This window comes from Micromonospora terminaliae (assembly GCF_009671205.1).
Taxonomy (GTDB): Bacteria; Actinomycetota; Actinomycetes; order Mycobacteriales; family Micromonosporaceae; genus Micromonospora; species Micromonospora terminaliae.
The window spans coordinates 2,334,234-2,389,583 of the sequence record NZ_CP045309.1; the positions used below are offsets into that span (position 1 = coordinate 2,334,234).

The 55,350-nt window shown below is 72.5% G+C and carries 57 protein-coding genes and 1 pseudogene (2 of these 58 running past the window's edge); 29 read left to right on the forward strand and 29 right to left on the reverse strand.

Annotated features, from left to right (window positions below):
* Window positions 1–25, forward strand: the final stretch of a protein-coding gene (locus tag GCE86_RS10250) for a GlxA family transcriptional regulator (RefSeq protein ID WP_154226729.1). Its footprint begins 953 nt before the window's first position; the window shows 25 of its 978 coding nt (coding positions 954–978); its start codon lies off the left edge, out of view; the stop codon is at window positions 23–25.
* 60 nt (window positions 26–85) lie between these two features.
* On the opposite strand, the gene GCE86_RS10255 is transcribed toward GCE86_RS10250, so the two are convergent.
* From GCE86_RS10255 to GCE86_RS10270, 4 genes are all read right to left on the reverse strand, one after another.
* Window positions 86–1,510, reverse strand: coding sequence for a M1 family metallopeptidase (locus tag GCE86_RS10255; RefSeq protein WP_154226730.1), 1,425 nt, complete (start codon window positions 1,508–1,510; stop codon window positions 86–88).
* Between the two features lie 117 nt (window positions 1,511–1,627).
* Window positions 1,628–2,587 carry an ROK family protein gene (locus tag GCE86_RS10260; protein ID WP_154226731.1) on the reverse strand — a complete coding sequence of 320 codons (960 nt, stop codon included), beginning with the start codon at window positions 2,585–2,587 and terminating at the stop codon, window positions 1,628–1,630.
* Window positions 2,588–2,591: 4 nt separating this feature from the next.
* Complete coding sequence (locus GCE86_RS10265) at window positions 2,592–4,061, reverse strand: M81 family metallopeptidase (protein ID WP_154226732.1); 1,470 nt, start codon at window positions 4,059–4,061, stop codon at window positions 2,592–2,594.
* A gap of 12 nt (window positions 4,062–4,073) precedes the next feature.
* Window positions 4,074–5,216, reverse strand: a complete 1,143-nt coding sequence (locus tag GCE86_RS10270; protein WP_154226733.1) for an ROK family transcriptional regulator — start codon at window positions 5,214–5,216, stop codon at window positions 4,074–4,076.
* A 288-nt stretch (window positions 5,217–5,504) separates the two neighbouring features.
* Here GCE86_RS10270 and GCE86_RS10275 point away from each other — a divergent pair, with 288 nt between their 5' ends.
* From GCE86_RS10275 to GCE86_RS10330, 12 genes are all read left to right on the forward strand, one after another.
* The gene (locus tag GCE86_RS10275; protein ID WP_154226734.1) at window positions 5,505–7,310 is read left to right on the forward strand and encodes a peptide ABC transporter substrate-binding protein; all 1,806 of its coding nucleotides are present in this window, start codon (window positions 5,505–5,507) and stop codon (window positions 7,308–7,310) included.
* 77 nt (window positions 7,311–7,387) lie between these two features.
* A complete protein-coding gene (locus GCE86_RS10280) occupies window positions 7,388–8,347 on the forward strand; it encodes an ABC transporter permease (protein ID WP_154226735.1) in 960 nt (319 codons plus the stop codon).
* Window positions 8,344–9,267, forward strand: coding sequence for an ABC transporter permease (locus GCE86_RS10285; RefSeq protein WP_154226736.1), 924 nt, complete (start codon window positions 8,344–8,346; stop codon window positions 9,265–9,267). Before GCE86_RS10280 ends, GCE86_RS10285 begins: the two co-directional genes overlap by 4 nt.
* Before the next feature lie 13 nt (window positions 9,268–9,280).
* Window positions 9,281–11,392, forward strand: a complete 2,112-nt coding sequence (locus GCE86_RS10290) for an ABC transporter ATP-binding protein (RefSeq protein WP_154226737.1) — start codon at window positions 9,281–9,283, stop codon at window positions 11,390–11,392.
* On the forward strand, window positions 11,389–12,090 hold the full coding sequence (locus GCE86_RS10295; RefSeq protein ID WP_154226738.1) for a copper homeostasis protein CutC: 702 nt from the start codon (window positions 11,389–11,391) through the stop codon (window positions 12,088–12,090). Before GCE86_RS10290 ends, GCE86_RS10295 begins: the two co-directional genes overlap by 4 nt.
* Window positions 12,091–12,166: 76 nt before the next feature.
* Window positions 12,167–12,466, forward strand: coding sequence for a DUF1330 domain-containing protein (locus tag GCE86_RS10300; protein ID WP_244317257.1), 300 nt, complete (start codon window positions 12,167–12,169; stop codon window positions 12,464–12,466).
* Between the two features lie 152 nt (window positions 12,467–12,618).
* A complete protein-coding gene (locus tag GCE86_RS10305; RefSeq protein WP_154226739.1) occupies window positions 12,619–13,554 on the forward strand; it encodes an ion transporter in 936 nt (311 codons plus the stop codon).
* An 84-nt stretch (window positions 13,555–13,638) separates the two neighbouring features.
* Window positions 13,639–14,460 (forward strand): hypothetical protein, encoded by an 822-nt coding sequence (locus GCE86_RS10310; RefSeq protein WP_154226740.1) that lies wholly within the window; start codon window positions 13,639–13,641, stop codon window positions 14,458–14,460.
* 28 nt (window positions 14,461–14,488) lie between these two features.
* Window positions 14,489–14,815 (forward strand): WXG100 family type VII secretion target, encoded by a 327-nt coding sequence (locus GCE86_RS10315; RefSeq protein ID WP_154226741.1) that lies wholly within the window; start codon window positions 14,489–14,491, stop codon window positions 14,813–14,815.
* Window positions 14,816–14,823: 8 nt separating this feature from the next.
* Window positions 14,824–15,312: a WXG100-like domain-containing protein gene (locus GCE86_RS10320; RefSeq protein ID WP_420846461.1), complete on the forward strand. Its 489-nt coding sequence runs from the start codon at window positions 14,824–14,826 to the stop codon at window positions 15,310–15,312.
* Window positions 15,305–15,793, forward strand: coding sequence for an EndoU domain-containing protein (locus GCE86_RS10325; protein ID WP_091257731.1), 489 nt, complete (start codon window positions 15,305–15,307; stop codon window positions 15,791–15,793). The genes GCE86_RS10320 and GCE86_RS10325 overlap by 8 nt, the downstream gene beginning before the upstream one ends.
* A 3-nt stretch (window positions 15,794–15,796) precedes the next feature.
* Window positions 15,797–16,213, forward strand: coding sequence for a hypothetical protein (locus GCE86_RS10330; RefSeq protein ID WP_154226743.1), 417 nt, complete (start codon window positions 15,797–15,799; stop codon window positions 16,211–16,213).
* Window positions 16,214–16,289: 76 nt separating this feature from the next.
* Here the strand turns inward: GCE86_RS10330 and GCE86_RS10335 are convergent, their stop codons facing one another.
* Genes GCE86_RS10335 through GCE86_RS10370 form a run of 8 tightly spaced genes read right to left on the reverse strand, consistent with a single transcriptional unit; the run spans window position 16,290 to window position 25,334 of the window.
* Window positions 16,290–17,930, reverse strand: coding sequence for a DUF4127 family protein (locus GCE86_RS10335; protein ID WP_154226744.1), 1,641 nt, complete (start codon window positions 17,928–17,930; stop codon window positions 16,290–16,292).
* A 2-nt stretch (window positions 17,931–17,932) separates the two neighbouring features.
* Window positions 17,933–18,640 carry an N-acetylmannosamine-6-phosphate 2-epimerase gene (locus tag GCE86_RS10340; protein WP_154226745.1) on the reverse strand — a complete coding sequence of 236 codons (708 nt, stop codon included), beginning with the start codon at window positions 18,638–18,640 and terminating at the stop codon, window positions 17,933–17,935.
* Entirely contained in the window at window positions 18,637–19,551 is a 915-nt protein-coding gene (locus GCE86_RS10345; RefSeq protein ID WP_154226746.1) for an ROK family protein, read from the reverse strand. Before GCE86_RS10345 ends, GCE86_RS10340 begins: the two co-directional genes overlap by 4 nt.
* Complete coding sequence (locus GCE86_RS10350; protein WP_091257740.1) at window positions 19,548–20,390, reverse strand: carbohydrate ABC transporter permease; 843 nt, start codon at window positions 20,388–20,390, stop codon at window positions 19,548–19,550. The genes GCE86_RS10345 and GCE86_RS10350 overlap by 4 nt, the downstream gene beginning before the upstream one ends.
* Window positions 20,380–21,327, reverse strand: coding sequence for a carbohydrate ABC transporter permease (locus tag GCE86_RS10355; RefSeq protein ID WP_154226747.1), 948 nt, complete (start codon window positions 21,325–21,327; stop codon window positions 20,380–20,382). Before GCE86_RS10355 ends, GCE86_RS10350 begins: the two co-directional genes overlap by 11 nt.
* Before the next feature lie 11 nt (window positions 21,328–21,338).
* Window positions 21,339–22,625, reverse strand: coding sequence for an ABC transporter substrate-binding protein (locus tag GCE86_RS10360; RefSeq protein ID WP_154226748.1), 1,287 nt, complete (start codon window positions 22,623–22,625; stop codon window positions 21,339–21,341).
* A 27-nt stretch (window positions 22,626–22,652) separates the two neighbouring features.
* Window positions 22,653–24,248, reverse strand: a complete 1,596-nt coding sequence (locus GCE86_RS10365) for an FAD-dependent oxidoreductase (RefSeq protein ID WP_154226749.1) — start codon at window positions 24,246–24,248, stop codon at window positions 22,653–22,655.
* A 39-nt stretch (window positions 24,249–24,287) separates the two neighbouring features.
* Entirely contained in the window at window positions 24,288–25,334 is a 1,047-nt protein-coding gene (locus tag GCE86_RS10370) for a LacI family DNA-binding transcriptional regulator (protein WP_154226750.1), read from the reverse strand.
* Between the two features lie 371 nt (window positions 25,335–25,705).
* Between GCE86_RS10370 and GCE86_RS10375 the strand changes: the two genes are divergently transcribed.
* The 4 genes and pseudogenes from GCE86_RS10375 to GCE86_RS10390 form a co-directional block, all read left to right on the forward strand.
* Complete coding sequence (locus GCE86_RS10375; protein WP_204342154.1) at window positions 25,706–27,064, forward strand: glycoside hydrolase family protein; 1,359 nt, start codon at window positions 25,706–25,708, stop codon at window positions 27,062–27,064.
* Between the two features lie 103 nt (window positions 27,065–27,167).
* Window positions 27,168–28,379 carry a hypothetical protein gene (locus tag GCE86_RS10380; RefSeq protein ID WP_154226751.1) on the forward strand — a complete coding sequence of 404 codons (1,212 nt, stop codon included), beginning with the start codon at window positions 27,168–27,170 and terminating at the stop codon, window positions 28,377–28,379.
* A 60-nt stretch (window positions 28,380–28,439) separates the two neighbouring features.
* On the forward strand, window positions 28,440–28,979 hold the full coding sequence (locus GCE86_RS10385) for a GNAT family N-acetyltransferase (RefSeq protein ID WP_154226752.1): 540 nt from the start codon (window positions 28,440–28,442) through the stop codon (window positions 28,977–28,979).
* Between the two features lie 28 nt (window positions 28,980–29,007).
* A pseudogene (locus tag GCE86_RS10390) lies at window positions 29,008–29,367 on the forward strand (VOC family protein); the annotation flags it as partial.
* Between the two features lie 45 nt (window positions 29,368–29,412).
* On the opposite strand, the gene GCE86_RS10395 reads toward GCE86_RS10390, so the two are convergent.
* From GCE86_RS10395 to GCE86_RS10420, 6 genes are read right to left on the reverse strand one after another with little or no spacing between them, the layout of a single operon-like run.
* Window positions 29,413–30,072 (reverse strand): dihydrofolate reductase family protein, encoded by a 660-nt coding sequence (locus GCE86_RS10395; protein WP_154226754.1) that lies wholly within the window; start codon window positions 30,070–30,072, stop codon window positions 29,413–29,415.
* Window positions 30,073–30,131: 59 nt separating this feature from the next.
* Window positions 30,132–30,917: a helix-turn-helix domain-containing protein gene (locus tag GCE86_RS10400; protein ID WP_167537041.1), complete on the reverse strand. Its 786-nt coding sequence runs from the start codon at window positions 30,915–30,917 to the stop codon at window positions 30,132–30,134.
* A gap of 49 nt (window positions 30,918–30,966) precedes the next feature.
* The gene (locus GCE86_RS10405) at window positions 30,967–32,199 is read right to left on the reverse strand and encodes an NAD(P)/FAD-dependent oxidoreductase (RefSeq protein ID WP_154226755.1); all 1,233 of its coding nucleotides are present in this window, start codon (window positions 32,197–32,199) and stop codon (window positions 30,967–30,969) included.
* A 20-nt stretch (window positions 32,200–32,219) separates the two neighbouring features.
* The gene (gene folE / locus GCE86_RS10410; protein ID WP_154226756.1) at window positions 32,220–32,816 is read right to left on the reverse strand and encodes a GTP cyclohydrolase I FolE; all 597 of its coding nucleotides are present in this window, start codon (window positions 32,814–32,816) and stop codon (window positions 32,220–32,222) included.
* A gap of 1 nt (window position 32,817) precedes the next feature.
* The gene (locus GCE86_RS10415; RefSeq protein ID WP_154226757.1) at window positions 32,818–33,213 is read right to left on the reverse strand and encodes a hypothetical protein; all 396 of its coding nucleotides are present in this window, start codon (window positions 33,211–33,213) and stop codon (window positions 32,818–32,820) included.
* The gene (locus GCE86_RS10420) at window positions 33,213–33,722 is read right to left on the reverse strand and encodes a DUF2231 domain-containing protein (protein ID WP_154226758.1); all 510 of its coding nucleotides are present in this window, start codon (window positions 33,720–33,722) and stop codon (window positions 33,213–33,215) included. The genes GCE86_RS10415 and GCE86_RS10420 overlap by 1 nt, the downstream gene beginning before the upstream one ends.
* A gap of 114 nt (window positions 33,723–33,836) precedes the next feature.
* Between GCE86_RS10420 and GCE86_RS10425 the strand changes: the two genes are divergently transcribed.
* The 3 genes from GCE86_RS10425 to GCE86_RS10435 all read left to right on the forward strand — a co-directional run bounded on the left by GCE86_RS10425 (window position 33,837) and on the right by GCE86_RS10435 (window position 35,511).
* Window positions 33,837–34,496 carry a helix-turn-helix transcriptional regulator gene (locus tag GCE86_RS10425; RefSeq protein WP_154226759.1) on the forward strand — a complete coding sequence of 220 codons (660 nt, stop codon included), beginning with the start codon at window positions 33,837–33,839 and terminating at the stop codon, window positions 34,494–34,496.
* 110 nt (window positions 34,497–34,606) lie between these two features.
* Window positions 34,607–35,050 carry a phage holin family protein gene (locus GCE86_RS10430; RefSeq protein WP_154226760.1) on the forward strand — a complete coding sequence of 148 codons (444 nt, stop codon included), beginning with the start codon at window positions 34,607–34,609 and terminating at the stop codon, window positions 35,048–35,050.
* A gap of 26 nt (window positions 35,051–35,076) precedes the next feature.
* Window positions 35,077–35,511: a ChaB family protein gene (locus GCE86_RS10435; protein WP_239542652.1), complete on the forward strand. Its 435-nt coding sequence runs from the start codon at window positions 35,077–35,079 to the stop codon at window positions 35,509–35,511.
* Window positions 35,512–35,536: 25 nt separating this feature from the next.
* Here GCE86_RS10435 and GCE86_RS10440 read toward each other — a convergent pair whose 3' ends face one another.
* The gene (locus GCE86_RS10440) at window positions 35,537–35,893 is read right to left on the reverse strand and encodes a VOC family protein (protein WP_154226761.1); all 357 of its coding nucleotides are present in this window, start codon (window positions 35,891–35,893) and stop codon (window positions 35,537–35,539) included.
* A gap of 85 nt (window positions 35,894–35,978) precedes the next feature.
* Here GCE86_RS10440 and GCE86_RS10445 point away from each other — a divergent pair, with 85 nt between their 5' ends.
* Window positions 35,979–37,454: a M1 family metallopeptidase gene (locus GCE86_RS10445; protein ID WP_154226762.1), complete on the forward strand. Its 1,476-nt coding sequence runs from the start codon at window positions 35,979–35,981 to the stop codon at window positions 37,452–37,454.
* A 103-nt stretch (window positions 37,455–37,557) separates the two neighbouring features.
* Here GCE86_RS10445 and GCE86_RS10450 read toward each other — a convergent pair whose 3' ends face one another.
* On the reverse strand, window positions 37,558–38,496 hold the full coding sequence (locus GCE86_RS10450) for a GlxA family transcriptional regulator (protein WP_154226763.1): 939 nt from the start codon (window positions 38,494–38,496) through the stop codon (window positions 37,558–37,560).
* Between the two features lie 96 nt (window positions 38,497–38,592).
* Between GCE86_RS10450 and GCE86_RS10455 the strand changes: the two genes are divergently transcribed.
* Window positions 38,593–39,027 carry a DUF6010 family protein gene (locus tag GCE86_RS10455; RefSeq protein ID WP_154226764.1) on the forward strand — a complete coding sequence of 145 codons (435 nt, stop codon included), beginning with the start codon at window positions 38,593–38,595 and terminating at the stop codon, window positions 39,025–39,027.
* A 148-nt stretch (window positions 39,028–39,175) separates the two neighbouring features.
* On the opposite strand, the gene GCE86_RS10460 is transcribed toward GCE86_RS10455, so the two are convergent.
* Window positions 39,176–41,659, reverse strand: coding sequence for a S8 family serine peptidase (locus GCE86_RS10460; RefSeq protein WP_154226765.1), 2,484 nt, complete (start codon window positions 41,657–41,659; stop codon window positions 39,176–39,178).
* A 241-nt stretch (window positions 41,660–41,900) separates the two neighbouring features.
* Between GCE86_RS10460 and GCE86_RS10465 the strand changes: the two genes are divergently transcribed.
* Window positions 41,901–42,797, forward strand: a complete 897-nt coding sequence (locus tag GCE86_RS10465) for a bifunctional helix-turn-helix transcriptional regulator/GNAT family N-acetyltransferase (protein ID WP_154226766.1) — start codon at window positions 41,901–41,903, stop codon at window positions 42,795–42,797.
* A gap of 133 nt (window positions 42,798–42,930) precedes the next feature.
* On the forward strand, window positions 42,931–43,725 hold the full coding sequence (locus GCE86_RS10470) for a S1 family peptidase (protein WP_154226767.1): 795 nt from the start codon (window positions 42,931–42,933) through the stop codon (window positions 43,723–43,725).
* A 75-nt stretch (window positions 43,726–43,800) separates the two neighbouring features.
* Here GCE86_RS10470 and GCE86_RS10475 read toward each other — a convergent pair whose 3' ends face one another.
* Window positions 43,801–44,283 carry an SRPBCC family protein gene (locus tag GCE86_RS10475; RefSeq protein WP_154226768.1) on the reverse strand — a complete coding sequence of 161 codons (483 nt, stop codon included), beginning with the start codon at window positions 44,281–44,283 and terminating at the stop codon, window positions 43,801–43,803.
* Window positions 44,280–44,618, reverse strand: a complete 339-nt coding sequence (locus GCE86_RS10480) for an ArsR/SmtB family transcription factor (RefSeq protein ID WP_208818084.1) — start codon at window positions 44,616–44,618, stop codon at window positions 44,280–44,282. The genes GCE86_RS10475 and GCE86_RS10480 overlap by 4 nt, the downstream gene beginning before the upstream one ends.
* An 82-nt stretch (window positions 44,619–44,700) precedes the next feature.
* Between GCE86_RS10480 and GCE86_RS10485 the strand changes: the two genes are divergently transcribed.
* On the forward strand, window positions 44,701–45,801 hold the full coding sequence (locus tag GCE86_RS10485) for a DNA glycosylase AlkZ-like family protein (protein WP_208818085.1): 1,101 nt from the start codon (window positions 44,701–44,703) through the stop codon (window positions 45,799–45,801).
* An 18-nt stretch (window positions 45,802–45,819) separates the two neighbouring features.
* Here GCE86_RS10485 and GCE86_RS10490 read toward each other — a convergent pair whose 3' ends face one another.
* Genes GCE86_RS10490 through GCE86_RS10500 form a run of 3 tightly spaced genes read right to left on the reverse strand, consistent with a single transcriptional unit; the run spans window position 45,820 to window position 48,599 of the window.
* A complete protein-coding gene (locus GCE86_RS10490) occupies window positions 45,820–46,689 on the reverse strand; it encodes a class I SAM-dependent methyltransferase (RefSeq protein WP_154226770.1) in 870 nt (289 codons plus the stop codon).
* Between the two features lie 26 nt (window positions 46,690–46,715).
* Complete coding sequence (sthA, locus tag GCE86_RS10495; protein ID WP_154226771.1) at window positions 46,716–48,119, reverse strand: Si-specific NAD(P)(+) transhydrogenase; 1,404 nt, start codon at window positions 48,117–48,119, stop codon at window positions 46,716–46,718.
* Between the two features lie 51 nt (window positions 48,120–48,170).
* The gene (locus GCE86_RS10500; protein WP_154226772.1) at window positions 48,171–48,599 is read right to left on the reverse strand and encodes an MmcQ/YjbR family DNA-binding protein; all 429 of its coding nucleotides are present in this window, start codon (window positions 48,597–48,599) and stop codon (window positions 48,171–48,173) included.
* Window positions 48,600–48,685: 86 nt separating this feature from the next.
* On the opposite strand from GCE86_RS10500, the gene GCE86_RS10505 reads away from it, so the two are divergent.
* Complete coding sequence (locus tag GCE86_RS10505; protein WP_154226773.1) at window positions 48,686–49,450, forward strand: MBL fold metallo-hydrolase; 765 nt, start codon at window positions 48,686–48,688, stop codon at window positions 49,448–49,450.
* Window positions 49,447–50,028 carry a VTT domain-containing protein gene (locus tag GCE86_RS10510; RefSeq protein ID WP_154226774.1) on the forward strand — a complete coding sequence of 194 codons (582 nt, stop codon included), beginning with the start codon at window positions 49,447–49,449 and terminating at the stop codon, window positions 50,026–50,028. The genes GCE86_RS10505 and GCE86_RS10510 overlap by 4 nt, the downstream gene beginning before the upstream one ends.
* On the opposite strand, the gene GCE86_RS10515 is transcribed toward GCE86_RS10510, so the two are convergent.
* Together GCE86_RS10515 and GCE86_RS10520 are read right to left on the reverse strand one after the other, a co-directional pair.
* Window positions 49,961–52,336 carry an alkaline phosphatase family protein gene (locus tag GCE86_RS10515; protein ID WP_338106346.1) on the reverse strand — a complete coding sequence of 792 codons (2,376 nt, stop codon included), beginning with the start codon at window positions 52,334–52,336 and terminating at the stop codon, window positions 49,961–49,963. The genes GCE86_RS10510 and GCE86_RS10515 overlap by 68 nt on opposite strands.
* Before the next feature lie 43 nt (window positions 52,337–52,379).
* Entirely contained in the window at window positions 52,380–52,829 is a 450-nt protein-coding gene (locus tag GCE86_RS10520; RefSeq protein WP_091257789.1) for a winged helix-turn-helix transcriptional regulator, read from the reverse strand.
* Window positions 52,830–52,919: 90 nt separating this feature from the next.
* Here GCE86_RS10520 and GCE86_RS10525 point away from each other — a divergent pair, with 90 nt between their 5' ends.
* Window positions 52,920–53,513, forward strand: a complete 594-nt coding sequence (locus GCE86_RS10525) for a dihydrofolate reductase family protein (RefSeq protein ID WP_154226775.1) — start codon at window positions 52,920–52,922, stop codon at window positions 53,511–53,513.
* The gene (locus GCE86_RS10530) at window positions 53,510–53,911 is read left to right on the forward strand and encodes a PPOX class F420-dependent oxidoreductase (protein ID WP_154226776.1); all 402 of its coding nucleotides are present in this window, start codon (window positions 53,510–53,512) and stop codon (window positions 53,909–53,911) included. Before GCE86_RS10525 ends, GCE86_RS10530 begins: the two co-directional genes overlap by 4 nt.
* A gap of 68 nt (window positions 53,912–53,979) precedes the next feature.
* Here GCE86_RS10530 and rph read toward each other — a convergent pair whose 3' ends face one another.
* Window positions 53,980–55,350, reverse strand: partial view of a rifamycin-inactivating phosphotransferase gene (rph, locus tag GCE86_RS10535; RefSeq protein WP_154226777.1) — the 3' portion only. The gene runs 1,227 nt beyond the window's last position; the window shows 1,371 of its 2,598 coding nt (coding positions 1,228–2,598); the start codon falls outside the window, past its right edge; its stop codon occupies window positions 53,980–53,982.

Consider the following 55,350-nt stretch of genomic DNA (forward strand, 5'->3'; position numbering starts at 1 on the left):
GACCCGCCGCACCGGCGCGGGTTAGTGCACACCGAGGGCGCAGGTGGGGCCCCGCGACCGGAACGGTAACGGGACCCCACCGTCGTCACCAGGTCGTGGGCTTGCCCTTCTGGTACAGCCACACGTCGAAGAAGGCATCGAGGTTCTGCCCGGATTCCCGCTCGGCGAGGGCGACGAAGTCGGCCGTCGCGGCGTGGCCGTACCGGTGGCCGGCCGCCCACGCGCGCAGGATGCGGAAGAAGGTGGCATCGCCGACCTTGCCCCGCAACGCGTGCAGGGTCATCGCCCCCCGGTTGTACGGGATGTTGCTGAACATGTCCTCGGGGCCCGGGTCGGCGAGGACGATCTGCCAGAACGACGACGACGCGGCGCGACCGTAGTTGCTGCTGCTGTTGAAGGTCTGGCTGACCGACGCGCCGCCGTTGTACTCGGTGTACATCCACTGGGCGTAGGTGGCGAAGCCCTCGTTGAGCCAGATGTCCGACCAACGCTCCGGGGAGACGCTGTCGCCGTACCACTGGTGTGCCAGCTCGTGCGCCATCGTGCCGACGCTCGCGGCGCTGGAGAAGATCGGCTTGGTCTGGGTCTCCAGGGCGTAGCCGACGTCGGGGGCCCGGTCGATGATCGCGCCGGTCGAGGCGAACGGGTACGGGCCGAACTGGGCGGAGAAGAAGTCGATCATCTTGGGGATCTGCGCGACCGCGGCGGCGGACCCGGCGACCTGCCGCGGGTCGACCGCGACGTACACGGGGATCCCGCTCGGCGTGGTCGACTCGGTGACCACGAAGGTGCCGATGGAGATGGTCGCCAGGTAGGTGGCCATCGGTTCGGTCGAGTCCCAGGTGAAGGTGGTCCAGCCGTCCCGGGTCTCCTTCGCCAGGAGCTGGCCGTTGCCGACGGCGGTGAGCCCTTCGGGCACCGTGGCGGTGAACCGGAAGGTGGCCTTGTCGGTCGGGTGGTCGTTGGTGGGCAGCCAGGCCGGCGTGCCCTGCGGCTCACCGACCACGAAGGCGCCGTCGTCGGTGGGCACCCAGCCTTCGATCGACCCGTCCGGGTCGGTGATCGGACCGGGTACGCCGGAGTACCTCACCACCACGGTGAAGGCCCGCCCGGCCTTGAGCTTCGGGCGGGGCGTGACGACCAGTTCCTGGCCTTCCCGGACGAAGTCGGCCGCGTGCCCGTTGACCGTCAGCGACGAGATCTGCGGACCGCGGAAGTCCAGGTTGAACCGGTCGAGATCCTGCGTGGCGGTCGCCGTGACGGTGGCGGTCGCGGCCAGGAACCGGGTCGCCGGGTCGTAGGAGAAGGTCAGGTCGTAGTGCTGGACGTCGTACCCGCCGTTGCCCTCGTCCGGGAAGTACGGGTCGCCGACGCTCGCGGCGCCGGCCGAGTAGCGCGGGGCTCCGGGGTTGCCCGGTGCCGCGCCGGCCGAGCCCGGTGCCACCACCGAACCGACAGCCACCAGGGCGGCTGTGGCGAGCGCGGCACCGCGCAGGCGTGGGACTGTCATGTGGATCCTCCCCCTTGGACTGCCGCGGCGGCGCCGGCCGCCGGACGCGTAGTCCCATCCACCCGCACCGCACGGCCATCGTCAAGGTCCCCGGGCCGCGTCACCAGGGAGACCGGCTCATCCCTCGCCCGGCTCCGGTGCGCCCCAACCGTCGGGAACGGACAGCCCGGCGAGCCGCCGGGCCAGGACGGCGGCGCCGATCTGTGCGGCCTGCGGACCGAAGGCGGAGCGCAGCACCGGTGGCGGCGTCCGCCAGGCGAGGGCCGCGCGCAGGGCGTCGCGTACCGGGTCGAAGAACAGCTCGCCCGCGTCCGCCAGCCCGCCGCCGAGGACGATGCTGGCCGGATCGAGGGTCAGGGTGAGGGTGGCCAGGGCGATCCCCAGCGCCTGGGTCGCGTCGTTCCAGACGGCCGCGGCGACCGGGTCGGTGGCCAGCGCGTCGGCGATGGCGCGGCTGTCCGCGCCCGGAGCGCCGCCGAGCCGGGCGTAGCGGCGGGCCAGCCCGCCGGCGGACGCGTAGACCTCCAGGCAGCCCCGCTGCCCGCAGCTGCACGGCTCGCCGCCGGGGTGGACCGGCATGTGGCCGACCTCGCCGGCCGAGCCGGTCGCGCCCGGCACCGGCTCGCCGTGCACCACCACCGCAGCGGCGATGCCGGTGCCCAGCGGCAGCAGCAGGAAGTCGTCCAGCCCCCGGGCCGCCCCGGCCACCGCCTCGGCGACACCGGCCGCCCGCGCGTCGTGCCCGACCGCCACCGGGAGCCCGAGGTCGTCCCCGACGAGGGCGCGGAGCGGCACGTTGCGGAACCGGAGGTTGGCGGCGTACCGCACCACCCCGTTCGTCTCGTCGACGAGGCCCGGCGTGACCACGCCGATCGCGGCGGGTGTGGCGCCGAGATCGAGCGCGTCGTCGCGCAGCTGCAGGCACAGGGACCGGACCGCCTTGACCGGGTCGTCGTCCGCGCACGACGGCACGGTCAGCGTGTGCCGGCGCCGGCCGTCCGCACCGACCACCGCCCCCTTGATGGTCGTTCCGCCGACGTCGACGGCGAGGACGCACTGGTCTTCGGGCTGCGTCACGCGATCACCCGGTCACCACGGCGAGGTCCGCGGTGAAGTCGCGGTCCAGGGGAAACACCGGCCGCACCACGTTCCGGTACGGCAACCGCGCGAGGTCCTGGTCGACGCCGCCCGGCGTCAGGGCGAGCAGCCAGTCCCCGGCGGCGTCGAACAGTTCGGGTTCGAGATAGCCGATCTTCACCACGACGAGATCCACCTCGTCGACCTTGACGCCCAGCCGGGCGTAGGAGTCCAGGAGGCGGTACTGCATCCGGCGGGAGGTGACGAAGACGCTGAGCCCGCCCACCCGGACGCTGACGCACCGCCCGCCGTCGGGATCGTCGGCGACCGCCTCCAGGATCCCGTCGAGCGGCAGCGGCCCCGGATCGCGGGAGTCGATCCGCCCGCCGACGGTCACCCGGACCGGCGAGCCGGGCGGCTGGTCGGCGATCTGCGCCACGGCCCGCGGGTCCACCAGCGAGGCGAACACGGCACGACGGGAGCCGTCGCGGATCTCGGGGCGGGCCAGCATCCGTTCCAGGGCGAAGGTGACGTCGTCGGCGCCGCCGGCACCCGGGTTGTCACCGGAGTCGCTGATGAAGAACGGTCGCCGGGCCGGATCGGCGACCGCGGCCAGGGCGGTGTCGAGGCACTCGTCCATCGATCCGGTGGGAGCGACGAAGGCGAACTCGTCGCGGGCCGCCCAGAAGTGCCCGCCGAGCTCGCGGGCCGCCTCGGCGGTGGCCGTGGCGTCGGTGCCGGTGACGACGACCGCGCCCCGGCAGCGCGGCTGGTCGGCCCAGGCGAACCCGATCCAGATGGCCGCGTCGAGGACGCCGTCGCGGGCCTCGACGTCGGGGATCCGGGCGTAGAGGCCGCGGGCCGGCTCCTCGCGGGTGCTGGTCATCTCGCCGGGCAGCAGGATCGGCACGTGGACCAGCGCCTTGTGCGGGCGCTGCTGCCGCCGCAGCGCCTCGACCAGGTTCCGGGCGGCGCGCTCTCGGGTCTCCCACACGTCGACGTGCGGGGCGGTGCGGTAGCAGGTGAGCAGGTCGCAGGCGTCGAAGAGCACCTGGGAGACGTTGCCGTGCAGGTCCATCGCGGCGGAGACGAACGGCTCCGGCCCGAGCACCGACCGGATCGCGGTGACGAGGTCGCCCTCGGCGTCGTCGCTGCCGACCACGGTCATGGCGCCGTGGAAGTCCAGCAGCATGCCGTCGAGGGGGCCGGCCGCGGCCAGCTTCTCCACCAGCTCGGTGGCCCAGGCGTCGTACGTCGCCCGGTCCACCGCCCCGCCGGGCAGGGCCCGCGCGTGCACGAGCGGGATCCACTCGACGTCGGCGGCCCAGGGCTGGGCGGGGGAGAGCCAGTCGTACCGCGCCAGCAGCGCATCGCCCCGGGTGACCTCGAAGTCGTCGGCGGTGCTCAGGTGCGGCGAGAACGTGCTGGACTCGATGTGGATGCCGCCGATGGCGACGCGGAGGGGACGGGGCACGGGTGTTGCTCCTCAGGAGGGTCGTACGTCGGTCGTCGTGCGCAGCAGGTGCCCGAGGCCGACCAGGGCCGCATCCGGGCCCGCGACGCTGGCTTCGATGGTCAGGGACTGGGTCATGGACGGTAGGCAGCGCTCGTAGAGCATCCCGCGGGTGGCGGCCACGTAGACGTCGAGGCTGGACAGTGCGCCGCCGATGACGACGGCGTCGGGGTTGAGGAAGTTGACCAGGCCGGAGAGGGCGACGCCGAGCAGCCGGCCGGCGTGGCGCACCATGGTCACCACGGTCGGGTCGGCGTCGCTGACCGCTGCCACGATCTCCCGGATCGTGGTCGCCGGCGAGCCCTGCTCGGTCAGTTGGCGGGCCAGGGCGGCGCCGCTGGCGACGGTCTCCAGGCAGCCCCGGCTGCCGCAGGAGCACTCCCGCTCGCCGCTGTCGGCCACGCGGACGTGGGTGACGTCGCCGCTGAGGCCGCGGCCGCCCCGGTAGATCTGACCGCCGCTGACCAGGCAGGCGCCGATGCCGGTGCCGGCCTTGACGTAGATCATGTCGCCGAACTCGTTCCGCCGGGTGACGTACTCGCCGATCGCCGCCGCCTTGGCGTCGTTGTCGACGACCACCGGCACCGGGAAGCGCTCGGCGAGGCGGGCCCTCGCGTCGACGCCGCTCCAGCCGGGCATCCGGGCCGGGCCGATCAGCCGCCCACCGGGGAACTCGACCGGACCCGGCAGAGCGACACCGACGCCGAGCAACTCCTGGCCGGGTGCCGCCGCCTGGAGCCGCTCGACCGTCGCCCCGACGACCTCGAACACCTCCGTCGGGCCGGCGGCGATGTCGATGGCCACCTCCTCGGTGGTGCGCAGCGCTCCGTCGGGCGCGCACAACCCCACCCGGGCGTGCCGGCCGCCCAGCTCCGCGACGGCGAGGATCCCCTTGGTCTCCCGCAGGCGCAGGATCCGGGGCCGCCGTCCGCCGGTGGACCGGCCCACCCCCTCCTCGAGGATGACGCCCTCCTCCAGCAGCCGGCGCACCACGCTCGTGACGGTCGAGGGGGCGACCTGCAACGCCTCGATGAGGTCGGCGCGCGAGGTGACCGTGCCGCTGGCCAGCAGGCTCAGCGTCTGGTCTCGCAGCGTGGCGGAGATCGAAGGTTCCAAGGGTGCCTCTCCTTGTTCGGGCGGTCCTCCGGCGCCGCCTCAGTGTCGCAGTGCCCGGCAGGGTGCGCCCCGGAGCCCACGCGAAGAGTTTCGGTCGATGCTTCGCCGACTTCGATCGTACCCTGGCCGAAGTCTCCGAATAAAGAGGGTAACTTTCGTTGACTCAACACTTCGGCCCGGATACATTCTCCGCGTCGAACGTCGAGGAGCAGCACCAGGTGGCCGAACGCGGGACACCGCCGGTAGCGCCCGGAGACGCGGGGCAGTGCACATCAATCGAGGAGATTCATGAGGAGCAGATTTCCCCGGCGAGCCCTCCGCGGCGCGGTCGCGGTAGCCAGCGCCGTCGCCCTCGGGACGGGTCTGGTCGCCTGCGGTGGTGGCAGCGGTTCGTCGAAGGACGGCGGGAGCCAGGGCAAGGACACCGCGACCGTCGCCTTCCGTACCCCCAACTGGATCCTGCCGATCTCGGCGCCCGGCTTCACCCAGGGCGAGAACGCCATCTTCGGCCAGGCGCTGTACCGGTCCCTCTACCAGTACAAGCTGGACGGCACGGCGCAGTACAACATCGACCCGCAGCGCTCGATGGCCGAGGCGCCGGTGGTGAGCGACGGCGGCCGGACGCTGACCATCACGCTGAAGGACAACACCTGGTCCGACGGCAAGCCCGTCACCACCAGGGACATCCAGTTCTGGTACGACCTGGTCAAGGCGAACAAGGACAAGTGGGCGTCCTACCGGGCCGGCGGCCTCCCGGACAACATCGCCCAGTGGTCGGTCAAGGACGAGAAGACCTTCTCGATCACCACCACGAAGGTCTTCAACACCGCCTGGTTCGTCGACAACCAGCTCAACAAGATCACCCCGATGCCCCAGCACGCCTGGGACAAGGACTCCGCCACCGCGACCGTGAGCGACCTGGCCAGCACCCCGGCGGGCGCGAAGAAGGTCTTCGACTTCCTCACCGCCGCTGCCAAGGACCCGAAGACGTACGACTCCAACGAGCTGTGGAAGGTCACCAGCGGCCCCTGGAAGCTGGCGAAGTACGTGCCGAACGGCGAGGTCACCCTCGCCGCCCAGCCGACCTACTCCGGCACGGACAAGCCGAAGCTCGCCAAGATCGTGCTGCGGCCGTTCACCGGCGACGACGCCGAGTTCAACGTCCTGCGCGCCGGTGACATCGACTACGGCTACGTGCCCGCGGCCAACCTCTCCCAGGAGGGCTACCTCAAGTCCAAGGGCTACACGGTCTCGCCGTGGTACGGCTGGTCCGTCACCTACCTGCAGCTGAACTTCAACAACCCGAAGACCGGGGTGCTGTTCAAGCAGCCGTACCTGCGGCAGTCGCTGCAGATGCTCATCGACCAGCCGACCATCAGCAAGGTGATCTGGTCCGGCACGGCCGCGCCGACCTGCGGCCCGGTGCCGGCCAAGCCGGGCACCAACGGCGCCGACGCCGCCGGCTGCGCGTACTCCTTCGACCCGGCCAAGGCGAAGGAACTGCTGGAGAGCCACGGCTGGAAGGTGACCCCGGACGGGCAGACCACCTGCCAGACGCCGGGCAGCGGGCCGAACCAGTGCGGCGACGGCATCGCCGCCGGCACGCCGCTGAAGCTCACCGTGACCAGCCAGACCGGCTTCGCCGCCACGACCAAGATGTTCGCCGAGATCAAGTCGCAGATGGCCAAGCTGGGCATCCCGCTGACCATCAAGGAGGTGCCCGACTCGGTCGCGGTCACCCCGGCCTGCAAGCCGACGGACGCCACCTGCTCGTGGGACATGTCCTTCTTCGGCTCGCAGGGCAGCTGGTACTACCCGGCGTTCGCCAGCGGCGAGCGGCTCTTCGCCACCGGCGCCCCGGTGAACCTGGGCAGCTACAGCAACCCGGAGGCCGACAAGCTCATCGAGGCCACCCAGTTCTCCGGCGACGAGAGCGCACTGAAGGCGTACAACGACTTCCTCGCCAAGGACCTGCCGGTGCTCTGGATGCCGAACCCGGTGTTCCAGGTCTCGGCGTACCGGTCCGGCCTGCAGGGCGTCGAGCCGCAGGACCCGATGAACTTCATGTACTTCCAGGACTGGTCCTGGAAGTGACCGATCACTGATCGTCCCGGCCCCGGCGGCGCCCACCGCGCCGCCGGGGCCCCGACCGGGGAGGAGGCGGGGCCCAGGTGGTCCGTTACCTCATCACGCGCGTGGGCCAGGCCCTCGTCGTCGTCGTGCTCGTCACGGTGATCGCATTCCTCATCCTGCACCTGCTGCCCGGCGGCGCGGCACGCGCCACCCTCGGCAAGGAGGCGACGCTGGAGCAGCTCGCGGCGTTCAACCACGACATGGGCTACGACCGGCCCTGGATCCAGCAGTACGGCATGTACGTGCACCGCCTGCTGCGCGGCGACCTGGGCTACTCGTACCAGCTCAACCAGTCGGTCGTCGAGGCGATCAGCCAGCGGCTGCCGAAGACCATGGTGCTGTCGCTGCTGTCGACCGTGCTCGCCATCGTGCTGGCGATCCCGCTCGGCGTGATCCAGGCGGTACGCCGCAACCGCTGGCCCGACTACGCCATCACCTCGCTGTCGCTGCTGGCGTACGCCACGCCCATCTTCTTCCTGGGCCTCATGATGATCATCCTGTTCTCGCAGGTGTGGCCGGTCCTGCCGCCCGAGGCGCCCCAGGGGTTCACGGTGGCGGAGGTGCTCGCCGACCCGGCCGGGCTGGTCCTGCCCACGATCACGCTCGCCATCGTCACCATCGCCGTCTACTCGCGGTACGTCCGCTCGGCCATGGTGGACAACCTCAACGAGAACTACGTCCGCACCGCCCGCAGCAAGGGCCTCTCGGAGCGGCGGGTCGTGCTGCGGCACACGCTGCGCAACGGGCTGTTCCCGGTCATCGCGCTGCTCGGGATGTACCTGCCCGCGCTGTTCAGCGGCGCGCTGGTCGTCGAGTCGCTGTTCAACTTCCCCGGCATGGGACACCTGTTCTGGCAGGCGGCGCTCAAGCGTGACTTCCCGATCCTGCTCGGGGTCACCGTCATCATCTCGATCGCGACGGTGGTCGGCGCGCTCGTCGCCGACCTGCTCTACGCCGCCGTCGATCCCCGGGTCCGACTCCAGCGGAGCGCGTCATGACCACACTCTCCGAGGCGGTCCGCCCCGGCGCCGTCCCCGACCAGCCGGCCGACGCCGAGGCGCCGCCGGTGCGCGGCCTCTGGCGGCAGGGGCTCGTCGTCTTCTGCGAGAACCGGCTCGCCCTCGTGGGCCTGGGCCTGTTCGTCCTGCTGGCCGGGATCTGCTTCCTCGGCCCGCTCTTCTACCACACCGACCAGGTGCACACCGACCTCACGGCGGTCCACCTGACCCCGGGCGAGCAGGGGCACCCGCTCGGCACCGACGGGGTCGGCTACGACCAGCTGGGGCGGCTCATGCTCGGCGGGCAGACCTCGATCATCGTGGGGCTCGCCGCCGGGATCCTCGCCACCGCCGTGGGCACGATCTGGGGCGCCGTCGCCGGGTTCGCGGGCGGCTGGGTGGACTCGGCGATGATGCGCGTGGTCGACGCCATGATGTCGATCCCGTCGCTGTTCCTCTTCATGCTGCTCGCCGCCATCGTCACGCCGAGCGTGCCCATGCTCATCGTCATCATCGGCGCCTTCGCCTGGCTGGGCCCGGCCCGGCTGGTCCGCGGTGACGCCCTGACCCTGCGCTCCCGCGAGTACGTCCAGGCCATGCGGGGGATGGGTGGCACCGGCGGCCGGGCGGTGCGCCGGCACATCGTGCCGAACGCCATCGGCACCGTGATCGTCAACGCGACCTTCCAGGTCGCCGACGCGATCCTCTACGTCGCGTACCTGTCCTTCCTCGGCCTCGGCGTCCCGCCGCCGGCGGCGAACTGGGGCGGGATGCTCTCCGACGGCCTGGCGGACACCTACAGCGGCCACTGGTGGCTGCTCTACCCGCCCGGCATCGCCATCATCCTCATCGTCCTCGCCTTCAACTTCATCGGCGACGGCCTGCGGGACGCCTTCGAGGTCCGCCTCCGGCGACGCTGACCAGGAGCAGAAAATGAGCGAATCGACCGGCCGGCACACGCCGGCAGCCGGCGGAGTCCAGCCCCTGCTGGAACTGCGCGACCTCGACACCGACATCGCGCTGCGCCACGGCACGGTGCACGCCCTGGACGGGGTCAGCCTCCAGGTCATGCCGGGGGAGACCCTCGGCGTCGTGGGCGAGTCGGGCAGCGGCAAGACCATGACCGCGCTCTCCATCATGGGCCTGCTGCCGCCCGGCGGCCGGGTGTCCGGGGGACAGATCCTCTTCGAGGGCCGCGACCTGCGCGCGCTGCCGGCCGACGAGGTACGCCGGATCCGCGGGGTCCGGATGGGCATGGTCTTCCAGGACCCGCTCACTTCGCTCAACCCGACCATGCGCATCGGCGCCCAGGTCGGCGAACCGCTGCGGGTGCACGAGCGGGTCGGCCGGGCGGAGGCCCGGGAGCGGACCATCGAGATCCTCCGCCGGGTCGGGATGCCGCGCCCGGAGCGGATCGTCGACAACTACCCGCACGAGCTGTCCGGCGGGATGCGGCAACGGGTCGCCATCGCGATGGCGCTGGTCTGCTCACCCCGCCTGCTCATCGCCGACGAGCCGACCACCGCGCTCGACGTCACCACCCAGCGGCAGATCCTCGAACTCATCGACGACCTGAAGGAAGAGTTCGGGATGGCCGTCGTCCTGGTCACCCACGACCTCGGGGTGATCGCCGGCCGTGCCGACCGGGTCGCCGTCATGTACGCCGGACGGGTGGTCGAGACCGCCACGACCGCGGAGCTGTTCCGCTCGCCGCGGCACCGCTACACGCAGGCGCTCATGGAGGCGCTCCCCGAATCGGCGATCCGGGAGTCCGGCGAACACGCCCGCCTCTACAGCATCCCGGGCCTGCCGCCGGACCTGTCCCGGCCCCTGACCGGCTGCCGCTTCGCGCCACGCTGCCGGCACGTCACCGACGAGTGCCGGACCACCGAGGTGACCCTGTCGGCCGGCGCGCACCAGCACGCCTGCCTGCACCCGGTGCCGACGGAGCTCGCCGCGCCGGTCAGACTGCCCGCCCCGGTACGGGTCGAACCGGCGCCGGCGGTCGCGGCGGCCAGTTCCGCTGAGTCGGCGGCCGAGCCCGTCCTGTCGGTGCGGAACCTGGTCAAGAACTACGCCGCCCACGGGCGCGGGCTGCTGCGCCGGACCGCCGGGCAGGTCAGCGCCGTGGCGGATGTGTCGTTCGACGTCGCCCCGGGCGAGACGTTCGGACTGGTCGGCGAGTCGGGCTGCGGCAAGTCCACCGTCGGACGGCTGGCCGTCGGGCTGGAGCAGCCGACCGCCGGGCAGATCCTGCTGGACGGCACGGACATCGCCGGCCTGACCGGACGCGAGCGCCGCCGGATGCACCGGCAGGTCCAGCTCATGTTCCAGGACAGCTACGCCGCCATGAACCCGCGGATGCGCGTCGACGCCATCCTCGCCGAACCCCTGGAGATCCAGAAGGTGGGCGGCACGACGGAGCGGCGGGCGCGGATCGCGACGCTGCTCGACCAGGTGGGGCTGTCGCGGCGGGTCCTGGAGCGCTACCCCCACGAGTTCTCCGGCGGCCAGCTGCAGCGCATCGGGCTGGCCCGGTCGCTGGCCCTGCAACCCCGGCTGATCGTCGGCGACGAGCCGGTGAGCGCGCTGGACGTGTCCATCCAGGCGCAGGTCCTCAACCTCATGCGGGACCTGCAGCGTGAGCTCGGCCTGGCGTACGTCTTCATCAGCCACGACCTGTCCGTCGTCGACTACATGGCGGACCGGATCGGCGTCATGTACCTCGGCAAGCTCGTCGAGGTCGGGCCCGCCCGGGACGTGGTCCGCGCCGCCCGGCACCCGTACACCCAGGCGCTCATCGACGCCGTCCCCTCCGTCACGCCCAACGCCGCGGCCGAGCGCGACGGGGTGACCATCCGGGGCGAGCTGCCCAGCGCGCTGAACCCGCCCACCGGCTGCCGGTTCCGGACCCGGTGCCCCCTGGCCCAGGACATCTGCGCCACCGAGCCGCCGCTGGCCGGCGACGCGCACGAGGTGGCCTGCCACTTCCCGCTGCGTCCGGAGTCGACCGCGGCGGCCGCCCCGGCCGGGGCGGCCGCATGACCACCGTCGAGATCTGCGTGAGCGACGTGCCGACCGCGCTGGTGGCCGAGGCCGCCGGCGCGGACCGGCTGGAGCTGTGCGCCGACCTCGGCCAGGGCGGCACCACCCCCAGCCTGGGGACGGTCGAGGTCGCGCTGCGGACGTTGCGGCGGGCAGCCGTACGGGTCATGGTCCGCCCCCGTGGCGGCGACTTCCGGGTGAGCGAGGTCGAGGAGCAGGTCATGCTCGCCGACATCGCGGCCATCCGCGGCCTGCCCAACCCGCACGGTCTCGCGGTCGGGGTCGTGGTCGGTGCCCTCACGACCGCGGGCGGCCTCGATCTGGCCGTGCTGCGGCGCCTCATCGAGGCGGCGGGACCGCTGCCGGTGACGGTGCACAAGGCCTTCGACGAGGTCGGCGACCAGCTGCGGGCGATCGACGAGCTCCTCGACCTCGGCGCCGACGCGGTGCTCACCTCGGGCGGGGCGCCGACCGCGCTGGCCGGCGCCCCGCGCATCGCCGCACTGCGGCAGCGGGCCGGGGACCGGTTGCGCCTCATCGCCGGCGGCGGCATCCGGTCGCACAACGTCCGGCAGGTGCTCGCCGAGACCGGGGCGCGGGAGGTGCACCTCCGCGCGCCGGTGCGGTGCGACGGACGCGAGGCCACCGACGGCGACGAGGTACGCCGCGTCGTCGACGCCACGCGCGCCGAGGCGTGACCACGCGCCGGTCGATGACCGATAGGCTGCTCAGGGCAGCCCAGCGGGGGAGTGCCCACCACATGAGCGGGAGTCAGTGACGGTGCCGAAGGCCTACTGGATCACCACCTACCGGTCCATCAGCGACGAGGCGAAGGTCGCCGCGTACGCCGAGCTGGCGGGGCCCGCGCTGCGCGCCGCCGGCGGCACGTTCCTGGCGCGCGGCCTGCCGGCGCACGCGTTCGAGTCCGGCGCGCTGGAGCGCACCACGCTGATCGAGTTCGACAGCGTGGACGCCGCACTCGCCGCCCACGAGACCCCCGCCTACCAGGAGGCGCTGCGGGCGCTCGGCGACGGCGCCGACCGCGACCTGCGCATCATCGAAGCGACGCCCTGACGCCGGCTGGGTACGCCCGGGCGGCCGGGACGGACGGCACGGGGACGGCGACGGGCGCGGACGGGTCGCACCTCTAGGCTTGTCCGCATGCTTGCCCGGCACCGCGCACCTGCTCACTCCGTCGGCGTCGGCCGCAGCGCGGGGCGGGGACGGTGAGGCCGTCCACCGTGCCCCGGCAGCGCACCGCACCGCCGGCCGGGCGGCCCGGCCTGGCGGAGCGCTGCCGGCTGATCGCCGACTCGCGTGCCTTCGACGTGGTGATCGTCGTGGTCATCATGCTCAACGGGATGGTGCTCGGCTTCGAGACCTACCGCGACGTCGGGCTGACGCACCCCGCCCTGCTGTGGTTGGAGTGGTTCTTCCGGCTCGTCTTCGTCGTGGAGATCGCGATCCGGGTGCTGGCCTTCGGCCGCCGGCCGCAGGACTTCTTCCGGCACGGCTGGAACGTCTTCGACTTCCTGGTCATCGCCAGCATCTTCATACCCGGCCTGCACGGCGACTCGGGGGTGCTGCGGTTCCTGCGGGTCGCCCGGGTGCTGCGGCTGGTGCGGTTCTCACCCGGCCTGCGCACCATCGTGGCGGCGCTGTGGCGCAGCCTGCCCGGCGTCGCCGGGTTCCTGGCCCTGGCCGCGGTCACCCTCTACGTGTACGGCATGGCCGGCTGGCTGATCTTCGGGCAGCGGTACCCGGAGCAGTACGGCGACATCGGCCGCTCGCTGCTGACCCTGTTCGTGCTGCTGTCGCTGGAGACCCTGCCGGACCTGCTCCAGCAGGGTATGGCCGTGTCGCCGTGGACCCTCGTCTACTACGTCAGCTACGTGCTGATCACGGTGAACCTGCTGCTCAACATCCTGATCGCGGTCATCGTCAACTCCATGGAGGAGGCCCGGCGGCTGGAGATGACCGAGCGGCTGGCACCGGACTACGACGAGGACGGCGACGGGATCCCCGACGAACTCGACCGGATCGCCCTCACCCAGCGGCTGGACGACCTGCGCGCCGTGATCGGCGAGCTCGAACGGGAGCTGCGCATCGACCGCGAGGACGGGCAGCACCGACCGCGCCAGCACCGCGAGCACGCGGGCTGACCGCGCTCGTCCGTCCACAAGCGACGCCGCCACGGTCGGTGTCGGTTGCTAGGGTCTTGGTGACGCTGACGGGGAGGCTACGGGATGCCAGACGACGGCGATGTGGACATCGCGGGACGGGTGGGTGCCTACCGCCGGCAGCTGGCGGAGCAGCGGGTGGACCGGCTCCGGCCGGAGGCGGCCGCCGAGGGCCACGGAGACGCCGCGGACGGGCAGGTCAGAGTCGTCGCGTCGGCGGGCCGCCTGCGGTCCGTCGAGCTGGCCGCGCAGCTGATGCGGCTGTCCGGTGCTGATCTCGCCCCCGTCGTCGCGGAGGCGGCGAACAACGCGCTCACCGCTGCCCGCGCCGACTCGGTGAGCACCGAGCCCATGCCGGAGCTGTCCGGACTGGCCGACAGTCTCGCGGCGGCCGTCGCCGAGAGCGACCTGGCGTGGCGCCGCCTCCAGGGGGCGCTCGACGAGGCGATCGCCAAGGTGGGCCCGCGCACCGGGCTCGGCGGCGACGTCCCCATCCAGGAAACGTCCGACCTGCTCGGCGGCGTCATGGAGGTGCTCAGGTCGGCGCGGGGAGTCCCGTCCGATGCCGGCGAGTCCCAAGAGCCGGAGCGGCGGGGCGTGGGATCCGACGACGCGGGACACGTGTCGGCGGACGTCGACGCCGCCGGCCGCGTCGTACGCCTGGAGCTGCGCGCCGGCCGGCTCGCCTCCTGGCAGCTCGGCGAGCTGGTCGTCGAGGCGGTGAACCGGGCGCTGGACGAGGTGGAGACGGCGGACGCCGTACCGGTGGGGCCGGTCGGGGAGGACCTCGCCCGCCGGGTGGCCGAGCTGCAGGATGCCAGCGCGCGGCAGATGGCCGCGCTGACCGGGGCGTTGACCGGCATCATGGCGCGCATCCGGGAGCCGTGACGATGAGCGAGGGTCGGGGTGACAGGCGATGACCGGTGAGATCGAGATCAACCCGGAAGGGATCATCGACGCGGGCGACGACATCCTCGCCGCCGCGCAGCGCATCCGCTCCGCGGTCGCCGCCTTCAACGCCGAACTGGCGGCCTTCGGCGCCCCCTGGGGCGGCGACGATCTGGGCTCGCTCATCGGCATGGTGTACGAGACGATCCGGGACCTGGCGATGGAGACCTACGACGCCAACGTGGTCGAGATCGAGGACATCGGCAAGCTGAGCCGGGTGATGGGCATGAACTACCAGGAGACCGAGCGGGCCATCGCCGAGCACCTCGGCCGCCTGCGCGAGATGTTGGGCTGACCATGGGCATGACGCTTCCCGCCGAGTTGGTGTCCCTGCTGGGCGTGCTCGGGTACACCTGGCCCGAGGCCGACGAGACGAAGCTGCTGGAGATGGGGCAGGCGTGGCTGGCGTTCCCCGACCGCCTGGCGGCTCCCGTGGCCGAGGCCGATCGGTCGGCGCGGCAGGTCTGGACCGACAATCGCGACTCCGCCGTCGAGCGCTTCCAGGCGACCTGGGAGGCGGGCGACTCGGCGAAGACGAACCTCGACGACGGCGCCGGCGCCGCGGCGTTGATCGGTGCCGGGCTGATGGTGTGCGCCGGCATCGTGCTCGCGCTGAAGATCAACGTGATCGTGCAGCTGACGCTGCTGGCCATCCAGATCGCGCAGGCGATCGCGACGGCCGCGGTCACCTTCGGGGCGTCGCTGCTGGAGATCCCGATCTTCAAACTCATCACCGGCGCCCTCATCGACCAGTTGCTGACCATGGCGACCGACGCGGTGCTCGGTGGGTAGCCGCGGCAAGGCCGGCCTGTTCCGGCCCGTGGAGAAGTGGCTCCGGGCGCGGATGCGCCACCGCCGCTACGAGCACGTCTTCCGCGGCCACGTCAACACCAACGCCAGCCCGCCCCGCGGCACCGGCTTCCACCACCGCTTCCTCGGCGAGAACCCGCCGGGAGCGCGGGTCCGGGTCGACGCCAACGGGCGGGAGATGATCCTGGAGCGCTACGTCGACGGCACGTACCGGGCCCGGGTCGACGTGCAGGACGCGACCGGCGTCTGGCGCCAGAAGCGGGGCGCCAGCACGTTCTTCCCCGACAACTGGACACCCCAGCGCGTCGACGAGACCATCGAGGGCGCGTTCCGGGCGGGGGGTCCCCACCCCGGGGATCCGAACAAGTGGCAGGGTAGGGCCAACGGGCTGCTGGTGGAGGGCTTCTACAATCCCGGCGGCACGACGTGGTATTCGGCCTGGCCGGTGGCGGGGGGCAACTGACACATGCAGGACGGCATCGAGTTCCAGCGGAACCAGTACGGCGCGCCTTCCATGACGACGCGCAACGGGCACTTCCGCGACCTGGGCTCCCAGTTGGTGAGCGACATCCAGACGTACGCCCCGGACTGCCTGGAGCTGCTGCAGTGCATCGACGATGTGACGTCCGGACGGTCCGCGTACGAGGAGTTCGAGGGAAACTCCGCCGTGGTGCGCTGCACGCCCGATGGTGTGACCGTGGAGAGCCTCGGGCCGGTGCCGTCCGGGACGACCTACACCGTCGACGAGGCCCGCGACGTGATCCTCCGCTACTTCGACTTCCTGGCGCCGTCGCCCGCCGAGAAGAAGCGGCACCTGGCCACCTGGGAGGGGGAGAACGGCCGGCCGTTCCCCGGCCGGGCACTGCTGCGCCTCACCGACTGAGGCCGGACGGCCGTGGACCGGTCCGGCGCCGGGCCGGTCGCGCCGGCGGGTCAGCGCCGGCGCGACCGTCTGCCGGTCAGGACAGCTGCAGCCGGGGCTCCAGGATCACCTCGAAGAGCCGGTCCCACGGCAACTCGACGCGCGCCGACTCGAAGCGCGTCAGCGTCGCCGTGAACGTCGTCGCGCCGCGCCGGCCCAGCACCACGCGGTGCCCCGCGAAGTGGTCGGCGAAGTACCGCTCGGTCAGCGGCACCAGCCGCTCGCGTACCCAGCCGTCGAAATAGCTCTTCTGCTCCGGCTTGAGCGCAAGCGGATCCCAGCCCTGCGCCCGCGCGTGCGCGTACGCCTCGACCTGCACGATGTTCTTCCACGGGTCGTCCTTGACGAACCGGTAGAGCAGGTATTCGGCGTGCGCCCGGCCGGGCCCCCGCAGCTCGGGCACGCCGAAGCCGCTGCCCGAGGAACGCAGGTACGCCCACCGCGCGGTGCCGTGCCCGAGCGCCAGTCCGAGGGCGTTGCCGCCGGTGTTCCACCCCGAGTACGACAGCAGCGCGGCCAGGTCCAGGCCGCTCTCCATTCGCGCGACCAGCTCGTGGTCGGCCTTGTTGACGATGAGCGGGTCCACCACGACGACCGGGGTGCCGGCGGCCAGCAGCGCGCCGATCCGCCCGACGAAGGCGTCCAGGTCGGCGGCCCGCCGGGCGGGCGCCGCCGAGGGGGTGTTCACGGCGAGCACGATGTCCGCGTCGCCGCCGACGACCCGGCCGCCCACAGCGGCCACGTGCCGGCGGATGTTCTCCGCGAACGGGATGCCCTCCAGCTGGGCGGTCCAGTCCTCGCCGGAGACGCCCGCGTACTCCACCCGGTAGGTGGGCGTCGTGCCGGCCGCGATCACCCGGGCCACCAGCAACGCGTCCACCTCGTCGGCGCCCGGGAAGATCTCCACCCGGTCGCCGACGCCGAGCCGGGCGACGAGCGCCTCCAGCTCCACCCGCTCCGCCCGGGCCAGCCCGACCGGCGCGGTGTCGTCCTCGGAGAGCACGAGGTGGCTGATGGTGCCGTCGGCCACCCACTCGATCATCAACCGGTTGACCTGGTGGTTGCGGGCTCGCGCGGCGAGATAGTCCTCGACGACCTGGTCGGGGATCTGCGCCCGGACGGCGTCGAGCTGGGCCCGCAGCTCCTCCTGCCCGAGGTTGACCACCTGGTCGTAGAGCTTCGCCCAGCTGACCAGCGCGTCGCGGTACCGGTCCAGGTCGGTGCCGGTGCTGGTGATGGCGAGGCGCTGGATGGTGTCGTGCACCTCGATCACGGCGTCCGGCCGGGTGGCGCGCAGGTTCCGGACGGCGGCCAGGTTGTCCAGGGCGGCGGCCAGGGTCGGTGCGGCCGTCCGGGAGGCGATCAGGCCGCCGTAGGCGAGCATGCTCACCGAGATCACGTACCCGTCGGCGTCGCCCGTGGCGCCAAGCCAACGGGCGATGGCGGCCCCGTCGCCGGGGGTGAAGAAGCGGCCCAGCAACTCCCGCGGCGGCAGCTGCACCTCGGCGCCGGCGCTCGCCGCGGTCATCTGCGGGGCGTAGGTGTTGACCGGCCGGTCGTCCAGCGGCACCAGCGCCACGGTCGGCTGCCGCCCGGCGGGCCCGGCGAGGGCCGGCCGGCCGATGGCCACGGTGGCCAGCCCGGCCACGCCGGTGGCCAGGAGGGTACGTCTTCTCATGCTCACTCCCTCTTCTCCCGCGCGCTCGCCCCACGGGGGGTGGCCGGCACGAGCCGGCGGGTGATCCACAGCGGTGAGGTAACGGCGTTGCCCATCACCACCGCGTGCGCCCCCGCCGCGAAGGCCCGGCCGATCTGTTCCGTGGTGCGGTACCGCCCTTCGGCGATCACCGGCACGGACAGCTGTGCGACGAGTCGCGCCACGAGCCCGAGGTCGGGCCCGTCAGTCGGTGGGCTGGCCGGCGTGTAGCCGGACAGCGTGGTGGCGACGGCGTCCGCGCCGGCCTCGACGGCGGCGACACCCTCGGCCGCGGTCGAGATGTCGGCCAGGATCAGCGCGTCGGTCCGCTCCCGGATCAGGCGGACCGTGTCGCCGAAGGTGCGGCCGTCCGGCCGGGGGCGGTCCGTGGCGTCGATCGCGATGATGTCCGCGCCGGCCAGCGCCACGTCGAGGGCGTGCGCCGCGGTCGGGGTGATGAAGACGCCCTCGGTGCCGTGCTTGTACAGCCCGATCAACGGCACGTCGACGACGGGGCGTACCGCGGCGATGTCATCCGGCCCGTTGACCCGGACCGCCACGGCGCCGCCGCGGACCACCGCGGCCGCGACCCGTGCCTGGACGTACGGGTCCCGCATCGGGTCGTCCGGGTCGTCGGGCAGCGGCTGGCAGGACACCACCAGCCCACCGGCCAGTTCGTCGAGCGCGTTCACTCGCTGGTCCTTTCGAGGTCGTGACTGTCCATGGCCAGCCGGGCCGCGCCGACCAGGACGGCGTCGGCGCCCAGCGCGGCGGGCCGCAGCGGCACGCCGGCCCAGCCGGCCGGCAGTTCGGCGGCGTAGGCGGCCGACGCGGCGGGCAGCAGCGCGCCGGCCGCGCCGCCGGCCACGAGGACGGCGTCCGGATCGAGCAGGGCCACCAGCCCCGCCAGGGCCGCGCCGAGGGCGCCTCCGGCCCGGTCCACGACCCGCCGTGCGACCGCGTCGCCGGCCGCCGCGCGGTCCGCCACGGTCCGGCCGGTGACCCGCGTTCCGGTGGCGAGGGTGTACGCGGCGGCCAGCCCGCTGCCCGAGGCGATCGCCTCGAGGTGCCCGTGCCGGCCGCATCCGCACCGCAGTCGCCCGGCGCCCGGTGCCGGCAGGTGCCCCACCTCGCCGGCGGCGCCGCGGGCACCGGCCTCGACCCGGCCGCCGCGGACGATGGCCCCGCCCAGCCCGGTGCCCACGGCCACCAGCAGCACGTGGGTGCGGTCCCGTCCGGCGCCGGCCCAGCATTCGCCGAGCGCGGCGGCGTTCACGTCGTTGGTGACCCGCACGGGCCGGTCCAGCCGGTCGGCCAGCGCGTCCGCGACCGGGGTGCCCGCCCAGCCGGGCAGGCTGTCGGTGGCGTACCGGATGCCGCCCGTCGCGGGGTCGACCGTGCCCGCCGTGCCCACCCCCACCGGCCCGGGGGCCGCGGCGAGCAGGCCGGCGGCCAGCCGCGCGGCGCCGTCCAGCACGGCCTCGGGCCCGGACCGGGCGGGCGTGGGGGCCTCGCGGCGCGCCCGCACCCGCCCGTCCCGGTCGACCAGCGCGGCCGCCGTCTTCGTGCCGCCGATGTCGATGCCGACGACCGGCGCCGTCATCCCTTGAGACCGGTGTGCGCGAGGCCCTCGACGAACTGCTTCTGCGCGATGACGAACACCACGAGGACCGGCAGCGCGGTCATCGACGCGGCGGCCAGCTGCACGTCCCACATCGGGCCGCCGTAGGCGTCGACGAACTGGGTGAGCGCCTGGGGCAGCGTGAACTTCTCCGGCGAGGAGAGGAACACGATCGGTTCCAGGTAGAGGTTCCAGCTGTGCAGGAAGGTGAAGATGGCCACCGCGCCGAGCGCCGGCCGCGACAGCGGCAGGGCGATCCGCCAGAAGGTGGCGAACCGGCCCAGCCCGTCGACCCGGGCCGCCTCCTCCAGCTCGCCGGGGAGGCTGATGAAGAACTGCCGCATGATGAACGTCGCCAGCACGCTGGGCGCGCCGAAGATCGGCACCAGGATGAGCGGCCAGTGGGTGTTGACCAGGCCGAGCTTGAAGAACATCTGGAACAGCGGCACGATCGTCACCTCGCTGGGGATGAGCAGGCCCGCGAGGACGACCAGGAACAACACGTTCTGGCCGCGGAACCGGATGCGCGCGAAGGCGTACCCGGCCAGGGCCGACACGGCCAGGGTGCCGACCGTGACCACCAGCGCGATGTAGAGGCTGTTCAGGTACTGCTGCCCGAACGGCTGCAGCTCGAACACCCGCCGGTACGCGTCGAGCCGCGGGTTGGTCGGCAGCAGGTCCGGCGGGAAGGCGAAGATGTCCGCCACCGGCTTCAGCGACGAGGTGACCATCCACCACGTGGGGAAGACGAACGGGATCGCCAGGACCAGCAGCACCCCGTAGAGCACCAGCTTGGTCCGCCGCGACAGGTCACGACTCATGGAAGACCCACCTCTTGCGCATCTGCCACTGCAGCACGGTGAGGGCGAGCACGATGGCGAACAGGACGATCGACAGCGTGGCGCCGTAGCCGAAGTGATGGAACTGGAAGGCCTGCTGGTACAGGTAGTAGACGAGCACCGTCGTCGACGTGCCCGGCCCGCCCTGGGTGAGCACCGCGATCTGTGCGAAGACCTGCAGCGACCCGACCACGGTGATGATCGAGGTGAGCATGATCGTCGGGCTGATCAGCGGCACGGTGATCCGCCAGAACTGCCGCAGCCGGCTCGCCCCGTCGACCTGCGCGGCCTCGTACAGCTCGGCCGGCACGCCCTGCAGGGCGGCCAGGAACAGCACCATGTTCAGGCCGACGTTCTTGAACACCTGCACGACGATCACCGACAGCATCGCGGTTCCCTCCCCGCGCAGCCAGTTCGGCCCGTCGACGCCGACGGTGTCGAGCAGGCTGTTCAGCCCGCCGTTGTCCTGCAGCAGGAAGCCCCACACGATGGTCCACGCCACCAGCGAGACGACCACGGGGGAGAAGAACAGTGTGCGGAACAGGATCGTGCCCCGCAGCTTCTGGTTGAGCAGGACGGCCAGCAGCAGCGCGAGGGCGAGGTTGAACACCACGAGGCCGACCGAAAACAGCCCGGTGGCGCGCAGCACCGCGCCGAGGTTGGGGTCGTCCGCGAGAGCCTGGTAGTTGTCGGTGCCCACGAAGTCGAAGGTCCCGGCGAGCACGTTCCACTCGTGGAGGCTGTACCAGACCACGAGGACCAGCGGCAGGATCACGAAGACGGCGCTGCCGAGCAGCTGCGGGGTGATGAACAGGTAACCGGTGAGCTGGTCCCGGCGACGGGTGGTCCAGAACGGCCGGGCCCGGCCCGGGGTGGGCCCGGCAGTCGCCGGGCCCACCCTGGTGTCCGTCTGGGTCATGGTCCTCAGCCCTACTTCGCCAGCAGCGGCTGGATCTTGGCGCAGACGCCGTCGAGCACGGCCTTGACGTCCGCGTTCGGCTGCCACAGCGGGTCGAGGCCCGCGCGGACCTGCTGGCTCAGCTCGGCCTGGCCGGCGTGACTGGGCTTCACCACGCCGTTGGTGATGCCGTCGATGACGACCTTCTGCAGCTGCTCCGGCTTGAGCTTCGGGTTCGTCTTCGCGAGCGTCTCGGCGGTCAGCTGGGACTGCCGGGGTGGCGGGAAGAACTGGGCGAGCTTCGCCGAGTTCGTCGGGTTGGTGAAGAAGGCCAGGAAGTCGGCCGCCTGCTTGGCGTGCGGGCTCTTCTTCATCACCCCGAGGCCGGCCTGGCCGACCACCGCGTAGTTGCCCTTCGGCCCGGCCGGCAGCGGCACCAGGTCCCACCCGAAGCCGCCGTCCTTCAGCAGCGAGGCGCGGGAGATCTGGGTGACCGTCATGGCCGAGTCACCGGCGAAGAAGTCGGCCGTCGTGCCCGGGCCGGGCAGCGCCTTCTGGGTGAAGGTGGCCTTGTGCAGGGTGGTCATGGCCTCGACCATCTCGGGGCTGTTGAACCCGCAGGTCTTGCCGTCCTCGCTCCAGGCCTGGGCACCCCACCCGGTCCAGAAGGTGGACAGGTTGTCCCAGCCCTTGTAGTCGAAGTCCCGGATGACCAGGCCGGCCTTGCCGGACTTCGCCCCGGCCGCAGCGGCGGTGGCCAGGGCGTTGTCCCAGGTCCACTGCCCGGCCGCGATCAGCTCGGCCGGGGTCTTCTGCCCGGCCTTCTTGACCATGTCGGTGTTGACGAAGACCCCGAACGGCGAGGTCGAGAACGGGTACGCGTAGAGCTTCCCGTCGTTCTGCCAGAGCTTGAGCGTGGCGGGGGAGAGGTCGTCGTACTGGTAGCCCTCGGCCTTCTTGAGCGTGTCGTCCAGGGGCTGCAGGGCGCCCGAGGCGACGAAGTCGGGGGCGGAGTTCTCGAACACCCAGGCGAGGTCGGGCGCGTTCCCGCCGGCGATCTGGGTGGTCAGGGTGGTGGTGTAGTTGTCGAACGGCAGCGGGTCGAACTTGATCTCCGCGACGTCCGGGTGGCTCTTGCGGTACTCGTCAGCGATCTCGTTGAACAGTTTGAGGTGCGCCTCGTTGGCGGACCAGACGGTCATCCGCAGCTTCGCCGGGCCGTTGTCGGCGGACTCGCCACCGCCGCCGCCGCAGGCGGTCAGGGCGAGCGCGCCGGCCAGCGCTACGGCGATGCCGCGCAGGGCCTTTCGTGCTCTCACAATCTTCTCCTCACCGGGGGTGTGTGTTCAGTAGCCCGCGATCCGCGGCCAGCGCTGTTCCACGCCGGCGGCGGTGAGGCGGTCCTGGAAGTCGGCCAGCAGACGGGGGGTGTTGCGGACCGCACGCGGGGACTCGCCCCGCGCCAGACAGAAGTCGGCGAGCAGGCCGGCGACCTCGCCGATGTTCCACTCGACGGGGTGCAGCCGGTAGCTGCCGTTGGTGACATGGGTGGTGCCGATGTTCTTGCCGGCCGGCAGCAGGTTCTCCATCCGCTGCGGGATCAGCGCGCCGAGCGGGATCTCGAACGGGCAGGAGCCGACGTCGATGTAGTTGTCGCCGCCGGTCGACGGGTGCAGGTCGATCCGGTACATGCCCACGCCCACCGGGTCCGGGTAGCTGACCGCGCCGTGGTCGCCCCGGACCGCCAGGGACAGGTCCTGCTCGACGACGGTGTACTCGGCCCGGATCCGGCGGGACTCGCGGATGTACGGGGCCTGGGCCAGGCCGTCGGCGCTGCCGGTCACGTCGCCGCGCAGCCGCAGGCCCGGGAAGCCGGTGCCGCCGTCGGGCCGGGGCGCCTCGGTCTGCAGCCAGTAGAGCACCGAGTACGACAGCTCGCGGGCCTTGGCCAGGTGCCACGACGCGTTCGGCACGTCGATGACCGGGCCCTCGAAGTAGTCGATCATCGGCCAGTTGACCAGGGTGATGTCGCTGCCGTACGCGCCGTCGGTGAAGTTGCGCCGGGCGGCGATGCGGCGGAACGTCCACAGGTTGCCGTCGCCGGGGTTGACGCGCTGGTCGGCGTTGACGCTCAGCGGGTCGTCGTCCGGGTTGGGGGTGAAGCTGCGCTCGACGATCTCCAGGGTGCGCGGGTGCGGCGACTTCCAGGACAGCAGCCGGTCGCCCCAGAAGTCGGGCTTGTAGTCGCGCCAGAAGTCGTATCCGGCCGGCCGGTCGATGGTGTGGTCGCCGTCGACGTGGTCGATGGCGAAGCAGACGGAGACCGCCTGCATGTTCATGGGCTGGGCCTCGGCCGGGGCGCTCGGCTCACCGGTCTCCGCCCGCGACTCGAACCCGGTGACGTACTCCGTGCCGGTCAGCGGCAGCAACTCGCCGGTCTCGGTGGCGTCCAGGACGTACGGCGCGACCACGTCGATCCGCTCGTCCCGGTCGCGGTGCGCCAGCGTCACGCCGGTCACCCGGTCGCCGTCGGTCTCCGCGGCCACCGGCCGGTACGGCTGCAGCACCCGCAGCCGGCCCGAACCGCGGTACGGGGCGAGCATCTCCTCGAGCACGGCGACGGCCACCCGCGGCTCGTGGCACAGCCGGCTCACCCAGCCCGCGCCCGGGTTGAGGTCGGTCCAGGCCCGGGACCGTTCGGTCAGCGGGAAGTGGCGACGGTAGTAGTCGCGGATGCCGTTGCGCAGCGCCCGGTAGCTGGCGGTGGCACCGAACTGCTCGATCCAGGAGTGCTCGTCCGGCGGGACGGCCTGGCTGGTGAGCTGCCCGCCGAGCCAGTCGAACTCCTCGGTCAGGATGACGGATCGGCCGGTCCGGGCCGCGGCGAGCGCCGCGGCGACACCGCCCAGTCCGCCCCCGACGACGAGGACGTCCGCACGCATGATGACCACTTGCTTCCTTCCAGTTGCGCGGCCGACGGCTCAGGGCCGGTCGACCGCCGGATCAGGGGTGCCGAGGGTGCTGCCCTCGACGAGTTCGCAGGGGAGAAGTCGCTGCTGGAGGCCGCCCGCGCTGCCGTCGATGACGCCGGTCAGCACCTCGACCGACTGCCGGCCCATCTCCTCGCGGGGGATGCGGAAGCCGGTGAAGACGATGTCGGTGGGGACGGGGACGGTCGGGTCGCCGAGGGTCACGATCGACAGGTCGCCGGGCACGGTCAGGCCACGCCGGCGGGCGGCGGCCTCCAGCGCGACCGCCGTGGCGAAATCCTCCACGAAGGCCGCCGTGCTGCCGTCGGCCAGCAGGTCGTCGAGGGTGGCGTCGGCCGCCCCGGGCGCGGCGGCCACCTGGTGGGCGCTCTCGGCGGTGGCCGCGGCGGCGGCGAAACCCTGGCGCCGGTCCTGCGAGGACTCGGCGGTCATGCCCATGCCCACGTAGGTCAGGCGGCGGTGCCCGTGCCGCAGCGCCGCCTCGACGAGCCGGGCCACCGCGGCGGCGTAGTCGGCGCCGACGTAGGGCACCGGCCCGCCGGCGTCGTCGCGTCGGCCGACGGCGACGTACGGAAATCCGTCCGCGTTGAGCCGCTGCAGCTCCGCGCCGTCGATCTCGCGCCCGAGCAGGATGCACCCGTCGGCCAGGCGCAGCCGGTTGTCCTGGTGGAAGATGCGGCGCCGGCCGTCCACGACCGGCGCGCTGGTGAACAGCAGCAGGTCGCAGCCGACCCGCTCGGCGTACTCCTCGATGCCGAGCAGGAACGGGTGGAAGAAGTCGCGGCTGCCGCTGGGGAAGGCGGGCTCGTACGTGAAGACGCCGATGATCCGGTTGAACCGCGAGGCGAGCCGGCGCGCCACGGGGTCGGCGGCGTAGCCGGTCTCGGCGATGACCCGCAGCACCCGGTCCCGGGTCTCCGGGGCGATGCGGACGTCGGCGTCGGTGCGGTTGTTGAGCACCAGCGACACCGTCGCCTGACTGACGCCGGCCATCCGCGCGATGTCACGCTGGGTGACGCGTCTGAGGGGAGCGGTCACGTCGGGTCCTTCCGGTGCGGCTAATGCGTATTAGCGCTCGGCGTTGGGAAGGAGCCTGGCCGGTGGACAGGCGCGTGTCAAGAGGTGACCGAGAGATTTCGGGACGATGAACCCGCAGGAGTAATGCGCATTAGCGATCCGGTCGCCGTCGGCCTGGCCGGTCGCCCGAGCCGATCGGCGCCGCGCCGGGGCCTCCTCTTGACAGAAGCGTCGCGCAGCGAGCAACATTCGAGAAACATAGATGCTAATACGTATTAGCACGGCAACGCCAGGACGCGTCCGCCGATCGATGACCCCTGTCTTCTTACTGAGAGTCATTCCGCCCTGCTCGCGAACGGTCACCCGATCGCACCGACCGAAGAGGAAGCCGCATGACGAAGCCAACCGTTCCGTCCTCCCGGCGCGCCGCCCTGGCCACGACCGGCGCCGGCCTGCTCGTCGCCGCGCTGGCCGGAGCCGCACCGGCCGCCGCCGATACCGGGCTCGACTTCCCCCGGTTCACCTACCAGGGCACCGCGTTCGACAAGAGCGCCCTCGCCTACAACCCGACGAACGAGTTCATCTTCCCGAGCGTCATCCGGGCCGCCGACTACTTCCCCAACCCGCTCGGCACCTACTACCTGTACTACGCGCCGCACGAGCGCCCCGGCGGCATCGCCCTCGCGTACTCCGACTCGATCGACGGTCCGTGGACCGAGTACACCGCCAACCCCCTGATCAGCAACACCTGGCTGCCGTACTACTCCACCGTCAGCCACATCTCCTCGCCGCACGCCGTGTGGGTCGAGGGCGAGCGCAAGCTCTTCCTCTACTTTCACGGCGAGAACTCGATCACCCGGTACGCGACCTCCGACGACGGCATCCACTTCAGCTACGGCGGCACGGCGGTCAGCCGGAACGAGACGACCGGGGGCGAGACCTCCTACGCACGGGTGTTCGAGCAGTCCGTGCCGCGCCTGGGCACCCGGTACCTCATGGTCTTCATGGACAACCCCACCGGTGGGGCGCCCGGCCCGACCGGGCCGGTGTCCCGCCGGATCCGCTGGGCGGTCTCCAACGACGCCCGCACCTGGACCATGCAGCCCGACCCCATCGTGACCCCGCAGGGCGACGAGGGCCCCAACGCCTCCGGACCGTTCTTCCTGCGGTGGAACGACCGCAACCTGGTCATCTACCACGCCGCCGACGGCAACATGCACGCTGTGGACGTGGGGGAGGACTTCGACCAGGAGGTCCACCTGGGCGTCGTGCACGACTCGATGACCCAGGCTCCCGACCTCGGCCGCTCCGCCGCGCCGACGTTCTACTTCGACGGCCGGACCGCGCACATGTACTACGAGGCCGGGGGCCGGCTCACCGCCACCATCGGGCACGCCACCGCCACCCTGGCGAATCCGCTGCCGGTACGGCAGCTCGACTGCGCCGTCGACCGCCCGGTCCTGTGGCCGCCGAACCACGAGCTGGTCGACGTCACCGTCACTGCGGACCTGCACGACGGCGTGCTCGGCCCGAAGGCGTTCACCCTCACCGGCGTGACCGGCGGCGACGCCGCCGACGTCAGCGACTTCGTCACCGGTACGCCGGACACGAGCGGGAAGCTGCGGGCCGAGCGGGCCGGTGACGGCGGGGACCGCGTCTACCAGCTCACGTACGCCGGCCACGACGAGATCGGCCGGCCGGTCGGCTGCACCGTCACCGTCACCGTCCCGCACGACCAGGGCACCGACTGATCCTCCCGCCCGGCGAAGCCGGCCGGCACCCGGTGCCGGCCGGCTCGGGTGGCCGGTGCACCCGGGACTGCGGCGGATCGGTCCGGCGTGGAGAATGCGCCGCGTGCTACGTGATCTGGACAGCGTCGACTGGGCGTCGTTGACGCACGCCTACGGAAGCGCCGATGACGTGCCCGGCCTCATCCGCGATCTGCGGTCGTCAGACCCGGAGGCCCGTCGCGCGGCGATGTACGAGTTGTACGGCAACATCTACCACCAGGGCACCCGCTACGAGGCCAGCGCGCACGCGGTCCCGTTCCTGCTGGAGGTGGTGGCCGACCCCGCCACACCCGCCCGGCACGAGGTCATCCAGCTGCTCTCCTGCCTCGCTGTCGGTTACACGCCGTACCACATACCGGCCACCGGTTTCCCCGTCGGCAGCCTCCGCAACGACCTGGCCCAGGTACCCGAGGAGACCTGGCGCCGCTGGTCGGAGGCGATCAGCGACTGGTACGAGGTCGTCCGTACCGGGCAGCGGCAGCCTCCTCCGCTGACCAGGTCCGAGCTGCGCCTCATCGAGCGCCGGTACGCGCTCGCCACGTACGACGCCGTCCGGGCCGGCGTCCCGTTGCTGTTGACCTGCCTGACCGACGCGGACGCCGACGTGGTCGGGGAGGCGATCCATGCCTTGGCCTGGTTCTCGGAGGAGTCGGCGTCGATCCGCCCCCGCCTGCTCGCCATCGCCTCCGACGAGCAGCGCCCGGCGTCGATCGTCGGCGGGGCGCTGATCGCGCTGGGGCTGGTCGGTGGCGCGTTGACGCAGCCGGTCGTGAACCTGCTCGACCGGAACCTTGGCGGCGCGGATCCCGACCTGAGCTGGGCGGCCGCCGTGGCGTGGGCGCAGCTGGCCGGTGAACAGGTGCCGGGCCCGGCAGTGGCCGAGTTACGCCGATGGGCGGCCATTCGCCGACCGGACGCCGCGGAGACGATCTGGGGTGCGAGCCCCAGCCATGTGGCACTCGACGTGCTCGACGCCTTCGCCGCGCCGGTGGCCGAGGAGGTGCGGTCGGACCTCGTCGCGGCGGCGCTCGCCGAGCAACCCACGTCGAACTGGCACAACCATTTCAACGTGGTGCTGGCGCGCGCGTTCCCGCGGATGGAGCGGGACCACGGCCGGGCCTTCGCGGAACTGACGTCGGCGCAGCGGGCCGTGGTCGCCTGGCTCATCGACAACCCGCAGGTGTTCGGCCCCTCGGGGCCTCAGGGCCCGCTCCGCCAACACGGCCTGCCGACGACCCACGAGGCGCTACGAGCCTACGCCGGCCTGGACGGGTGACCGGCACCGAACGGGTCCGCGGTCTTGATCGCCGCCGGCTCCGCTGATTGGCTGGCCGGCATGACCGACCTCGGACCCGTCGCCTGGCCGCCCGAGCCGATCCGGACCGCGCGGCTCGTGCTCCGTGCGTCCGAGGCCCGGGACCGTCCGGCGTTCATCGAGCTGCTGGCGTCGCCGGAGGTGCACACCTACCTCGGCGGCCCCCGGCCGCGGGCCGAGCTCGAGCGCGAGCTGTCCGAAACTCCTGGGCGGTGGCCCGGGAGCCTCGTCGTCGACCTCGACGGCGCGATGATCGGCCAGATCCTGCTCAGGAGGGCCACGGAGCACCGTCGCCCCGCCGCCGTGGGTAAGGCCGATCTCGGCTACCTGTTCCTGCCACGGGCGTGGGGATTCGGGTACGCCGCCGAGGCGTGCTCCGCGGCACTCGACTGGTTCGACACCGTGCTGCCCGGCGAGCCGGTGGTGCTCACCACCCAGACCGCCAACGCCGCTTCGATGCGCCTCGCCGCGAAGCTGGGGTTCACCGAGGTGGAGCGGTTCCGGGCCTGGGAGGCCGAGCAGTGGCTCGGCCTGCGGCCCCCGGTCACCCCGTCCGCGTGAGCGCGGCTCCGGGCCTATGATCACCGGCGTGGCGACGCGGCTTGTGCAGATCAACATGAAGGCCCGGGACGACTCCGCGCTGGGCGGCTTCTGGGCGGAGGTGCTCGGCTGGGGAGTCGCCAGCGAGGAACCCGGCGTGACGAACCTCGAACCCGAGGGCTTCGGCTACCCCGACCCCGTCGCCGTCTGCGTCGACCTCGTCGTCTCCCCGGAACCCAAGACGGTGAAGAACCGTGTGCACGTGGACCTGGCCACCACCTCGGCAGCCCACCAGGCGGAGCTGGTGAACCGCCTGAGGGATCTCGGCGCGACGCCCGCCGACGTGGGTCAGGGCGACGTCCCGTGGACGGTCCTGGCCGACCCGGAGGGCAACGAGTTCTGCCTGCTCGCCCCAGCCTGACGGACCTCTGCGCCCCCGGGGCGGCGCGGGATGTCAGCCCAGGACCGTCGCCGAGCGCCCTTCGTCGACCGCGTACGCGCCTGCCGAGATCGCGCCGAGGCTCGTGGGGTGGAGAGTCAGCGAGACGACGCCGCCGGGCAGTACCCGCGAGCTCTCGTCGACGGTTGCGAACGTCGCGGGCGCCGACCCGTCCGGGAACAGGCGCTTCCCCGTGCCGACGACGACCGGGTACTGGAGCAGCCGGTAGACGTCGACGAGGCCCGCCTGGTGCAGCGTCTGCACGAGTTTCCAGCTGCCGTGCACCTGGAGTTCCCTGCCGGGGAGCTCCTTGAGGCGGCGTACCTCGTCGATTACGTCACCGCGTAGGACCGTCGTCGGGCTCCAGTCGGCCTCATCGTCGGTCAGCTTAGAGCTGACGACATACTTCGGCAGCGTGTTGAGCTTGGCGGCGATCAGGTCATCAGGGTCGGTGACCTTCGGCCAGTACCCGCCGAGCAGGCCGAAGCTGGTGCGGCCGAAGAGGAACGCATCGGCCTCACGGAACCAGCTCTCGACCACCTCGTCGGTGTGCGTCGAGGCGTGCGGCACGAGCCACCCGCCCCGGTCGAAGCCGCCGGAGCGGTCCTCGTCGGGGGCCCCGGGTCCTTGCATGACGCCGTCGAGACTGACGAAGGTGTTGACGCTGAGCAGCACGGTTCTCCCCCTGAATGCGGGTCGCGGACAGCCGGCCGGGGTCGGTCGGCAGACGGACGCTAGCTGCCCGGCCCAGGGTGGGTCTTGTACAGGAACGACATCGCCGCGAAGCCGTCCGCCTGCAGCTCGCGTGCGGTGCACCCGACGTAGCGACGCAGCGCACGCGCGAGGTGGGCCTGGTCGAAGTACCCCAACGTCTCGACGACCGGGTGCCAGTCAAGGCCGTCGCGCAGCATCGTGGCTGCGGCGTTCGCGCGGTCGATCTGCCGTACCGCGGTACGCGACAGTCCGGTGACCGCTCGGTAGCGACGCTGCAGGGTGCGCTCGGTCGGGCCGGCTCCGGATCGCCCGGTGACCTGCTCCCCGTCTCCGAGAGGCGATCGCCCCAGCAGACCCGCGTCCTGCAGGCGCCGCACGAAGTGCTCGACGTTCTCAAACGTCGGCGCCTCCCACTCCTCGCCGCCGATGACGATCCGGCCCGATTCCGTCACGGGGAACGGCACGTAGCCGTCGACGACCGAGGCGGCAGGGTGCGGCCGAAGAACCGCGCCGAAGGCGAACCGGACCCCGAGGAACTCGGTGTCCGGCGGGACCGGCGCCGTGGTCGCTCTGGTCTCCGGCCCGCGCAGGCCGGCGTGGAGGCGTCCCTGCGTCCGCGAGAGGATCAGTTGCCAGCAGGTGCGCGCCGCCGACGTCATCGTCTCCGCCGAGTCGGAGCGGGTGCGCCAGACGCGGTCGACGAGGCTCACGTCGATCTCGGTGTCGCGATGCTCGAACCGCAAGCCCACGGCCTCCTCCGTCGTCACCTGCCGAGATTCCCTGCCGAGGCTACCGACGTCGACCATCGGGTCCGCCACGACCAACGAGCGGCGCTGACCTGCTTCGATGCCGGCCCTAGCCGGATCGCAGCGCGTCGAGCGGCACGCCGGGGTCGGCGAGCCGGTCGAGGTCGACCGGGTCGGGCGACGTGACGAGCCGCCGGATCGACGGGACGACGTCCCACACGTTGACGTTCATCCCGGCGAGCACCCGCCCGCCCGCCGTCCAGAAGGCGATGAACTCCCGCTTGGCCACGTCACCCCGGACGACGACCCGGTCGACCGCCCCGGGCGGGGCGTGCCCGACGTACTCCATGCCCAGGTCGTACTGGTCGGTGTAGAAGTAGGGCAGGTCGTCGTAGCTGACCGGCTGGCCGAGCATCGCCCGGGCCGCCGCCGGACCCCCGTGCAGGGCGTTGGCCCAGTGCTCGACGCGCACGTGCCGGCGCAGCAGGGGATGGTAGGCGTTCGCGACGTCACCGGCCGCGTGGATGTCCGGGTCGGCGGTGCGCAGGGCCGCGTCGACGACGATGCCGTTGTCGACGGGGAGGCCCGCGTCCGTCGCCAGCTCGGTGTTCGGCCGCACGCCCACGGCGACCACCACCGCGTCGGCGCGCAGCTCGGTGCCGTCGGCCAGCAGGACCGAGGAGACGCGACCGGCCCCGCGGATCTCCCGGACCTCGGCGTCGAAGTGGAAGGTGACGCCGTGGTCCCGGTGCAGGTCGGCGAACACCCGGGCGATCTCGTCGCCGAGCACGCGACGCAACGGCAGGGCGGCCGTCTCGACGACGTCGACGGTGGCGCCGCGCTGCCGGGCCGCCGCGGCGACCTCCAGGCCGATCCACCCCGCCCCGACGATCACCAGGTGCGCGCCCTCCACCAGCGCCGCGCCGATGCGGCGGCTGTCGGCGAGGGTACGCAGCCGCAGCACCCCGGCCAGGCCGGCGCCGGGCGCCGCGAGGTCGCGGGGCGTGGCGCCGGTGGCCAGCAGCAGCTTGTCGTACCGGAGGTGCCGGCCGTCGGCGAGGCGGACCTCCCGGGCGGCACGGTCGACGGCGACGGCGCGCGTGTCGGTGCGCAGGTCGACGCCGTGCTCGGCGTACCAGCCGGCGTCGTGCACGAACACGCTGCCCGGTTCGGCGCCGCCGGTCAGCAGACCCTTGGACAGCGGTGGCCGCTCGTACGGTCGATCGGGCTCGTCCCCGATCATGACGACGCCGCCGTCGAAGCCCTCCTCCCGCAGCGTCTGCGCGGCCCGCGCGCCGGCGAGCCCGGCGCCCACGATCACGAACGTGCCGTTCTTCGGCATCGGTGTGCTCCCTTCCTCGATCAGCGGGGGCCGACCCCGGCCAGCGTGAAGAACTCGGCCCGCGAGCGGTGGTCGTCGCGCAGGGTGCCGAGCAGCGTGGAGGTGATGGTGCTGCTGCCGACCGCCCGGACGCCGCGCAGCGTCATGCACAGGTGTTCGGCCTCGATGACCACGCCGACCCCGCGCGGGCGCAGGTGGCCGGTCAGCCAGTCGGCGATCTGTTTGGTGAGGCGTTCCTGGACCTGCGGGCCGTGGGCGAACAGTTCGACCACCCGGGCCAGCTTGGACAGCCCCAGGATGCGCTCGCCGGGCAGGTAGCCGACGTGTGCCACGCCGACGAAGGGCAGCAGGTGGTGTTCGCAGACCGACCGGATCGGGATGCCCCGGGCCAGCACCAGCTCGTCGTACCCCTCGTCGTTGTCGAAGGTGGTCAGCTGGAACTCGCGCGGGGTGAGCAGCTCGGCGTAGGCGCGGGCCATCCGGCCCGGGGTGTCGGCGAGCCCGGCGGCGGAGAGGTCCACGCCGAGCGCGGTCAGGAACTCCGCGGCCGCCCGTTCGGCGGCGGCCGGGTCGCGGCGGGGGCGCTGGTGGTGCACCCGCAGGGCGGTGACGCTCACCTCAGCGACCTCCCACACCGAGGGCCGCGAGCGCGACCAGGACGAGCGTGGCGGCGGCGAACAGGCCGTGGCCGATCACCACCGGCACGGGGAAGCGGGACTCGGCGGTCCCGGACCGGCGGGCGGGGATCCAGCGGGCCAGCATCGTGAACCCGAGCACCGCCACGGGCAGGAGCGCCGCGAACGCGACCCACGCGAGCGCGTCGTCGTCGACGGCCAGGTAGGCGATCCACAGCACCAGCCCGATCACGGCCAGGGCGAAGTGGCCGAACACCAGGCCCGGCGCGAGCCGGCTGCCGCTTCCCGGGCGGTGGCCGCCCGCGCGGATCCAGGTGCCGAGCATGACGATGCCACCGACGGCGGTGATCAGCCAGGTGACGAGTGCGGCGACGGCCATCAGGGGTTCTCCTTGTCTGCGCGGTGGTAGCCCCGCGCCTGGGTGGTCTCGTCGGCGACGCGCACGCCGTACCGGTAGGCCAGTTCGCCGCCGAGGTAACCGGCGACCGCCAGCCCGGCGAGGCTGATCGCCGAGAGCACGAGGGGTCCGGCGGGCACGGGCCCCGGCGGGTCGCCGGCGCGGAGGGCGAAGTTCACCGCGTACGCGCCGGTGACCGCGAGGTTGATCGCCATGTGCGCGAGCGCGGTGCGGTACACGGGGGTACCGGCGGGGATGGCGAACAGGTCCAGGAAGCCGGCGAGCGCGGCGGCGAGCGCGCCGACGACGCCGAGGCCGATGAGCCACCGTGCGCCGTCGGCCAGGCCCGGCGACCCGGGTACGAGCCGGGTGGCGAGGTCGAAGGCGAGGCTGGCCACCCAGGTGCCGATCGGCACCGCCACCAGCGCGGGATGAAGTGGGTGTCCGTAGCGACCGGCCAGGTTGCTCACCGGATGCTTGGCCTGATCCATGGGTCGCACGGGCACCCCCGGGGTGATTTTCACCAACGCTCATTGGTGATAGCGATCATGCTGCCCCAGCGCGTCCTGAATTTCAATAGCCGTCGTTGGTGATAACCTTTCGGCATGAGCACGGGGGACCGCTGGAGCGCCATGGCCGCGCTCGTCGACCGGTCCCGGCGGGCGCTGTACGACTACGTGTGCCGGGCCGACCACCCGGTCACCCGCGAGGAGGCGGCCGAGGCGCACGGGATGTCCCGCAACCTCACGGCGTTCCACCTCGACAAGCTCGTGGAGTCCGGGCTGCTGCGGTCCCGCTACGAGCCGCCGGCCGACCAGCCCCGGGGCCGCGGCCGGACGCCGAAGGTCTACGAGACGGCCGGCGACGGCGTGGCCATCACCGTTCCCGAGCGGCGCTACGAGCTCATCGCCGAGATCCTCGCGGACGCGGTCGCGGACGACCCGCACGACGCCCCCGAGGCGGCCCGCCGGCATGCCCGGCGACGCGGCCGGGACCTCGGCGCAGCGGTACGCGACTCCGGCGCCGACCTCGCCGGCGCCCTCGCCGGCCTCGGCTTCGAGCCAGAGGCGCTCGAGGGTCAGGTGCTGCTGCGCAACTGCCCGTTCCACGCCCTGGCCACCCGGCAGACCGCCCTGGTGTGCGGCCTCAACCACGCGTTCTTGACCGGTCTGGTCGACGGCGCCGGCCGCACCGACCTGCTGCCCCGGCTCGCGCCACACCCCGGGGCCTGCTGCGTCCGGTTGGACGCCGTCCCCGAGCGGTAACTCCTGCTCCACCGCCGGCCGCAAAACCGAGGAAGCGCGGCCCCTCCGGTGTGTGGCCCGGCGAGCCGGGTACCCGCAGGGCCCGTGAACCGGCTCAGGGGGAGGCGCGCATGAGCGACGTGACCGGGCATTCGGGCCGCGACGGGCGAAGCGGCAGCCCGACGGACCGCCTGGCGCAGGATGTGGCGGACGTCGTCCGCGAGGAGATCCGCGCCGTCCGCGGGCAGTTGACCGAGGCCGCCCGCCCGGCCGGGCTGGGCATCGCGCTGCTGGCCACCGCGGGCGGTTGCCTGGTCCTCGGCGCCGGTGCGGCCTCCACCACGATCCTGCGCCTGCTGGAGTCCTTCCTGCCTCGCCGGCTGGCATCCGCGGGCCTCACCGCCGGCTACCTGGCCACCGCGGTGGTCCTCGGCGGGATGGGGCTGGAGCAACTGCGCGCGGCCGGCGGCAGTTCGGCCCGGCTCGCCGACGAGGTGCGGGACATGGTGTCCGCGACCGCCTCCCGGGTGGTCCCGGCCGGCACCGACGCCGCCCGTGACGAATGGGGCCGCTAACCAGGTTCGGGGACGGGAGGGACGTCATGCCCGACAAGCACGAGCAGGCCGAGCAGATGCGCGACGAGGTGCCGTCGACCGTCGCGCGTTCGGACGACAAGGCGGTCCGCACGTACAAGAAGACGCTGGAGTCGGCCGAGGAGACCTATGGCGACGGGGAGCGGGCGCACCGCACGGCGTTCGCGTCGTTGAAGCACACGCACGAGAAGGTCGGCGACCACTGGGAACCCAAGGAGCACAAGGGGCCGTCGGACCCGCAGGCGGCGCTGGGCACCCCGGCCTCCCGCGACCGGGCCCGCCCGACCGCCCAGGGGGTCGACGCCAACGCCAGCAAGGGGCACCTCGAGGAGGTGGCCCGCCGGGTGGGCATCGACGATCCGGAGAGCCTGGACAGACACGAGCTGGTCCAGGCCATCGAGAAGGCGAACGCCCGGGCCACCGCCCGCGCCCGGCGGAGGTGAACCGACGCTGGCTCGGGCGCGGCCGTCAACCGTAGTACTCGACCAGGCAGAACTCGTGGTCCTCGGGGTCGGCCATGACGACGACCACGCCCTCCTCGTAGTCGTGCCGCTCACCGGTGAACCGGCCACCGAGCTCGTCGACCGCCGTCATGGCCTCGTCGATGTCGTCGACGGTGATGTCGAGGTGGATCCGCACCTTGCCGGTCGGCGGCTCGCCCACGGGCTGGAACACCAGCCGCGGCTGCGGGTCACCACGCTCGCCGAGATAGACCCAGCCCTCCGGCGACGGGCCGGGCTCGCGACCGAGCAGAGCGCTCCAGAATCGGGCCACCCGTACGGGGTCGAGGCAGTCGATCGTCACACCGGACCACACGTTCGCCATGCGCCGATCCTGGCAGAGCAGGTCCTTCGAACTGCGGGAACATCGAGGGCCCCACGGAAATGGATCACTGCCGTATGGTGCGCTGATGCGTCGCCACGTACCACTGATCCTGCTGGTCGCACCGCTGCTCGTCGCAGGGTGCACCACCCCCGAGCCGGCCGCCCCGGCCGCCGGCTCGTCCACCCCCACGACCACGCCGAGCCCCACCGCCCCGGCCGTCGACTACACCGCCTGGCAGGCCGGGCGCTCGACCCCGGTGGCCGACCGGGTCTACCCGGCCCGGGGCACCGACGCCCTCGACGTCCTGCACTACGACCTGGCGCTGGACTGGGCCCCGACGACCCGGACCCTCACGGGCACCGCCACCCTGCGGATCCGGCCCACGAAGGACGCCCCCAACCTGGTCCTCGACTTCATGCCCTACCAGGTCGACGGGGTGACGCTGGACGACGCGACGGTGACCGGAACCGTCGCGAAGGAGAAGCTCACCGTGACCGCCCCGGTCGTCGCCGACAAGCCGGTGACGCTGGTGGTCAAGTACCACGGCAAGCCGAAGACGACGCCCATGCCGTCGCACCGCAAGGACGTGGAAAACCTGGGCCTCACCGTCACCAAGGAGGGCGGCCTCTGGACGACGCAGGAGCCCTTCGGCGCCTTCACCTGGTACCCGGCGAACGACCAGCCGTCCGACGAAGCCCTCTACGACATCAAGGTCACCGTCCCGACGGGCTGGACCGCCATCGCCAGCGGCACCCCGGCCGGGCAGTCCGGCACCACCTTCACCTACCGCAGCGCCGACCCGGTCGCCACGTACCTGACCACGCTCGCCGTCGGGAAGTACGAGAAGCTGACCGCCAAGGGGCCCCGTGGCATCCCGTTGACCTACTGGTACCGCAAGGGCGCCGACGACAAGCTGCTGCCGTACCTCAAGAAGTCCCCCCAGTACCTGGCCTGGCTGGAGAAGAAGTTCGGCCCGTACCCGTTCCCGTCCGGCGGGGTCGTGGTGGTGGACTCGGCGTCCGGCATGGAGACCCAGCAGATGATCACGATGGGCCGGAAGATCGAGAACACCAAGGCCCGCCGCGACCGCTGGGGCGGCGACCTGCTGCACGAGTACGCCCACCAGTGGTTCGGCGACTCCGTCACCCCGACCACCTGGACCGACCTGTGGCTGAACGAGGGCTGGGCCCAGTACGCCCAGGACCTGTACACCAAGGAGACCCTGCACCTCAGTGACGCCAGCCTGGACCGGTACCTGCGCGACGCCGACGCCGCCGCGCGCAAGAAGCTCGGCCCGCCCGGCAAGCCCAACCCGAAGAACTTCGCCGAGGGCAACGTCTACCTCTGCCCGGAGGCCATGCTCCACGAGATCCACCGGAAGCTGGGCGACAAGGCGTTCTTCGCGCTGGCCCGCGCCTGGGTGCAGGATCAGCGCAACACCCAGCAGGACCGGGCGTCGTTCATCGCCTTCGTGAACAAGCAGACCGGGCGCGACTTCACCAAGCTCATCAACACCTGGCTGGATTCGAAGACCACGCCGAAGGCCGTCACCGTCGCGTGAGACGAGGCGCCGCGGCGCGTCCCGGCCGGTAGCCGGCGGGGCGCGCCGCGGCGGTGGCTGAGCGGCTGAGACCGGTCGGTGCCGCCGTAGGCCCCGGCGTGCGTCAGCGGGCGGAGAACGTGCGCCGGTACGCCGACGGGCTGACGCCGACGAGTTCCTTGAACCGGTCGCGGAAGGTGGTCGCCGAGGCGAAGCCGGTCGCCTGCCCCACCCGCTCGACGGGCAGGTCGCTGGTCTCCAGCAGGTGTTGCGCGCGGCGCACCCGATGGTGGGTGAGCCACTGCATGGGCGTGGTCCCGGTCTGGGCACGGAAGCGCCGCAGCAGGGTGCGCACGCTGACGGCGGCCTCGGCGGCCATGTCGTCGAGGCCGATGTCGCGTACCGCGTTGCTGGCGAGCCACTGCAGCAGCGGCGCGAGGGAGCCGCTCGCGGCCGGCGGTTCGTGGGTGATGAACTGCGCCTGACCGCCGGCGCGTTCCAGCGGCATCACCGAGGCGCGGGCGACCTCCGCGGCGACGGCGGCGCCGTGGTCGCGCCGGACCATGTGCAGGCACAGGTCGAGCCCGGCGGCCGCGCCCGCCGAGGTCAGCACGTCCCCCTCGTCGACGTAGAGCAGGTTCTCCTCGACGGTGACGGCGGGATGCCTGCGGGCCAGCTCCGTGGCGGCGGCCCAGTGGGTGGTGGCCCGGCGGCCGTCGAGCAGGCCGGCCTCGGCCAGGAGGAAGGCGCCCACGCAGATCGACGCCACCCGGGCTCCCCGGGCCGCCGCCCTCCGCAGCGCCCTGAGCAGCGGCGCCGAGGCCGGCGCCGCGAGGTCGGCGGTGCCGGGCACGATCACCGTGTCCGCCCCGATCACGGCGTCGAGACGCCACGGCGCCCGCAGCACGAAGGAACCCGCGTCGACCTCGCGGCGCTCGGCACACACCTTCACCTGGTACGCCGGCGCGCCGCCGGGCAGCCGTGCCCTGCCGAACACCTCGAGCGCGGTCGCCAGGTCGAAGCCGACCACCCCGTCGAACGCCGCCACCGCCACCGTGTGCACGCGCCGAGGCTACTCCCGCGCCCCGTGGCGGTGAGCCGTTGGTGGTTGGCGCTCGCGCCACTGTTCGCCGGGCGGCCCCGATCGTAGGTTGCCTGCATGTTCGTGATCGCGCCCGTGTTGATCGGGCTGGCCTACGCCGCGCTGAACTCGCTGCTCCCGGCCGTGCACCGCCGGCCCGTCAACGCCGTCATGGTCGCCGGCGCGGGCGCCGCCTACCTCAGCGGCGGCTTCGGGGTGTGGGAGCTGGCGTTCACCGCGGCGATGACGTACGCCGCCTTCCGCGGCCTGCGGTCCTGGCGGTGGATCGGCGTGGCGTGGCTCATGCACACCGCCTGGGACCTGCTGCACCACCGGTACGGCGCACCGATCCTGCCGTTCGCGGCGGACTCCTCGCTCGGCTGCGCGATCTGCGACCCGGTGATCGCCGTGTGGTGCCTCGCGGGCGGCCGGTCCGTACCGGAGCTGTGGCGGTCCTGGGTCCACCGGACGGCGGGCCGGCGTACCTCCCCGGGCGGCGCGGGCGCCCAGTAGCCGCCCGCTCCGCCGGCCGTCCCGGAATGAGGGGCGCGTGGCGGGCCGGACGAACGGCCGGCCGCGACGCCGATCTCGGCGTCGCGGCCTGCCCTTCCGCACGGTCCCTTCACCACGGCTCGACCACGGTCAAGCCGCGGATCACGGCCTACTTCCCGTTGTTCGGCACCGGGTGCAGGACGGTCAGCGTCACGCTGTTGTTCTGGTAGGACACCCGGAACAGGTGGCCGCCCACGTTCAGGGCCCGGTTCTCGGGCAGCGCGTGGAAAGCTCCCGTGATCGAGCTACCGCTCATGATCGTGAACACGGTGCCCGGGGTCAGCTTGCCCCGCACGTCCAGGTCCAGCTCGCCGCCCAGCACCAGCTGGCCCGCCGCCCGGACGCTCGTGTAGTCCGTGTCGCCGGAGATCGTGACGGCGACGCGACCCTGCCCGCCCACGGTCACGTTCCCGCCGACGGTCAGGACGTTGCCCGCGGAGGTGCCGGTGAGCTTCGCGGCCTCGTCGGGCGTGAGCCCGGGCCGCAGCACGCCGCTGGTGACGGTCACGCGGTCACCCACGCTGCCACTGCCGCCGAGCGTGCCGCCCTTGACGTCGATCGAGCTTGCGTGCGAGCCGGTGATCGACAGCTTGCCGCCGTCAACCGTCGTGCCGCCCTCGTAGGTCTCGTCGCCCGTCATGATCAACGTCCCGGGACCTTGCTTGGTCAGCGAAGCCGTGTAGAGGTTGTTGTCGATGTTGTTCTGGATGTAGGCCGCGCGCTGGTCCATCCATTCCTTGCGCCACTTGACCGCGTCCGCGTAGGTGATCTTGTCGTACCGCTCGGGGTGGCCGTTCGTGATGGCCTGGATCTGCGGGTCAGCCAGAATCCCCTGAAGCATGAAGGCGTGGTCGTCGAGCGTGCCGTCCGGGTGCAGCACGTTCGGGCTGAACTCACCGGCGAAGGCGATGCCGTGCTTCTGGTAGCCCGCCAGCCACTCGCGATCTTCCCGTTCCCGTTCCTTGATCGCGATCTGGCCGATGTCGTTCGACCAGACGTCCACCGGCGCCTTGTCCATGTTGTAGGTCATGGGGCTCAGGAGCTGGCCGGGGCCGTACATGCCCTTGGCCAGGTCGGGAATTCCCCAGCCCCAGCGTTCGTCCGGAAGGCCGTCGGGAGCGGTCCAGGCGATGGATTCCCCGGAGGGGGAGGTCTGCCCGGTGCCGAGGAACCGCACGCCGTCGGACATCTTGTTGTTCGCCGTGGTGAGCATCAGCTCACGCACCTGCTTGGCGTCCATGTCCGGGTAGCGGGAGAGCAGGACCCCCATCACCGAGGTCGCAACGGGCGTTGCCGGTGATGTGCCGCTCGAGTTTGAATAGTTGGTGTCACCACTGCTGCTCGTGGTCCGGACGTTGTTCGACGGGGTGGACACGTTCCACCATTTGGCGAGCCCGGCCTCGTTGTACCCGAACTGCTTCGTGTATTCGGGATTGGTCGCGGTGGGCGGTTGCACCCCGCCGACGGCTATCCACTGCTTTTCCGCCGAGGGATTGAAGAGGGGATACGCCGGGCGGAAGTACGGGTTGCTCCAGTCGTTGTTGCCCGCCGACCTCGCGTTGACGGTGCCGCTGTCCTTGATGGCGTCCCAGATGGCGTCCATGAAGGAACGACCGGGGTGGTCCGGATTGTATTGGATGCCGCCTTCCGAATAGCTCTTCTTGAAGAAGAAGTACTGGTACTCCAGATCCTTCAGGTGCTCGTTGGGGATGATGGTCGCCATCGCCGTGGCGCTGGCGCTGTCCTTGCCGGCCACCTGGTAGGCGTTGGCGAGGTTGCCGTTGACTCCAAGGTCTCTTCCCAGGCCGTCATAGCGGGTCCTGTCGAGAGTCTGGACATAGGAGCCCCAACTGCTGTTGATGACCTGGGCGCCCGCGTCGACCAGGGCCTTGTTGGCGGTGTACCAGTACACGTAATCGTGGAAGGGACCGTGGGACTGGCTGTCGGAGCCCCCGGTCTTGGCGACGTACATTTTTGATCCGAAGGCGATGCCGTGCTGGTCTATGCCATCGCGCATGCCGGAGGTGACCCCGAGCATGCCGTTCCCGTGCGAGTAGTCGCTTGTTCTCGCCTGGTCACCGGCCACCGTGAACCACTCGCCCGCAGTGAAGGGGTTCGCCGGGGTCGCGCCACGGTATCCGTAGCCGGACGTGCCGTAGACACCCTCCGCTCGTACCGGTTCGATCAGTTCGGTCTGGAATGCTTCGTGTGTGGGCCGGTAGCCCGAGTCCATCATGCCCAGCGTGACGCCCTGCCCGCAGTACCCGAGGGCGTAGGCGGTGGACGCGTTCACCGCGGTGAGCTGCCAGGGGGAATTGACGGCTGTGCCAGGAGTGGACGGATTATGGCCGGTGTAATTGCCGTACTCCGGAGTTTCCCAACTGGTTTTGGCGGCATCCAGTTCGCCCGGGCTCCTGGCGACGAAGCCGGGGTCTTCCGGGTACGACAACTGCGCGCAGTCTTCCGGGTGAGACCCCTGCGCGCCGGCCGGGCGTCCGTCGGGCCCGGCCAGGGCGCCGGTCGCCGGCAGGCCGGCGGCCACGACCACCAGGGCCGTCACCGAGCCGCGCCAGGCAATCTTTCGTCTTCGCATCTGCGTGCTCCTCTCCCCACACCACCCGTCGACCAGTGGCTCGAGGTCCCTCGTCGGCACGGACACGGGCCCGTCGCCACGACGGTCGAACCGAACCTACGGACCGACCTGCGGCAGGTCATCGGACACCTGTGGAAGATGGCCGCCACCGGCTCCTACGCCTGTCGCACGGTCGCCGCCGGCGCGGGACCGCGAGCCCGCCGGTGGCGGGCGGCGATAAAGCCTGACTAAAGTCAGGCAGATGAACTCGGAGCTCATCGCCACCGTTCGGCGGTTCAACCGGACGGTCACCCAGCGGGTCGGCGCTCTCGACGACCACTACATGTCCCGCGACCGGCCGCTGGCCCAGGCGCGGCTGCTCTGGGAGATCGGCCCCGGCGGCGCCGAGGTCGCGGCGCTGCGGGCGCGGCTCGGGCTGGACTCCGGGTACCTGAGCCGGCTGCTGCGCACGCTGGAGGGCGACGGGCTCGTGACCGTCGGCCCGGCGGAGCGGACCGGCGGCGACGGACGGGTGCGGGTCGCCACGCTCACCGGCGCCGGACGGGCCGAGTGGGCCGAGCTGGACGAGCGGTCCGACGAGCTGGCGCGCTCCATCCTCGAACCACTCAGCGACCGGCGCCGCGAGCGCCTGGTGGCGGCCATGGCGGAGGTGGAGCGGCTGCTCGTCGGCTCGATGGTGGTCGTCGAGCCCTGCCCGCCGGGCGACCCCCGGGCCCGCGCCTCGGTGCGGGCCTACGCCCGCGAGATCGCGCAGCGGTTCGACGACGGGTTCGACCCGGCACTCAGCAAGCCGGTCCGCGACGAGGAACTCGTCCCGCCGGCCGGCGTGTTCCTGCTGGCCACCCTCAACGGCGAGCCCGTCGGCTGCGGCGCGGTCAAGCTGCACCCGCAGGCGCCCGCGGAGATCAAGCGCGTCTGGGTGGCGGACAGCGTGCGGGGGCTCGGCGTCGGCCGGCGCCTGCTGGACCGGCTGGAGCGGTACGCCGCCGAGCGCGGCTGGACCGCCGTCCGGCTGGACACCAACCGCAACCTGACCGAGGCGATCGCCATGTACCGCGCCGCCGGCTACCGGGAGATCGCGCCGTACAACGACGAGCCCTACGCGCACCACTGGTTCGAGAAGCGCCTGAAGCCGTGACGTGACGGGTGTCCATAGCGGAGGGATACGACCCGAGCGGTATGGCCGGCAAATCAATTGATATCAATATTCTGTCCGCAGTCTCGAATCAGGTGCGCTCACGAGGCGTACCGGTCCTGATGCGGAGGAACTCATGGTTCGCTGGCGTACCCTCACCGGCCTGGTGGCCGCCGCGCTGGCCGCGGTGACCGCGGGCAGCCTCACCCTCGCCGCACCCGCAGTCGCCGACCCCGCGCCCATCACGCCGAACGTCGTCGGCGGCACCCGCGCCGCTCAAAGCGAGTTCCCGTTCATGGTGCGGCTCTCGATGGGCTGCGGCGGCGCGCTGTACAGCCCCCGGCTGGTGCTCACGGCCGCCCACTGCGTCGGCGCCACGGGCACCAACACGAGCATCACGGCGACCCTCGGCGTGATCGACCTCCAGTCGTCCAGCCGGATCACGGTACGGTCGAACTACGTCTACCGGGCCCCCGGCTACAACGGCAACGGCAAGGACTGGGCTCTGATCCGCCTGGCCACCCCGGTCACCGGGCTGAGCACCCTGAAGGTCGCCAACACCACCGCGTACGACAACGGCACGTTCACGATCGCCGGCTGGGGCGCGGCACGGGAAGGCGGCGCGCAACAGCGGTACCTGCTCAAGGCGACCGTGCCGTTCGTCAGCGACGCCACCTGCAACGCCAACTACGGCGGCGACATCATTCCGGCGGAGGAGATCTGCGCCGGGTACGCCGGCGGCGGCGTGGACACCTGCCAGGGCGACTCGGGCGGGCCGATGTTCCGCCGCGACGCCAGCAACGCCTGGATCCAGGTCGGCATCGTGAGCTGGGGCAACGGCTGTGCCCGGCCCAACTACCCCGGTGTCTACACCCAGGTCAGCTACTTCTCCTCGGCCATCGCCTCGGCCGCGGCGAGCCTCGGCGGCTGACGCGGGACCCGACGGGCGGCCCGGCCTCCGACCAGCCGGGCCGCCCGTCGCCTGCGCCTCGCCCCGGGGGAGCGGTCAGGCGTAGAGCGAGCTGCCGGTCTCCAGCAGCGACTTCAGGTCGCTGAGGACCTCGGGCCAGCCACCGCCGGCGTTCTCGACCTCGCCGTTGACCTGTGCCAGGGTCTGCGGGGCGCCGGCCAGCTCGTGGGTCACCGTCAGGGAGGTGACGCCGTTGCCCCGCTCCGCGATCTCGTAGGTCAGCCGGGTCGCCGGCTCGTCGAGCCAGGTCGGCCGCCAGGTCTGGACCAGCCGGACGGGCGGGTCCACCTCGATCACCTCGCCCTCCACGGGCACCTCGGGCATCCCGGCCTCCCGGTGCTCGGGGATGGCCAGGGCCCGGTACCGGCCGCCCGGCCGCAGGTCGAAGTCGGCGATGCCCTGGTAGCCGTACTTCCGGGTCCACTCGGGCTTGGTGATCGCGTCCCAGATCGCCTGCGGGGTCGCCTTGATGTAGACCCGGTAGACCTTGGTCGTACCGGCCGTCGTCGTGGTGGTCATCGGTTCTCCTTCGGGTTGTCGCCTTCGAGTTCCGCCTTGAGGTCGAGCAGCGCCGCGGCATGGTGCTCGGTGTACTTGTCGATCCACCGGTCGTGGATCAGCCGGATCGGCACCGGGTTGAGGAAGTGCAGCTTCTCCCGGCCCTGCCGTCTGGTGACCACGAGACCGGCCTCCTCGAGCAGGCGCAGGTGCTTCATGACGCCGAAGCGGGTCATGGCCGCCTCGGACTCCAGCTCGGTCAACGTCTGACCGTCGCGGACGAACAGCCGGTCGAGCAGGGCGCGCCGGGTCGGGTCGGCGAGCGCCTTGAACACCAGATCGTCGTCCTCGCTCACGACATCAGGATAGGTGACCAAATGGTCACATGTCAACGATCGGCGGTTCCCGGTGGTCGTACCGGCCTCCTAGGCTCGGCTGGTGACCGTGCACGAGCTGTCCCGCCGCGACGCCCGCCGCCTCGCGATGCGCGCCCAGTTGCTCGACGCCCACCGCCCGAGCGGCATGTTCGACGTCGTCCGCCGGTTGACGCTGCTGCAGAACGACCCGACGGCGGCCGTGGCCCCCAGCGCCGACCTGGTCCTGTGGAGCCGTCTCGGCTCCTCGTACGCCCCGGCCCAGCTGCGCGACGCCCTCGACGAGCAGACCCTGCTGGAGCTGCACGGCTTCGTCCGCCCTCCGGAGGACCTCGCGCTGTACCGGGCGGAGATGGCCGAGTGGCCGGGCCGTCCGCCGCTGCGCGACTGGCAGGAGGGCCTGCGGGACTGGGTGGACGCCAACAACGGCTGCCGGCTGGACATCCTGGCCCGGCTCCGCTCCGACGGGCCGCTGCCGTCGCGCGACCTGCCGGACACGTGCGTGGTCTCCTGGCGCTCCTCCGGCTGGACGAACAACCGCAACGTCACCAAGATGATCGACTTTCTCGTCCAGCGGGGCGAGGTCGCGGCCGCCGGCCGGCGCGGCGCCGACCGGCTGTGGGACCTCGCCGAGCGCGTCTACCCCGACGAGGCGGTGCCCTACGAGGAGGCGTGCCGGATCCGTGCCGCCCGGCGGCTGCGCGCGCTGGGCATCGCGCGCCCCCGGGCCGCGGAGAGCGCGTTCGAACCCAACGACGTGGGGGCGGTGGGGGAGCCCGCGGTGGTCGAGGGCGTGAAGGGCCAGTGGCGGGTCGACCCCGAGCTGCTGGACCGGGAGTTCACCGGCCGCACGGCGCTGCTGTCCCCGCTGGACCGGCTCGTCTTCGACCGCCGGCGGATGACCGAGCTGTTCGAGTACGACTACCAGCTGGAGATGTACAAGCCGGCCGCCAAGCGCCGCTGGGGCTACTGGGCGCTGCCGATCCTCCACGGGGACCGCCTGGTCGGCAAGCTCGACGCCACCGCCGACCGCAGGGGCGGCGTGTTCCGGGTGGACGCGATCCACCAGGACGTGCCGTTCACCGGAGCGATGACGACCGCCGTGCGGCAGGAGATCGAGGAGCTGGCGCGGTGGCTCGGGCTGAAGCTGGCCGTGGCCTCCTGAACCCCTCGCGCACGAAGGTCAGGCCCGATCGGCGACCATGATCTGGCCGTGGCGCAGCGACCGCGCGTGGCGCACCGGCAGGGCCAGCCTTCGCGCCGTGTCGAGCAGGTTCTCGCCGGCGGTGACGGTGAAGCCGTGGCGGGTGAGCAGGGCGGCCATGGCGGCGGGCGTCCAGGTCGAGCGCCACGGCTCGTCGGCCCAGACGCTTGGCCGGCCGGTGGAGGCGGTCAGCAGCCGGGCGGCGATCCGGCCCAGCCGCGCGGAGGTGGCGGGGCTCTGGAAGTTGACGACCAGGCGACTGCCGGGCGCGGAGCAGGCGGCGACCGCGGCCACCGTGGCGGTCACCTCGGCTCTGGTCAGGTACGGCACGACGCCCTCCCAGATCCAGGTGGTGGCCAGGTCGGCGTGATGCCCGTGCGCCGCGAGCGTCCCGGCCAGGGGGTCGCGGCCGAAGTCGACGGGGACGAACCGCGGCGGGGTGCCGGGCAGGGCCGCGGCGCGGTCGCGTTTGTCCCGCTGGCTGGCCGGCCGGTCGGCCTCGAAGACCGTCACCTCGGCGAGTTCCGGCATCCGCCAGGCCCGGCCGTCCAGCCCGGCGCCGAGGATCACCAGCTGCGGGCACGGGTGGGCGCGGACCGCGTCGTCGATGGCGATCGTCCGGGGCGCCATCAGCTCGGCCGAGGCCCGCACCGTCTCGAAGTCGACCCGCTGTCGCCACCCCGGGGGCGGGACACCGTCGCGGACCTGCTGCACGACCTCCCGCTCGTCGGCGCGCAGCAGGGGCAGGGCGGTCGGATCCGCGAAGCGGCCGGCGGCGACGAGCCCGTCCGCGGCGGCGCGGCCCTGGCACACCAGCACCGCGGTGCGGCTCGCCAGCATGCCCGGCATCGGGTCCTTCTTTCTCGGCGCGGCGGTCAGCCGTCGATCCGGGTGATGTTGCGGATCTTGTTGGCGGCGTCCAGCGCCGCCACCTTGTACGCCTCGGCCAGCGTCGGATAATTGAACACCGCGTCCACCAGGTAGTCGACGGTGCCGCCGCAACCCATCACGGCCTGCCCGACGTGGACGATCTCGGTGGCCCCCGTCCCGAACACGTGCACCCCGAGCAGCCGCCCGTCATCGGGCGAGACGAGCAGCTTCAGCATGCCGTACGAGTCGCCGACGATCTGACCCCTGGCCAGTTCGCGGTAGCGGGCGATGCCCACCTCGAACGGGGTCGAACTCTCGGTCAGCTCCTCCTCGGTCTCTCCGACGAAGCTGATCTCCGGGATCGTGTAGATGCCGATGGGCTGCAACTCGGGCATCGCCCGCACCGGCTCACCGCAGGCGTGCTGCGCCGCCAGGCGGCCCTGCTCCATCGAGGTGGACGCCAGTGCCGGGAAACCGATGACGTCGCCGACGGCGTAGATGTTGTCGACCGCGGTGCGGTAGTTCGCGTCGACCTGGATCCGGCCCCGGCGGTCCGCCGACAGGCCGGCCGCCTCCAGCGCCAGTTCGTCGGTCTGGCCCTGGCGGCCCGCCGAGTACATGACCGTGTCGGCGACGATCCGCTTGCCGCTCTTCAGCACGCAGAGCGCGGCCGTCTGGTGCTTCTCCACCGCGGCGACCTCCTCGCCGAAGCGGAACGTCACGGACAGGTCCCGCAGGTGGTACTTGAGCGACTCGACGATCTCCTCGTCACAGAAGTCGAGCATCCGGTCACGGCGCTCCACGACGGTCACCTTGGTGCCGAGGGCGGCGAACAGTGAGGCGTACTCCATGCCGATCACGCCGGCGCCCACCACGACCATGCTGCGGGGTACGGCCTGCAGGTTGATGACCCCGTCGGAGTCCACGATGGTCCGGTCGTCGAAGTCGACGCTGTCCGGGCGGGCCGGCCGGGTGCCGGCGGCGATGACGATCTTGTCGAAGGTGACCCGGGACTCGCGGCCGGAGCCGCCGTCCACCCAGACGGCGTGGGCGTCGGCGAAGCGCCCGGTGCCGGTGATCATCGCGACCCGGTTGCGGGCCAGCTGGTTGCGGATGACGTCCGTCTGGCGACTGATCACGTGCTGGGTGCGGGCCGCCAGGTCGCTGACCGTGATCTCCTCCTTGACCCGGTAGCTGCTGCCGTAGAGGTCCCGCTGGCTCAGGCCGGTCAGGTAGAGGACCGCCTCGCGCAGCGTCTTGGAGGGGACCGTGCCGGTGTTGATGCACACCCCACCGATCATGTCGCGGCGGTCGACGATGCCGACCCGCCGGCCGAGCTTGGCCGCGGCGATCGCGGCCTTCTGACCGCTCGGACCGGAGCCCAGCACCAGCAGGTCGTAGTCGTACACAACCGCCAGCGTGGCAGCCGGAGGCTGCGCGCGCCAGAGCTGATCGGCGCCTCAGTGCGGCCCGGTGCCGGACAGCGGGGGCCCGACCCGTGCGGCCAGCTTCTTCGGGGCCAGCACGCGGTAGCTCTCGGTCATCAGCTCGGCGACCTCGTCCCAGTCGGTCCCGTCGTCGAGCACCATGCCGACCACGTCGGCGCCCCAGTCGGGCTTGAAGAAGGGAGGGCCGCCGGCCAGCAGGCCCGCGATCTCGTCGCCGGGCGAGCGGAACGTCAGCACGCAGATCGGCTCGTCGGTGGCGGCGGCCCGGGCGTAGGCGGCCTGGTGGTCGGGATCGACGGTGAGCACGTGGGCGAAGGTCCGCTTGCGGATCCGCCAGCGCGTGCCCACCCACGCCGGCTCCTCGTAGGTCTCGGGCAGGCCGAGGCAGACGGGCCGGAGCCGATCGAGGATCTCGGGTGGAACGTTGCCAGGATCGGTCACGCGCGGCACGTTACGCGGCCCCTCCGACAGTTCCGCGCCGGTCCGGATACGGTGGCAGGCGTGGCCGAGCTGGTGCGGGTGTCGTCGTGGTCGAGCTGACCTGGCACGGGCACAGCACCGTGTGGATCGAGGACGCGGGCACCCGGCTGCTGACCGACCCGCTGCTGCGCAACCGGCTGGCCCACCTGCGCCGGCGCCGGGGAACGGCCCCGCGACTGCCGGCCGCCCCGGACGCCGTACTCGTGTCGCACCTGCACGCCGACCACCTGGACTTCGCGTCGCTGCGCCGGCTGCCCTCGGACACCGCGCTGGTGGTCCCCGCGGGAGCCAGGCCCCTGGTCCGCCAGGCCCTCGGCGCGGCGGCCGCCGGCCGGTGCACGGAGCTGGCGACCGGCGAGCGGATCACCATCGGCGGGCTTGACGTCACGGCCGTGCCGGCCGCCCACCACGCCGGGCGGGGGCCCTGGTCCCGGCACCGGGCACCCGCCCTCGGCTACCTCGTCGAGGGTCGCGCGCGGACCTGGTTCGCCGGGGACACCGGCCTCTTCGACGAGATGGCGGCCCTCGCGCCGCTGGATCTCGCGCTGATCCCGGTCGGCGGGTGGGGGCCGACGCTCGGCCCCGGCCACCTCGATCCGGCCGGGGCCGCCGAGGCGGTACGGCGGGCCGGGGCGGCGTGGGCCGTGCCCATCCACTACGGCACCTTCTGGCCGGTCGGCCTCGACCGGGTCCGGCCGGACCGCTTCCACGGGCCCGGCGACGAGTTCGCCCGGCAGGCGGCAACGGTGTCGCCGGCCACCCGGGTACGGGTGCTGCGGCCGGGCGAGTCGCTCGCGGTGTGCCGGCCGTGACGGCGACGCTGGGTGCGCTGGGCTCGCTGCTGCTCGTGGTGCTCCTCGGCTCCGTGGTCCCCGTGGTGCCGACCGGTGCGGCGGTCAGCGGCGCGGCCGCGCTCGCCGCCCACCAGCATCCGGTGACCGTGGTCCTGGTGGTGCTCGCCGGGGCCGTCGGCGCGTACGTCGGTGACCTCGCGACGTTCCGCCTGCTCGGCTGGGGCGGCGGGAGCATGGCCCGGCGGGTGCCGGGCCTGCGCGCCGACCAACGGATCGACCGGGTGCCGGTCCGGGTCCGGGAGGCGCGCGTCTCGACGCTCCTGGTGTCCCGGCTCATCCCCGGCGGCCGGATCCCGGTGCTGCTGGCCGCCGCCGTGGCGGGACTGGCCTGGCGCCGCTTCGCCGTCGCCAACGCGCCGGCCAGCCTGCTGTGGTCGGTGCTCTACGCCGCGATCGGGGTCCTCGGCCGTGCGGTCTTCCCCGAGCCCTGGGAGAGCGTCGTGGTCGCCATCCTGCTCGTCGTGGTCATCAGCCAGGCGCTGGGCTGGCTGAACCGGCGGCGGGCGGCGCGGGAGGATCCGCTGGCCACGCAGTAGCCGTCGCCCGCGCCGCCCGCCCGGCACCGGGGTCGTCCGCCCCGTCCAGTTCGCCGCCGGTGTGCTCGTCGGGCCGGCGCAGGCCCAGCCGGCGCAACCAGCCGAGCAGGTGGCGGTGGACGGCGTCCGGGCCGACCAGCTCGCCGTCGCGCGGCCAGTCCGCGGGGTGGACGAGCAGGGCCTGCGTCTGCCAGCCGCCGAGCCCTCCGTGGCAGCCGACCAGCTCCTCGAAGGCCGCCACCTCTTCGAGGCCCGGATCCACCGTGCTGATGACAACAAGGTCGCCCACGTGTTCGGTCGCCTGATGGCGCAGCAGGTCGTGACGGGCCCGCGGGCCGTACGGGACCAGCGGGTCCTCGCCGTCGACCCGCCCGTCGCGCAGGCGGTGGCAGCCCCGCGCCCCGATCGCCAGCGGACCGGCCGCGGAGTCGACCACGACCAGCCCGACGCCCGGATGCGCGGCCAGGCCGTCGATGAGCCCCGGCGCCACGGCGTCGACGCGCTCGCGGGTCAGCCGTCCCGGATGGCGGGCCAGGTAGATCATCGCGAGGTTGCCCGAGGCCACCACCACCGTGGCGGGGTCGGTGTGGGTCGCCGCGTCCTCGCGCTCCGCGGGCCCGAGGCTGACCTCGCCGCCGTCGACGTGCGAACGCAACGCCAGGCGGGTCGCCGCGCCGGTCGCCCCGCCCGAGCCGGCCGCCTCGGTGAGCAGCGTGTTCAGCCGTCCCCACTCCTCGTCCGGGCCGGTGACCTCGGCGGCGGCCACCTCCGGGACCGGGCCGGCGGCCGTCGCGCCGCCGGGCACCACCTCACCTACCGGGGGCGCGGCGAGCCGGGCGACCACGTCGGCGAGGGACTCGCCGTACCGCTGGCGGAACGTGGCGCCCTGACTCTGCCCGTGGTCGCTCAGCACCACGATGTGGTAGCGCCGGGCCGCCTCGGCGGCCAGCCGCTGGAGGACGCCCAGCGTCTGGTCGAGCGCCTCGAGGACCGCCATGGCCTGCGGCCGGGCCGGCCCGGCGTGGTGGGCGACCTCGTCGTAGTCCAGGAAGTCGCAGAAGACGACCGGCGCCCCGGCGGCCAGCTGCTCGGCGATGAGCGACACGTTCAGGTCGCTGAGCAGGCTCGCCATCGGGCGCAGGGCCAGGTAGGAGCCGCTGCGCCGGCCCCGGGGCCGGATGTCGCGCAGCCGCTGCCGCCGCGCCTCGTACAGCTCGCGGACGACCTGACCGGCGCCGCGGACGACGGCACGGGCGAAACCGTACGGGCTGGCCATGAAGACGGCGTAGCCCCGGGTGGACCGGCCGGGCAGCCCCGCACGGCTCACCGTGAGCAGGCTGGTCGGGGCGTCGCCGGAGAAGACGGTGCTGATGCTGACACCGCCGTCGCGCAGCAGCCCCTGCCCGGTGGACAGGCGCTGCTCGATCTCGGCGGCGTCGCGGGGCCGGCTCGTCACCACCAGGCGGCCGGGGGAGTGGCCGCCGTCGCCGTTCGGCGTTCCCTTCTCGTACCACCGGTAGGCCGGCAGCCGGTGGACGTCGCCGTAGAGCAGGCCCGCCTGGGCCGCGGGCGTGGTGGCCGGAAGGCCGGTGTGCCAGCCGGCCAGGCGGTGGCTGCCGGTGCGGAGCCACCGGCCGATGGTGGGCAGGTTGCCGGCGCGGATGGCCCACTGCACGAGCGGCGCGGCCACACCGTCGAGCTGGACGACGAGCAGGCCCTCGGGCTGGTGCGCCCGGGCGGCCACCGCCGCGGCGCGGCCGTGCCGCAGCCGGTGCCGCCATCCGGGGCGGAGACGCCGCTCCCGCCGGCGCCGGGCCCGGGTCATCACCCACAGCATCTCGCTGACGAACGCGTCGTCGGTGCCGGCGTCGGCGAGCCAGTTCACGACCGCCGCGAGCGCCACGGCGAGCCAGGCGGCGGCGAAGGCGTCGGCGAACCCGGCGACGTCCGCTTCCGGGTCCAGGCGCAGCGCGACGTACATGACGATCGCCTGCACGGACACGCCGATGACGAGCGCGCCGAGCCCGCCGAGCAGAGTGGCCAGCGCGAACAGCACCGGACGCAGCACCGCGCCGATCCCGGCGATCAGACCGACCAGCCACAGCGTCGCGAGCAACCCGCTCGCGGTGACCCCCGGCAGCAGCCACAGCGTCACGCTCAGCACCACGAACGAGGTGACCGCGCTGCGCAGCAGGCTCCGCAGCCGGGCGACCGTGGGCCGGTAGTCGCGCAGCACCCGCAGGCCGACGCGGCCGGCCTCGGTAAGGCGCCGGTCGCCGTCGGCGTCCGCGTCCGGCTCCATTTCCATGACAATGCCACACCTGAGCTGGCAAGATCCGCAAGAGGGGTGGTCAGGCGGCTCCGGGCCCGGGGAGCGGGTCGACGTCGCCGGCGTGCATCGGCTGCCCGCAGTGCGCGCAGCGCAGCTCGACATGGCTGACCTGGCCGCAGGCGTGGTGGCGGTAGAGCACCGGTGGCCCGGCCGCACCGGCCAGCCACCGGTCGCCCCACCCGACCATGACCATGAGCAGGTCGACCAGCTCGGTGCCCTTCTCGGTCAGGACGTACTCGAAGCGGGGTCTCCGGTCGTAGGGACGGCGTTCCAGCACCCCGTGGGCGACCAGGTGGTTGAGCCGCTCGGTCAGGACCTTGCGGGAGATGCCGAGGTCGGCCTGGAGCTGCTCGAACCGGGTGAGGCCGACGTTCACGTCACGCAGGATCAGCGGCGACCAGGGTTCGCCGATGACGTCGAGCGTGCGCGCGATCGAGCAGGCCATCTGGCCGAAGTCGGTGCGCTGCATGGCATCAATCTACCACTTGAGGTTCCCTCAAGGAACTCAGACTGCTACGGTGACGGAGTCTCCTGAAGGAACCCAGAAGGGGTGAGCGGAATGAGCAAGGTCCTCGTCGCACTGTCGGTGTCCGTCGACGGCTACATCACCGGACGCGATCCCGGGACCGGTCGCGGGCTCGGCGACGCGCCGATGCTGTTCGACTGGTACTTCGACGGCGACACGCCCAGCCGGGTGTTCGACGGGTTCCGGCTGAGCGAGCCCAGCGCCCGCGTCTTCGACGCCCTTGCCGCGCGCATCGGCGCCAGCCTCGTCGGCCGCCACACCTACGACGACTCCGGATGGTCGGCCGGCGGCACCCCGCACCCCGACGCGCCGCTCGTCGTGCTCAGCCATCGCCCGGCGCCGCAGCGCAACGAGCGGCAGACCTTCGTGAGCACCGGCATCGAGGACGCCGTCGCCGCGGCTCGCGACGTCGCCGGCGACAAGGACGTCGCACTCATGGGCGGCGGCGTCGCGACCGAGGCCCTGGCGGCCGGCCTCGTCGACGAGGTGGTCCTGCACCAGGTGCCGATCCTGCTCGGCGGCGGGCGACCGTTCTTCCAGCCGCTGCCCGCGCACGTGCGCCTGCGGCTGGTCGAGGCCGTCGCGGCCCCCGGTGTCACCCACCTGCACTACGAGGTCGCGCGATGAGCCCGGTCACCGGCGGCCTCGACCCCGAGGTGCGGCGCGTGCTCGACGGCGCCCCGATCGCCCACCTCGCCACCGTCGGGCCCGACGGCTCGCCCCACACCACCCCCGTCTACATCGGTACGCACGGCGACCGCGTCGTCTTCTTCACCGGCCCGGAAACACGCAAGGCCCGCAACCTGCGCCACGACCCGCGGGTGGCGCTGTCCGTGGCGCCGGCCGACAACCCGTTCGCGCCGCTCGTCGTCCGCGGCCGCGTCGTCGAATGGGTCGAGGGCGACGCGGCGTGGCAGCTCATCGACCGGCTGGTCGCCAAGTACACCGATCAGCCGTACCCGCGGGGGCAGGAGCGTGTCGTGGCGGTGATCGCAGCCGACCACCAGACCATCGGCGTCGGCTGAGCGGCCCGACGCCTGGCGACACGCGTGCCCACTGTGGCGGCTGGCATTCGCCGCACCATGCCGATCGCTCAGGACAGGATTTCGACGTAGCCGTCGGTGCCGTGCAGGCGGATGCGCTGCCCGTCCCGGATCAGCCTGGTGGCGTCGGGCACGCCGACGACGGCGGGCAGGCCGTACTCCCGGGCGATCACGGCCCCGTGGGTCATGAGGCCGCCCACCTCCGTCACCAACCCTCGCACCGCGACGAACAGGGGTGACCAGCTCGGGTCGGTGAAGGCGGTGACCAGGATGTCGTCCGGTTCGAGATCGGCCTCGGCCACGTCCAGGATGACGCGGGCCCGCCCCTCGACGATCCCGCCCGAGACGGGGAGTCCGACCAGGGCGCCGTCCGGCACGTCGTCGCGCCGGTACGCCCCGGAGAGGCACTCGCCCTCGGACGTGAGCACCCGGGGCGGTGTGAGCGCCTGATTCGACCGGAACTCCTCCTTCCGCCGGCGGATGAGCTCGTCATCGGCGTGGTTCGTGCGGACCACGTCGTGCAACTCGGCGAACGTGAGGTAGAAGATGTCCTCCTTCTCGCGCAGCACGCCGGCCCGCACGAGCCGCTCTGCCTCCTTCAGCAGGGCCTGCTTGTAGACGAAGTAGCGGCTCACGATGGCGTACTTCGGATACTCCCGGTACCCGATGAAGGTGCGGACCCGGTCGATCATCCGCTTGGTCTCCGCGGCCTTCGGCTCCCCGTCGGGCAGGGCGCGCAGGCGCTCCAGGATGTCCTGTTCCTTCCTCGCCGCCGCCCGGCGCCCGTGCGCGAAGCGCCGCGCGCGAGCGCCCGGCTCGAAGTTCCGGACGTTGTCGAGGATGAGGGGCACGAGCGCGGTGGGGTGCTCGCTCCAGCGCGGCCGCGTGATGTCGATCTCGCCGACGCAGCGCATCCCGTACGTGTCGAGGTAGGCCCGGATGGCGTCGCGCGCCTCGCGGCCCCCCGGGAGCGTGGCCAGCTCGTCCAGGAAGCCGTCGTCCCCGGCCTTCTCCAGGAAGGCCACCACCTCCGGGTACGGGCGGATGACGTCGGCGACGTCGAGGAGCGCGAGTCCCATCTCCGACGTGATGTTGTGTGGCGCGGACAGCGTGAGCGTGTCGGAGGCGTTCTTCTCACCGAGCCAGGCGAGCAGCCGCTCGTTGAGCCACCACGAGGCCTCCATCCCCGCCATGATCGCCTGCATGTTCTGCGGGTCGCCCAGGAGTCGCTTGTGCTCCTCGAAGGCCGCCAGGAGGAAGTCGAACAGCGCCGTCCCCGACTTCGTCGCGATGTCGCGCCGCAGGGCGGCGAGAGCGGTCCGGCTGCGGTCGATCAGGCCGGTGACGACGGCCGGGTCGGTCTCGATCGGGGCGGGCGCGCCACCGGCGCGCGGCGCCGCCGGAGTCGGATCGGGGAGTGC

Excerpts from the sequence above, each read along its gene's own strand:
- GCE86_RS10435 (WP_239542652.1), top strand. The coding sequence starts at position 35,077 with ATGCCCGACAAGCACGAGCAGGCCGAGCAGATGCGCGACGAGGTGCCG.
- GCE86_RS10295 (WP_154226738.1), top strand. The coding sequence starts at position 11,389 with ATGACCACCGTCGAGATCTGCGTGAGCGACGTGCCGACCGCGCTGGTG.
- GCE86_RS10315 (WP_154226741.1), top strand. The coding sequence starts at position 14,489 with ATGACCGGTGAGATCGAGATCAACCCGGAAGGGATCATCGACGCGGGC.
- GCE86_RS10320 (WP_420846461.1), top strand. The coding sequence starts at position 14,824 with ATGACGCTTCCCGCCGAGTTGGTGTCCCTGCTGGGCGTGCTCGGGTAC.
- GCE86_RS10455 (WP_154226764.1), top strand. The coding sequence starts at position 38,593 with ATGTTCGTGATCGCGCCCGTGTTGATCGGGCTGGCCTACGCCGCGCTG.
- GCE86_RS10385 (WP_154226752.1), top strand. The coding sequence starts at position 28,440 with ATGACCGACCTCGGACCCGTCGCCTGGCCGCCCGAGCCGATCCGGACC.
- GCE86_RS10335 (WP_154226744.1), bottom strand. The coding sequence starts at position 17,930 with ATGAGAAGACGTACCCTCCTGGCCACCGGCGTGGCCGGGCTGGCCACC.
- GCE86_RS10330 (WP_154226743.1), top strand. The coding sequence starts at position 15,797 with ATGCAGGACGGCATCGAGTTCCAGCGGAACCAGTACGGCGCGCCTTCC.
- GCE86_RS10365 (WP_154226749.1), bottom strand. The coding sequence starts at position 24,248 with ATGCGTGCGGACGTCCTCGTCGTCGGGGGCGGACTGGGCGGTGTCGCC.
- GCE86_RS10525 (WP_154226775.1), top strand. The coding sequence starts at position 52,920 with ATGAGCAAGGTCCTCGTCGCACTGTCGGTGTCCGTCGACGGCTACATC.
- GCE86_RS10355 (WP_154226747.1), bottom strand. The coding sequence starts at position 21,327 with ATGACCCAGACGGACACCAGGGTGGGCCCGGCGACTGCCGGGCCCACC.
- GCE86_RS10460 (WP_154226765.1), bottom strand. The coding sequence starts at position 41,659 with ATGCGAAGACGAAAGATTGCCTGGCGCGGCTCGGTGACGGCCCTGGTG.
- GCE86_RS10445 (WP_154226762.1), top strand. The coding sequence starts at position 35,979 with ATGCGTCGCCACGTACCACTGATCCTGCTGGTCGCACCGCTGCTCGTC.
- GCE86_RS10290 (WP_154226737.1), top strand. The coding sequence starts at position 9,281 with ATGAGCGAATCGACCGGCCGGCACACGCCGGCAGCCGGCGGAGTCCAG.
- GCE86_RS10490 (WP_154226770.1), bottom strand. The coding sequence starts at position 46,689 with ATGCCGGGCATGCTGGCGAGCCGCACCGCGGTGCTGGTGTGCCAGGGC.
- GCE86_RS10530 (WP_154226776.1), top strand. The coding sequence starts at position 53,510 with ATGAGCCCGGTCACCGGCGGCCTCGACCCCGAGGTGCGGCGCGTGCTC.
- GCE86_RS10420 (WP_154226758.1), bottom strand. The coding sequence starts at position 33,722 with ATGGATCAGGCCAAGCATCCGGTGAGCAACCTGGCCGGTCGCTACGGA.
- GCE86_RS10405 (WP_154226755.1), bottom strand. The coding sequence starts at position 32,199 with ATGCCGAAGAACGGCACGTTCGTGATCGTGGGCGCCGGGCTCGCCGGC.
- GCE86_RS10470 (WP_154226767.1), top strand. The coding sequence starts at position 42,931 with ATGGTTCGCTGGCGTACCCTCACCGGCCTGGTGGCCGCCGCGCTGGCC.
- GCE86_RS10310 (WP_154226740.1), top strand. The coding sequence starts at position 13,639 with ATGCCAGACGACGGCGATGTGGACATCGCGGGACGGGTGGGTGCCTAC.
- GCE86_RS10440 (WP_154226761.1), bottom strand. The coding sequence starts at position 35,893 with ATGGCGAACGTGTGGTCCGGTGTGACGATCGACTGCCTCGACCCCGTA.
- GCE86_RS10275 (WP_154226734.1), top strand. The coding sequence starts at position 5,505 with ATGAGGAGCAGATTTCCCCGGCGAGCCCTCCGCGGCGCGGTCGCGGTA.
- GCE86_RS10350 (WP_091257740.1), bottom strand. The coding sequence starts at position 20,390 with ATGAGTCGTGACCTGTCGCGGCGGACCAAGCTGGTGCTCTACGGGGTG.
- GCE86_RS10465 (WP_154226766.1), top strand. The coding sequence starts at position 41,901 with ATGAACTCGGAGCTCATCGCCACCGTTCGGCGGTTCAACCGGACGGTC.
- GCE86_RS10255 (WP_154226730.1), bottom strand. The coding sequence starts at position 1,510 with ATGACAGTCCCACGCCTGCGCGGTGCCGCGCTCGCCACAGCCGCCCTG.
- GCE86_RS10425 (WP_154226759.1), top strand. The coding sequence starts at position 33,837 with ATGAGCACGGGGGACCGCTGGAGCGCCATGGCCGCGCTCGTCGACCGG.
- GCE86_RS10430 (WP_154226760.1), top strand. The coding sequence starts at position 34,607 with ATGAGCGACGTGACCGGGCATTCGGGCCGCGACGGGCGAAGCGGCAGC.
- GCE86_RS10520 (WP_091257789.1), bottom strand. The coding sequence starts at position 52,829 with ATGCAGCGCACCGACTTCGGCCAGATGGCCTGCTCGATCGCGCGCACG.
- GCE86_RS10285 (WP_154226736.1), top strand. The coding sequence starts at position 8,344 with ATGACCACACTCTCCGAGGCGGTCCGCCCCGGCGCCGTCCCCGACCAG.
- GCE86_RS10415 (WP_154226757.1), bottom strand. The coding sequence starts at position 33,213 with ATGGCCGTCGCCGCACTCGTCACCTGGCTGATCACCGCCGTCGGTGGC.
- GCE86_RS10515 (WP_338106346.1), bottom strand. The coding sequence starts at position 52,336 with ATGGAAATGGAGCCGGACGCGGACGCCGACGGCGACCGGCGCCTTACC.
- GCE86_RS10475 (WP_154226768.1), bottom strand. The coding sequence starts at position 44,283 with ATGACCACCACGACGACGGCCGGTACGACCAAGGTCTACCGGGTCTAC.
- GCE86_RS10345 (WP_154226746.1), bottom strand. The coding sequence starts at position 19,551 with ATGACGGCGCCGGTCGTCGGCATCGACATCGGCGGCACGAAGACGGCG.
- GCE86_RS10400 (WP_167537041.1), bottom strand. The coding sequence starts at position 30,917 with ATGGTCGACGTCGGTAGCCTCGGCAGGGAATCTCGGCAGGTGACGACG.
- GCE86_RS10375 (WP_204342154.1), top strand. The coding sequence starts at position 25,706 with ATGACGAAGCCAACCGTTCCGTCCTCCCGGCGCGCCGCCCTGGCCACG.